Source organism: Sporosarcina sp. FSL W7-1283, from assembly GCF_038003105.1.
Classification (GTDB): domain Bacteria; phylum Bacillota; class Bacilli; order Bacillales_A; family Planococcaceae; genus Sporosarcina; species Sporosarcina newyorkensis.
Genome location: NZ_JBBOOL010000001.1, coordinates 2,364,532 through 2,413,259 on the forward strand (window position 1 = coordinate 2,364,532; position 48,728 = coordinate 2,413,259).

Sequence of the window (48,728 nt, forward strand, 5' to 3'; positions counted from 1 at the left end):
ATATTTCATCATTTAGATATTTAATAGAATTCATGCCCTTATATATTGCCTTATCCTTCTTATCATACATATATTTAGATCTAGATTTTCCAAATCTAATAGGAAGGATATCGATACCTTTACTCTTTGCATAATTAGCTATTTTAGCGCTCTCATCTACATCACCTTCTCTAATGCTGAGAATAGTAGTTAAGAATTCGTAAGGATAATGATGGCGCAAGTACGCTCCCGCATATCCAAGATAAGAGTAAGGTTGTGAGTGATTTAAAGAGAATCCATAATCTGAAGCATCTTCAATAACTTTAAGAAAACTTACAAGTATCTCTTCGTATCTCTCTGTGTTTTCACCGTATTCTTCATTCATATGCTTTATAAAGCCTTTTTTAATATCAGGTAAAAACTGCTCTGTTCCAGTCTTCTTGGCAAAGCCTCTTCGTACACTATCAGATTCAGATCCGCTGTAGTCGCAGAAGTCTGTCAGGAAATTCATTACATCTTCTTGAAATATCATGTATCCTAAATTCGGCTTTAGAAAATCATTTAATGCTTCATGCCCGTTATCTTGAGTTAAACCATTTGCCAACTTACTTCTATATGAATTACCGGCAGGTCTTATAGCTCCATTTGCCATGCTTAATAGATTGATATAATCTACGCTTCCCATACTTTCTTTCATTTTTCTTAGCGTAGCTTCACTAAAGAGGCTTTGTATATAGTCGTATGCACTCTCTGATTCAAACTGGAAGACTCCGAGAGTAGATTCTTGTAAAGTTCTCCATACGTCTAAGTCGTCAATATTTAGGTTGTCTGGAGTCAGCCTATCTATCCCTATTAGCTTACATGTGTCATTTACTAATTCTATATTATCTAACCCTAAAACATCTAGCTTAACATAATTCTCCCCATCTAGCTCCTTCATATTTACAGCTGCAACCTTATGCCTGCTATTCTTAGTGTATAATGTTGACACGTTAGTATCTAAGTCTATCGGAGAAATTATGAATCCTGATGGATGACTCCCCATAGACACTACAGTCCCCTCTAACAAGCCGACATAATCTAAAAGTTCACCATACTTTTCTCGATACCTCTCTAAACTATCATTATCTACGGATTTTGATATTTCACCAATAATATTTAGAGGTATGTTTAATGCGCGTCCAACATCTCGAATAGCGCCCTTTGTAGCTATAGTATTGAATGTTATGATCTCAGAAAAGTCTACTCCCTCAATAGTAGCAATGTAGTCAATTACTTCTTGTCTTCTGGACGGAGAAAAGTCAACATCTATATCGGGCATCGATACACGGTCAGCGTTCATAAACCTTGAGAAGTTGAGCTTGTGTTTTACACTGTCCATCTCTGTTATGCCAAGTAGATATGCAATCAAACTTCCACCTACCGATCCACGACCGTAACCTTGATAAATACCCTGCGAATGACACCACTCTATGATGTTTGTCTGTAGCAACATATAGTCAACTGCGTCTAACTTCTTATAAGTTTCAAACTCTTCATATATTCTATCTAAATATATTCTTTTATCTTCTTCAGGAAGATTGTTTAATCCACGTTTAACAAAGCCTTCATTAACTTTCTTTTTCATAACTTCTATTGGATTATCATATAACTTTGGGTACTTTGGTGAATTATCTAATTTAAATTCTTCTACCATATCAGCCATAACATTAGTATTGTCGATGGCTTCCAGATATTCATCTCTTTTTAAAACTCCTTGCGTTTCAAACATATCTGCTAACTCTTCGTAAGACTTCATTGTCAAATCAAACTTATCCTCATCACCATAACTAGCACCCTTAGCTTTGAGTAGAATCTCTCTACCTTTAGCGTGTTCGGCATTTAGAGCATGAGTATCAGTTCCAGCAATTAGTGGTATACCTGTCTCCTTAGATAGACTAAGCAACATCTCATTGAATTCAATCTGTTCGGGATGATTATGGTACTGCACCTCTAAGAACATTCTATGCTTATTGTTAACAAACCATTGCATCAACTCTTCATACTCTACATGTAGCTGCTGATTTTTAATTGTTTTGCTTCCTGCTGTAAAATCATATGCATTCTTATATAATCGTCTAATAGGTGATGCCAAACAAGCAGAAGTCATGATAATATTGTCCGATGTGTTCTTCAGGTCATCAAATGTAAGCCTAGGGTTATAGTAAAAATGACCATCTTTACGGTTGAACGAATCAGAAGTTAACTTATTTAATTCTTTTACGCCATCAAAATTCTTAGCTATAGTCATGAAATGATAATTATCTCTTTCAAGAATTAGCTTATCTTCACCGTTAATAATTTCACTGCCTATACTCTTAGTTAAGTATATTTCATTGGCATGTATATATTTTAATCCTCTTTTTTCTGTCTCGTGTTTCTTTTTAATCCAATTCATCACACTGCCATGCTCTGAGAACGCAATTGAAGACATACCTAACTCTTGCGCTTTATCTAAGTAATCTTCAAACTTAGTTATGCTATCTGCACTTGTCCCAGCGGTTAAGTTACTCAAATCCGAGTGGCAATGATATATAGTGTAATTATTCAACTAATACTTCACTCCTTTAAAATAACCCTCTACTCTTATTTTTAGAATTCCAATCTTTAATAAAATTGCAACTCATTCTGTGGCTACATAACGTATTGCAGTAGAATGTTCCATCTCTCTTAAAGTCGACAGGATTCCAGTCACTCTCATCATCTACATGTTTATTTTGAATAGCTGAAACAGTATCGATAATATAACCCTTCATCTCCTGCATTTGATCTTCGCTACTGTCATATTCCACAAAACAATCTTCCGTCCAATATTTTTCTTTTATCACTTCTGGAAGGTTATCATAATTATTATTATTCTCTGCTTCGGCTAGCAACAACTGAACTTCAATATCATCCATACCAGAATTTAGCATATCCTTCTCAAAAGCCTTACGCATATCTTTAATTAACTTACCTCTATTCACCATCTTTTTCTTTACTTTACCATTCTTTTGAACCCAGCAGACATAAATATATTTAAGCATAGCCCATTTAACAGACTCAACTTTAATGTCACTGTTTTGCTCAATTCCCAGTTTATAAACTAATAGTTGCCGCCCTGCTTCTTGTAGCTTCTTACCAGTAAATTTAGAAGAAGTTTTCCAATCAATGATATGATATTTACCATCTCTATCCTTCTGGATAGCATCAATATACCCTAATAGAATGATATCCTCGTTGATATTGGTAATAAACATCTTCTCTAAGGTGAATTCTCCATCTAATAAGGAAAAACTTTTCATGAAAGCATCTACATCTTTTGTAAAAGACTCCTTAATCGAATCGTTAGGAAAGTCAATCCCTAAGAAATCTAATTCCATTAATTTTACATGCAATCCATCAATTAATTCGCTCTTGCTAAAGTTCTGTTGTCGGTAAGCATCCTCAATAGTATCGTGTATCCAAGTTCCAACTTCAGAATAAACATTTCCAATACCTCTATTTTTCTTGATATAAGTATTATAATACTCATACTCACAGGTATTAAAGGTATTTATTCTTGAAATAGAATACAAAGCCTTGCCTTCTTCTCTTAGCTTTTTGGCTAATTCTTGTTCTTTTTCATTCCCTGTATTTTTATTAATAGATAACCCTCCTATACTTTCCTACTACACTCCATAACCAACTTCTTAAAATCCCTTTTAGTCAGATCACTAGGGCTCATCTTACTTCCGCTGGGTAGATATTTATTATTCTTATCATATATATAAAAAACTTCATTTCTGAAGAATGTATCCATCTTTAATTGCTCAGCTATCTCAATGCTTTTACTCTCTTCTAATCCTTCATCTAACATTATTATTATTTTTTTTGCAAATAAAGATTTGATATTATTGGCTTGAAACTGAGACAACGTATTTCCACCCAAGGCTAGTCCTAAATCAATGTTTTTAGAGGATAATTGCATGGGTGATTTTTCACTCTCCCCTAAAAATAACAGTCCTTCATTTTGAATTTGACTATAATTTTCACTGAATCCAAAGATAGTCTTGCTTTTAGGGAATGCTATGAGTGGCAACCACTTACTTTCCCACTCTTCTAATTCATGTTTATTTAATCTACCCATGATACCTACAATATCACCTGAAAGTGATCTCCAAGGTACTCCTATTCTGTCGCTCATCACATCATAAAATATCTTATACTTACTCTGAACATCATAAGAGATGCCGTCCTCTAAAAACATCTTGGATGGGGCTAATAGATATTCATCAAGTATGGTCTCACTGTAAGTTTCTAAATCTGCATAATTATTATCCGAAACGTTGAGAACTTCATTAAAGAATCCTCCAAATGGCAGCTTAACTTCTATTTCGCATTCTTCATATTTAATTATCTTTTTTATTAATTTCAATGTATCGGGAAAAGATAAGCCCTTCTTTTCTCGCACTAATGTGATTAAGTCCCCTTTTAATCCTTTCGCAAAATAATTAGAGGATAAAGTATCCTTTCGCACTTGTACAGAGGTAGGATTACTTCCGTCTTCCCAAGCACACCTATAGTCATTTCCTTGCCCGAAGCTCCCGTCAACATCAACAAATCCAACACTCTCTAGGATTAAGGGAATGAACTCTTCATTATTAATAATATGCTCCTTTAAAGCATGGACATTCATTCACTCACACCCTGTTCTGATGCATGGGGTTGCAGTAACCTATCTCTTTCCACTGATTCCATTGCCCGTCAAATTTACTAATAACACAAATATCATCTTCGTCATTTCTTGTTTTATCAAGAAACATTATGCGATATCTTTTATTTTCATCTAATGTTAAAAATTCTTTACTGCCGTTTATCTTACCAGTGATAGGGTCTTTCATATATCTCCAAGGCTTAACATCATATTTTTTCCCAGTAAACTCGTCATCCCATAACTTCCTCATGAGAATGAGCTCCGATACTACCTCTTTTACACCTTTAGCGTTGGATAGTGTGGAAGCTGTTAGATATCTTGTATTTTCCATATAAATAGCTAGCTGCATAGTGATGATAATACATACTTCTTCCTTCTCAGCTACTTGCAAAAGAGTCTTGGAAGCCTCGATAAGTTCCCCCGTAACCTTATCTGAAGCAGCATTCTCACTTTTAAATGTATCGTAAATGAAATATCCAAAGCCTCTCTTGCTCATCTTGCGGATAATTCTCCGTACATCATCGATACTGTAGTCATAGATCTTAACAAACTTCAGTCTACCTTTGTAATTCTCATTGATATATTGTTGAGCTTCTTTAATTTTAGCTAATTGCTCAGGTGTGTAGCTTCCTGTCTTCTGCTTCTTTCTTGTTAATCCGTAATATCCTAATTTTTGTGAAAGAACAGTAGCTAAGAATAAGTGTCTCCATGCGTCAATATTCATCTCGTTGGCAATAATCGTAATATTTTCACCTTCATCCAAAATAGGCATGACATAGGAACTTACTACATAACTACTTTTACCCGTCCCAGAGAATCCAGCAAAAATCTGGACGTTGGCTTTATGCAGACCCATTGTATGGTAATTCATAAGAGGAGCAGTAGATGAGTAGCTTAGTCCACGTTCTTCTCCTGAGTTACAACGATCAATAAACTCATCTGTAATCTCCAAATCTTCTATTTCTACGTTAGATCCCCTATTCAAGAATATATCGTCCAACTGATACTCGTAATAGTCATAAAGTTGAGATGATGTCATCTTCTTAAATCTTTCTAATTCATTGATAACGTTGAAGCCTTTATCATTTAAGTCTAATAACATATTGCTCTTAGTCAGCGTGTCATAATAAGACTCTACGTTCTCAGTACTGATAATCTTGCACATTTTATCTACTGTTTGATAGCCACCTAAACTATTAAATTTGTTTCTAGTTTCTTCATTATCCTTCAAGTGACCGTAAATTGATGCATGATCTAATGATTTGTAATTTAAGGAACTCATGTCTTTACCTAATGAATAGTAAAATCTTGAATCATTTAACATAAGCTCTGTGCTAGGATTGAAGTCATTATAGTCATCGAACAGCTCTGGATTTTTCCATAGACAAAAAATAAAAGAGGCTTCAAGAACTTCTCTATTTTCAACTAATCTTTTATCATAATCAGTAATTTCCTTCAATTATTATAACCTCCTTTAAAAACTTTCATCTAAAAATGAACTAATATCTTTAAGTTTACTCTTTTTAATTGGAGTATTACTGTTAACAGTTTCATTAAATAATCCTACATCTACTGATTTCTCTCTTTGTAGTTGAATTTCTCTCTGACTTTCTAATCTCTTATTATTTAAATAAACATCATTTATATTACCATTCACGATAGCCATTATATACGATGTTTTATTATATTCATTTTCAAACCTCTTATTATTAAGAGCCCAATTTATTGCTTCTTTACTATGCTTAAAAGCGCTCTTGATCGTTTCATAATCATAAAATTCTCTAAGCTTCTGAATTCTTCTAGTCAACGAAGTCGGGAAGACCATACCTTTTTCATAGTTATAAATATCTTCCATGATATACTGCATTAAGTCTTTGTATTTCCTTGTTTCTTCTTTTTTCTTTCTTTGATTTTCCATATCTAATTTATACTCATCTTCTGAACAGTAGTATAAAAATCTATTGCTATATGAATCCTTACGAACTCTATAAAATGTCTCATCTGTACCATAGTCACGACAATAAATGCATCTTACTTTCCTAGCCATTAATTCAATCATCCTTTACTTATATAAATAGGACAGAGAGTTTAATCTCTATCCTATTTATTTTTATATTATCTTTTAATCGAACTGTGAAAGCAGTTGTTTATATTGGTAAGTCGGTGTCTCTGTATGCTCTTTCAATGAAATTCCATTGTCTTTAGCATATTCAATTGCTTTTTGTTTCACATCTTTTGGAGAAGAATTCAATTTTTCGAGAATTTGTTTTACTAAACCTTCATTCTCTTCTTCGTTTATAGTATTTTCATTCGCTTCTTTTACTGCTTCTGTTACTTTCTCTTCGAGTTCTTTATCTTGTTCTACTTTTGTTTCTTCAATAGATTTTGCGCCAGACTGTTTATCGTGAGCTAGTTTAATTGCGTTATTAATTGCTTCAATAAATTCATCTGCATCTAAAGGAATTTGCTCTATAATATCAGCAAAACGAGACTTAGAATCAATGTTATAGTTGTTGTCACGGAAGGTAATCAGACGACGCTCATCTACAATCTTGCCTTTGGTTTCTACGTTCATCATCTTCTTAACGGTTGTCTTCTCAATGGATCGGTCAAATGACCCAACCCCTAAAATATGAAGCTTGGTCTTGATTGCGTTGAAATAGCGATTAGACATGTTATTAGTTAGGATATCATACTCTGTACCTGTCATTGGATCAGTTTGTGTACGAGTTTTTGTATGTCCCAGAATAAACATTTGAACACCTACATTCTTTAATGCCCATACCTTATCAAGAATAATTTCAATTGCCTTATCTTCTCCAGCCATAAACCCACCATATGCAGCTTTGATTGATTTGACTTTTTTATCCGGATTTTCTCGGTTGTTCAACTTGATTACTTGAGGCTCTGCAATACGAAATAACTCATCTAATGTATCGTAAATAATCACTTTCAAGTCCTTGTAGTCGGTGTCTTTATTCTCGATAATATCATCAGCAATCTCTTCGAACGTCTCCCAATCTGGGGCATCTTCATAGATAGCATTCGGGATGGCGTCAATTCCGTCCTCTTTACCGCAGTTAATGAGGAGATAACCGTCCTCTCCCACCAACTTCTCACAAACTTCTACTGCCATTGTAGTTTTACCGAAGCCACTAGGGGCAATTAGCCCAATATTGTACGCTAGTGGATCAACCTTAATTACGTTCTTCTTACCGAATTTTCTTTTTTTCGTCATATTATTTTATCATCCTTTTTATGTTATTTAATTTTACTTATGATCAATATTATCTAAATCAGAATGGTAAATCTGAACTGTCAATACCGAATGGATTAGTTTCGCTCTCTGTCGGCTTAGTATCTTTTACGTCAGGTGTTTTAGTTCCACGATCAACAGCAACATACTCTAACTCATCTTCCTCATAATCCGTCAGCACAGCTCCATCAGTGAAATTCAAATCAGCTCCTAAGTCTTTAATCATAGGGAACATCAATCGAATCTCATTCAATGAGTCTCCGAAAGTTACTCCTTTTGGCTTAAAGTCATCAACTGTAGCATATCCAATATCAACTAATGCTTGTTGATCCTCTGTCAAATCTCCCTCTTTAAACTCTTCAATTTCACTTCCACGTACAATTTTCACTGAGAATGGTAGTCGGTAAACACCTTTCCCTTTTACTGTCATATATTTTTCAATCAAGTTATAGTGTGTTTTATGAGCTTGATTGTTTTCTAAATCGTATTTAGACAGGTTTAATACAGTTTCTAATGGCAAGAATACTTTCTTTTTCTGGCTACCGTCATAAGAGTATACATGTGTGTTATATGTGATAACTTTATCCGACTTCAATAACGCTTTATCAGCTACATCTTTAGTAAAGTATAAGTCTAAGTCAGCCGTCAGTTTATTCTGTGTATCATCAGGAACTAACTCAAACAAGTTCGGTTTATAGTTAATATAAAATTTACCTTTCCAGTGAGAAACTTCCACATTTCCTTTAACACGGAATTTCTTACCTGCTAACTTATCATGAAACTTTTCGAAGAAATCAACTACATCAAAGCCATGTAAAAACTCGTAACGATGTGGAACCTCTTCTTGAATCTTGTTGTACAATTCCTGTAACTTATCACGGTCTTCTTGCTCAGGATTTTCATTCTGTTCTAACTTAAAAATCTCACCTCTCAAGTCATAGAATCTCTTTTTAACTTCTTCATCTGTAGTTAGATCAATAATTGTTTTACTAAAGTCTGCAACCGAATTTACGATGCTTTTATCTGTACGAGAATCCCAACTAACCTCTAACTTACCACCTCTTTCACCAAAGATACCTTTGCTAAAAGAGTAGACCTGATTAGCTCGACCATTAGTTTTATTATATCCACCTTCTACATTCAGGAATACTCCGTTAGACTTTGATTCATTTACTGCGATTGAGACTTCCTTTTTTGCCCAACCTGAATCAAATACCGTTTCCTTAATAGGTTCTTTTCCAAATTTTAATTCTCCGACAAATTCAAACGTGTCCTGTAGATTAGCCATCTAATAATCAGTCTCCCTTTTCTGTGTTTAATTTTCTTTATGTCAAGAGCAAAATTTACTCTCCACTTATTATTGTATAGAAGGCATCCAGTATATGCAACGCGATCTTTTTATTACTTAATTTTATTTACGGCTTCTTAATCTTTTTTAGTACTTCTTTTTCGTACTCAAGAAGTTCATCGGGATTGTACATGCCCCAAGCCATTTTCGCCATAATAAATGCATCGGTAATATCATTGCTACTACTTTCAAATCCCCATTTCTTATACACAGGCAACACCAGATCTTCCTTCTTTGCATTCCCTTTATTACTAGCAAACTTTTTCACTGTAGTAGGAGCTGCCTCTGTCCATTTGAAATGTTCTTCTTCAAGCATTATTCTAATTGTCCAGCCGATACCAAACATCTTTGACACCCCAGCTCCACGACTCCCAAAACTAAACCCTTCAATCAACACTCTATCTGTAGCAGGGATTAGATGTTTTCTAATCCTCTTTGAGAGCTTCATGAAACGTAATGGATCGTCTTCCTTGCCTGCTTTTAGGCTTACAGACTCGATTACTTGACCCCCTTCATCTAATATGACTAGTCCCGTAGATGCAAGACTCGGATCAATTCCAACATACCTCAATCTCTCAACTCCTCGTCCTGATACATTTTTCTAAAAACATCAAAGCTTTCTTCTGTAAAATTGTTGCCGAAAATTTGATGGAACTTTACATGCAACCATTTACGCAGAGGAATTCCTCTTACTTCTAAGTGAGAAAGTACAATCATTTCTTTCATCTCTTGTCTGATTTCATCGGATACTATGCCAATCCTGTCATTTTTACTTACATTGAACTTCTCTAAAATGCTGTCTCTAATAGGGTTATAAGGAATTACATGATGCACTTCAATATTCTCGTGTCTTTCATTTGTTAAAAAACATTTTCCATCGTTTTCTTCCAGATATTTATCTCTCCAATCTCTTATGCATCTTCTTAGGAATTCATCAAAAGTGACCGTTCCTCCCTTCCAAGAAGGGTTGCTAGAACCATTGAAATTTTTCCTTTTACAGAAAAAACAAGTATGAGAATTCGACTTAAGGTTATTAAAATTTGTTATTTGAATTTCATCAGAATGTTTATTACATCTGTATTTCAATGGACTAGTTGAATTAATGTAGATGTCATCAAGTAAGGTGTAGTCTTTTTCTTCAAATTTCTTCTTCACTAATTCAATGTCATGACGATGCATCTCAGAGAGTCGTTCATACCCACACTCCCTACACCTCTCTTGACCACCTTGTAAGTTAGATAAATAGGTTTGTCAGGGTGCTTTGGACAAATACATTTCATTTTTTCGCTTTGATTAATGTACTCGGTTTCGAGTAAAATATATCCGCCACTCTCAAATGTCCTTTTCACTTCTTTAAATGTTTTCTTTTTACCTATTGCCAATCATCCTTTTTCGGTTTGTGTGACGCCCTAAGATAACAAGAATTTCATTACTCTGTTTATCGATTTTTTTATTTATTATCTAACTTTACTTATTAATATATTTGATCCCAAAATGTATCAGCTAAATACTTTATATCCGTCTCTGCTTCCTCTAAGGTTTTCATTAAAGTAGCTTTATACATAGTATCACTAATTCTATTTAACAGTCTGTCTCCTACTTCGTACTTATTAAGATTCTCTTTAATCTTATCGAAGTGTTGTATCATTGTTTTAGGTAATTCTCCATGATTATTAATAAGCAATTTCTCAGTCTTAATCACATTCTTACGTTGTATATCTTCAGGACACAACATCATTTCCCACTCCTTTCGCTTGCAATTGCAAATAGCAATAACAAAATATTATCCAACTTATCCATCATCATAATCTCCCTTCTTCAGATACAACAGAAACAATAATTCTTTAATTGTCTTGTGAGCCCAAAACATATCTTCATAAGACACATATCCATTATGCAAATTATGAGCAATATGACCAAGAGCATCTCTAATTTCTGCATCTCTTTCTTCTGTTAATTTATTCACCTCATAAACACATCCCCTACTTTGAGTTTTTGTGCTTCTTCCAGTGCCTCAAACGTTATAACCGATGTATACACATCGTTTCCATTCTTCATTACAGCTGATACTGACCAATATTCAACTACTATATCTACTATTCTCTGCTCACATTGTTCTGGCTTGTCTAGTATAACAACAACTTCATGCGGCTTTAATATTTCCAATTCCACCACCTCACTTTTGTTATTTAACTTTACTTATGATTGCTTTTAAACAACACTACTATACTATCATAACACTTATTAAATAATGTTGCAAGTTATATGATCGTGTGATAAAATATAGGTTTTATCTGATTACAAACCTTATACCCATAGGCTTTGTAGCATGTTATTTTTGAATAAATGATAAATTGTTGAGATTTTCATTGCTTATCAAATATCCGTATAATCCACTATACAAACCCTTTCATATCAACGTTTGTATGCCTAATATTTCAACATTTACTAAAATAGCTAATTCAATAAAATTGATCTTTTATAGAGTTCTTTGTGATTCTATAAAGCATTTAATTTCTTGCAACTCTTTTAGATTTCTCTTTTTTAATAGAGATTTACATTCATCGTATAATGCAAATATTTGTTTTTCAATTTCTGAACTTACAAAGGTTGGACAATCTAATGTATTTGGAATAGCGCTGTCAAATTAATCTTCGCTTTCTGGACAGCACTGATCATAAGAATTCCATAAACAACTTTTAATATTACATTTCATCACATATGACTCCTTACTAAAATTATTTCTTATTTATCTTCTTCCAACATCTCTAGTAATTCCTCTACAAATAAACTACTAAAATCATCTGGATGCATATTATTCTTATTAGCCCACTCAATAATATTTTCGACAATCTGCTCACCGTTCATATTATCACCTCTCTCAATTTATATTATTACTTATTAATTCTGATTGTCATACCAATCGACAATCCACTTAGTCCAATAAACTGGATCATAATAATGAACATAATACGGATCTTCATTCAACTTATCTAGAAATGGAGAATCAATTAATATATTATAATAATTATCTCCCATTCTTTCAGAAAGCTCCTCACCTACTAATAATACCATAAGTACATCTAACTTGTCAAACGATAAGTTCTTCATATTATCACTCATTTCCATTATAAAAGACATTTTTTATTAAATTTCTATATTCATATTTCGCGCCTTAGTCATCCATTCGTTTGTCTGAAAATTCTCCAATAGACTGTGATCACTCTTTAATAAGTAAAAGAGCTCTTTCCAGTCCTCTATTTCTGTCTTTATTTTCTCATACTTCTCAGCTTTCCACAGTGCATCTGCTAATGCTTGAACAACGTCAGGTGAATGCCCATGAGACGCTGTAATACTTTTCATTAATAATTCACTTGGAGTTAGATTGTTATTCATCTTTCTCTACCGCTCTTCCTAAATCTTCTATGCCTTCTACTCTAGCACATTGAAGTGTATCTACGCTTATAAAAACATCTCCTTCTGTTGTATTCAAAGATAAAGTAGATCCCATATTAGTTCCTATATAATCTTTGATTCCTTGATTAATGGATCTGACGTTTTCAATTGATTCTTTAATTTCATGCGGTTCAATTTCTAGTATATATTTCTCTTTAATTCCATTTTTAAATGTAAAATGATAAGTTATATACAACATCTCATCTCTCCTTTTATTATAATTAATCTTATACTTGTGTAATTGTTCCATACCATCTCTAATTTATCCGATAAAAACATAGCTTTATTCTTTATACTTTCATAAATTTAGTAATTGAATTACCGCTATCTCACTAATTATAGCCAAAGGTATTCCTATCAAAACGCCAGCTATTCCAAATACAGACATATAAACGACAGACTTATCAATAGGTTTACTTTTAGATATTTTTTCTCCTATAAAGACACCTGCAATCATACACACTGATAGCACTGTCAATCCCAATAATATAAATAAGGAAGTCTGAACACTCATTTTGTAACTCCTTTTTACATATTTCAGAACAAAATCATTCTTTTATCTTTAGTCTCTAAACCATTTAATACTAGGAGAAAGCAGGTCTGCGACTAATCCATCTTTATATTCTTCGAAGTCTTCATCTTCCCATCCTTCTGGAGTTTTAAATCCTTCATCTTGTACAGGCACAATCCAAAGATTATTCATAGATGTTACATGATCAATAACTGCTGGCTCACCGTCATACCAGATTTTCATTCCTACAGCTTGCTCTTTCCAATCTCTCTCACTGATATTTAAAGGGCACTCTTCTAGAAGCTGTACAAGGAAGTATTGTGCCTTGGATAGCGCATAGGACATATCTCTTCCCATTACATCATAAAACTTCTCTCCATTTCTAGTTATCCAACATGTTGCTCCACGCTCAACTGAACTTTCACCCCATTTGTGCTTTGTGTAATTTGTTTCTTCAAAAAACACTCCCCAAGTTGGTGCTTGTCCACTAAATTGAATTAAATTTTCATAAGATGGAATTTCTCCTGCTGGACATGCCCAATAACAGTTCTCTCCTAATCTACCACCTAAAGTATGGTTGAAACCTTCAATCCTATACACGTCATAATCTTCATTGTAAATTTTCAAATCCCATTTCATCTTGTACGCATGTGAAATGTCTGATTCTTTTTCAATTAAATTGATATCCGCCATATATAAATCTTCTCCCATCTATTTATCCAAATACACATACTGGTTAATATAATCTCTATCCTGTGAAAAAATAGGAGTATTATGATCTACTTCCCACTTACTGCGTTTTGCACCGTTTTTCTCGTAATACTGTTTAGTTATACATACGCCACGTTTCTGCCATACAGGAAGGTCATTCCAATTAATTCCCTTCTCCAACATCAACTTGTCTTGCATTTGACCACCATTAAGTCCTTGTAATTGTTTATGTGGAAAGTTAGCCTGTGCAACCATTGAAATACTATTCTTGGTAGCGTCTTGCATTCTCCATAAAAATGCATTACACACTTCGTCGTGAGGCAATATCCATGCTCTCGCATCAAACATAGCGAAAGGTTTATTAGGGTACTTCTCACGGATCACTTCATTAAATTTAGCTGTAGTCATCGAAGCAGCAATTGAAGCCATCTTTTGTAGATTATTGTTAAACCAAGATTCAGTTGTCAGCTTATCATAATTTGTTAAAAGTAAGCTAATTTCATCTGATTGGTGATAAACAATCTTACATCCCATAATATTCTTTGCAAGGTATTTACACGCTTCCCAAAAAGCATTTGTTAAATCTTCATCAAATGGCTTGACCATTCCTTTTGTATATGTGTGAAATGCTTTGCCATCAATGCGAATCATTACTGGCATACGCTTAGGCAGTAAAAATCTATATGCATTTTCATAACCTTTCATACGATCCCCGAAATCATCTTTACTCATGTTTATCCTCCTTTAAAATGTCTGTTTTATCTATTTAATAATCTTCATCATTCGTGCATTATAATCAATACCATATCCCGTATCAATCTTGTGCTCTTGTAGCAGTTCATAACCATCTTTTTTCTTTTTATTAATTTCCAAATCCATCTCACTTTTAGAGTTACAATTCATTAAGTATACAAATTCGACTTCTCTTTTCTCGATACCAATATCCACTTATATATCTCACCTTTCTTTTTAAAACAGTTATTTTACAATGAATACTCTATCCAACATTGTACTTTTGACGTTACTGTACTTTTCATATAAACTAACCATCACTTCACTTATTTCTTCGTCATTCAACTCTTTGTCGAATCTTTGCATATAAAATTCCTTTTCTCCATTAAACTTCCTAATGATAAACTGGTAGTCAAACATGTCATCCCTCTTCTCTGATCATTTTCACTATTTTAAAATCCGCATCCATACCGAAAGATTCTGCACCATCGCAAATAACAGCAGTTAAAATATCTATAATTCCGTCATTTGACAGAGGTTCTTCCCAATTACCAGTTACTTCTATCTCGATTAATGCTTTAATAATTAATCATCTCCCTATCAAATGAATCTTTTATAGACTTAAACTTTCAAACGCTTTGTGCATCACTTTCTCATTTATCTTAGAATCTAATTCTTCAATTATCTCGTCCCGCTTTTCGCATCCTACTAAATCTAAGAGCAGTCCTTGAAAGAATGGGATTGATTTATCTAGTAGATAGCGGTATTCTTTATTATTTAAGATATTTTCTTTTGAGTACATAAACTCAAGTGACCTAATATGGAAAATTTGAACCTCGTATATTTTTAAGAGTTCTTCGATAGAAATTTCAGTTTTTTCGTTTCTTTTTCCTTTTATTTTAATATCCATAAACTCTGCATTAATACCGGTATCAATAAATATCTTTTTATCTTCAGATATTGTTATTTTCATGGCATTACTTTCTTTAATAAATGACACATATACCCCTTCCTTCCCTTTTATCTTTCCTTGTAGAAATCTATCAAAGCTTCCCGCGACTTTTCATTGCTTAAACGTAGTCTAACTTTCTTTAATAATTTCTCTGTGTCCTCAAGCCATGCCTTAAACGCTGGCTCATCTCGTTTATCTGACTCTTTCTGTCTAATAACATCGCCCTCTAATGCTGCTACAAGGATTTCCAATTCACGAATTGGCACACGAGTCACCTCCTATACAAGTCTTCTTTTATTTGCTTTCTATTAGCTCAGAATACTCCTTTAGTAAAGCTGGGTCTTCGTAAATATTCCCTAAAACCTCGTACCGTTGTGCGTAAGTACTTAAAGGAATTAAATTCTTCTCCTTAAAGGATTCGTAAATATATGTTGCACATTCCAATTTAAAAACTCCATTATGAACAACTACTACTCCTATGGCAATTCCAAGTGGGATAATTCTTTTTACGACATCTCCACTATAGATAAGTTTTTTGTTCCTGTCTTTAGCTCCCAAACTAATCATAGGCACTGCATTATCTCTTGCAAAGCTATTCATTCCTGTTCGTGGATCATAAATACGCTCAAATACTCTTCCTTCTGTCAGTGAAATCTCATCATGGTGAAGCATCTTTTTCCTGTCAGGTAGCCATGCACGTAAGATTAATTTCATTTGCTTTTCTCCTCTCAGGCTTCTACAAAAGGAAAATGGATATTGTTAATGACCAAACTCGTAACACTAAAGTAGTAGCCACCATTTCCTGCATCTGTTGTAGCACTGGCTTCGATTATTGGATTCTGGTTGTGAAATAAAGTAATCGTGTTTTTGCTAATTCTCGTATCTTCATCTGGAACATCTTCTTGTTCTCCAATCTGGAAATCAGTGATTACTGCTTCTAGAGGAGCATTATACTTATCAAATTCAAATTCTCCGCCACCATTTGCACAACAATCCTGCTCGCTACATTCAATTGTCAATACTGCACCGTTTTCCAATACTACTTTATCTTGTGTTACTTCTACCACTTTCTTATATAGAATCATTTCCTTCAGTTCTTCTATGTTTCCGTATCTCTCTGTTTCGTCGTAGTAGCCAATATAACCATCATACCGCCCTAGCAATGATCCATGCTCACTCATCAATTACACTCTCCTTCGATTATGTTTCCTAATAAAATTCTTATTTTAAATCATCACAATACGGAACACTTACTCCGTCCTTCTCTATAAACATTTGTGTAAGAGCTGCCTTATAAGAACCTGATGATGATAAGTAATAGCATCCAGTTTCCTTGTCTCTGATTTTTTCAACTTCTGAATTATGAACACTATCTCTTGACAATATTTCAAAACTACTAGGCATGTTTGCACCTACAGAGCTCGATGAACATCCTGCAAAGAAGGTTGCTAACACTAATAATCCTATGAGATATTTCTTCATCTACCTCTCTCCTTTCCTTGTAAATTCTTCCTTTTAACGGATTATTCCTTACTCATATAGCTCACTAAATGCAATAGTTCTTCCACTTGCATGTAATTCAGTGATCCGTTTATTCATTTCTTCTTCAAGAAAATTAAACAAGTCAAACTTATTGTATTGATAAATTGCTCTTTGGAGCTCTTTATTCAGTCTAGATAATTTCTTATTGTTCTGGTGAAGCCTTGTCGTCTTTTTAACATAACGGTTAGCAGTTTCTACCTCAGAGATGAGTCTTTCAATCCTTGTGATTGATGGATGGTTCCTTTTCATCTCATATTGCATTGTGGCGTACCTCCTTTTAAAAGAAATATTTTATGGTAGTTTATATGTTGCTACTTGATATCCATCAAAAGCATCTTCAATAATTTTGATTACTGTGTTCCAATCTCCACCAGCAAGTCCACATCCTAAACCATAAGGCAAAGCAACGCCTAAATTATTCTTACTCGCGTATTTTCTTAGTTTAACCAACGTTTCTTTAAGAGCTTGATAATCGGTATATAATCCTGTCCTACCGTAATTATACTGTGCAAATAGATTGACTACTGTTCGCTTACTATTTATATTGACAACCTGAATTTTCCCTAATAAATCACTCTGATGACTAGCAGACATATAAGAATAATATGCTTCAGGATATACTTGTCGAATCTGTTTGGCTAGCCCTGCTCCCATAACAAATTTGCAGTTAACTTGATGTCCTATAATTACTTCTGGTGCATCTAGTAAATTACCAATGACTTGTTTAATCATATCGTCGCCCTCTTTAACTCTTGTAATTTAAAAACTCATTCAGCTCTAATTGGTTTCTTCCAGTCGGAACAACTACCTCAGTTGCTTGCTTTACTAAATAAGAAATAGCATCTAAATTATCTTGACTCATTCCCACCAGATGAGCATATCCATTAATAGTGAGGATGAGGTTTACCGTTGCATTTTCTACATTTACTTCAGTTGACATTTAGTCCACCTTCTTTTTCTAAATACTCATCCATAACTTTATTCACCATAGCATCTACTAATTCGTTTCCATGATTTCCAGAATGCCCTTTTATTTTTACCCATTCAACTTTAGCAAACTTGCTACACAGCTCATCTAATTCTTGCCACAGCTCTTTATTTAAGACTGGCTGATCTTTATTAACTCCTCTCATCCAATCATTCTTCTTCCAGTTGATAATCCAATTTGTAGCACCTTGTAATAAATAAGATGAGTCTGTCTGTATCGTTACCTGTAAGTCATAATCATCTAAACTCTTCAGGGCTTCTATACAAGCAGTCATCTCCATAATGTTATTAGTAGTATTAATTACAACCTTAGAATTGCTATATAGGTCTCTGTCAATCTCAACCGTGTATGCCCAAGCTCCAAGATTATTTTCCTTGCCGTTTCCACGAACGCCACCATCACAGTATATCGATACTCCCCTCATTCCCTCACCTCTTAATCAACATTATATAACTTTCTTTTAGTTTTGTCTATTAATATGATCTTCCAATCAAACTTACCTTTTACCATCAAATACTGTTGTTAATTGGTTCTTATTTCTACTTTATCTCCTATGACTTCATGAATAGTTTTACTTTCCTTGATTCTGACGTATACTTTTCCATCTCCATCGATCCACCAATACTCGGCATTGTAGAGATCTTCCACGTCTACACCTTCATCAAATACCCTGAATGCTCTAGGTTTGATCAATTTTATTTCACTCCTTGTTTAAAATTTATCTTCGTACTGCTGATTATTTATCAATGATGTTTACTAAATCCCTATCAAAATACCAAGCTGTTTTTAGACCATCTACTAACCCGTGAATATGTTCATATGTTTGAAAGAGGTATATTCTTTCCGTTGTCCCACCTACGAATTGGCAATCAACGACCTTTCCCTTTGTTCCTTTTGGGAATATGCTTTTGTGAAGTGTCTTTACCTCAACGTCTTTTCCATCGTCGAATAGAGTCATTGTTTTCATCCCTCCCTCAACATTATTTGTCTATCATCCCAATACAATCAGTCTTTTACCGTTTAGTTTCATCGAGCTGTGCAGTAACTGCTCTTTTAAAAATACATTGACCGCTTACAATGCTCACTAGCTCCCACCCTTCTTCTCCTAATTCGTTCAGCTTGTGCATATCAAGTTCTTGATAATGTGGCTTAGTCAATTTGGAAAAATAAACTGCCTGATACTCAATTGTTTTCAAAAAATCTGCTCCTTTCTATTTTTGTCTACTATCCCTTAAAAGCAAAGTTTTATTAGTTTATTTCGTTAATCACAATCAGGCGTACCATCTGATTTCAACAGCGTTGCCAAAGCTATACTATGGGCATTACTAATTTGAGAATGTACCTGCTCTCTAATATATTTACATCCTGTGCTATTATCTGTGACGATTGTGACGCTTCCTTTTACTCCTGCAAATCTAACATTCTCATTTTGTGCTTCATTTACAGTTTGTGATCCACAGCCAGCTAAAATGATAGTTGCCATTAATAAAACTAAAGCAATTCTTTTCATATAATCTCCTCTTTTCTGTCAATTCAAATAATAGTTGATTTATTTGGCGTCACCTTGTTTCAAATGCTTCGACTTAGAGAGCTTCTCTCCTCTTTGAAAGTAAGCTAGAACCTCTTCATCATGACTATCATCGTCAGGCTCGTAGCCCAACTTTTCTCTTATAGCTTCAATCATATACGAAGCATATCCTGATAAAGATTGATTTATTGTCATGTCCCCTTCCTCCTTTTCATCTTTATCATTAAACCACCACAATCCTATCCCCTTACCTCTGATTGCATTGCCTTCATTAGATTCGGCTGTCTCAATTACACTTCCATTTTCAAACTCAATTCTCATGAGCTTTCAACCTTATCCTTATCTAATAACTCTATCAACTCTTCCACAAACAGAGAGCTAAAATCATCTGGATGCATTCTCTGTTCATCTGCCCATTCTACAATTAAATCTGCAATTTGTTTACCTTTCATTTCAAAACCTCCATTTTTCATTTTATTGGTTCTCACAAATCCATTAGGTACAACGTTCTTGAAGCCTTATTTCACAATACAATAATTGTTTTATTTGTTTTTATTTATTAATTTTATCAACTCTCCTACGTCTTCACTACTTAATTCAATCTCTACAGATCCTCCGTAGGTGCAATATATTGTAATATTCAGCGCTCCATCTTCCCATGATACAAATCTAGCCTCTTGCTCATCTTTGTCAAATTCAATTTGCTTTCCCTTCATTTTCTTCACTCCTTCTCCCTAATAAAATGAAATTTACTTGGATATGTTATTGATTACGTTATCAAAATAAGTATAAAAATCCTCTTTATCGTAAATTATAACTCTATTTTCTAAAATTCTAATCCCGAATTCCTTCTTCTCTAGAAAGTAGTAGAAGTCGTTATTCACATCATATCTGATAGCAAGCAACAATTCGTCATCACTCATATTGTAGTTTCTTTTTCTTACTTCTACTCCACCTGTTCTAGTCGATATGCATGAATACACGTCTGGATAATCTTCATCTTTTTCTCTTCTGTATGAGATAATACTACTACAGTATCTCATCATCTCGCTTAGCATTGTATTTTCAGTTACTCTGTACTTGGTAAAATTCATTATCTCATCTCCTTTTTTAAGTAAATGAATTGATTTATTAGATTGTGTTTATCCATTCCAGAAACTCATCTATGCTCATATTCATTCTTAGCGCAGCTTCCCTCACTGTCATTTTTGTTGTTACAGCAAATACCATAGGATCACCTGTTGGCTTAAGATTGTACTGGTTTTCATAGACAAGTTTAATTGGTTTATCTATGGTAGGAATTACAACTATATAATCTTCTTCCTCTAAAAATTCTTCACTCAAGTACGCTCTCTCCTCTTTTCTTTATATAATAATCTATTGATTGGACTAAATTTCAATTCTCCTAAACTCATCTACAACGATCTCTTCAATATAAGCATGACTTGGACTTAGAACATAATCATCGTTATTCTTATAGCGTTCTGCTTCCTCTTTTGATGAATAGACTCCATATACATAACCACCTTCATGTGGATAAGACACGTATAGTAAATACAATCTCATTTGTTTCAACTCCCTGTAAAAGTAAATTTTCATTGGATTTCTTTCGGTTTTGGTTTACTCAACGCAATCACATGAGCTAGTAAAACGAATGATTCTTTGTCTTTTTGATATAAGTTCATGATATTTTCTTTCTCATTAGTACTCCCAGCATAATAACCTTGTCTAAACGTATTTTCTATTAGTTTCATTAGGTTATCTGCCACATAAATTCCATTACTTTTGACACTGTCCATGTGGTTTTTGGACGCCTTTTCTTCCCCCAACTCGCTGTCAGACCAATATTTATCCAGTGGATCAACATTCTCTTTTGTTCCTTCAATCACTTTGAGTTCCATATTCTCATTCCTATTCAAATTAAACTTCATTTAATTATCCATTTTCCACTAATTTGAGCTGACCCGAACATTGGAGTGTAATAACCAGTTTCATCTCTACGCTTTAAACTCCATCCTACATTCGATTTGCAAACTGTGTAAAAAGTATTCCCTGTGTTGCTATTGATTACTATTTGCCCTACATGAAACTTTCCGTCAAGAAGCATTTTCATTATTTCTGCAAAATTATAATACATATCCTCACTTCCATCCGAAGTAGATTTTTTATTGGTTAATCATTATCTTTTAGATTATATCCATCATCCACATAACTAGAAACAATCCCCACAATCCTGATATCGAACCTGTGATTGCACATGCACCAAAAACAGATAAAGCGCCAACACTTCCAACGATTGCTTTCGCTATCGGCTTGTTGTCCATTCTTACACTCCTCTAATAATTAGATTTTTATCAGTCAAAATCAATTTCCTCATAGTCACTACACTGCACTCTATCTTTCCCGATACATCCTTGTGGATAAACAACTCTTCCTCTCAGCGTACACTGTTGACAAGCTAAACCTGTCTTGTTGGGTCAGTTCTTTGCCATCCTAAATGGTCAGAGACTTGCACTAATTCGCAACTATATTTCTCAGCATCAAAACTCAAATACTTGCATGCTTTAAATTTCACAATCTCACTCCCAGTCAAATTTAGATTTTAATGGAACTTCTTATAGAATTCTGGATTACTCCAATATATAAAATCAAGGAAATCCTGTAATTCTGTCGTTTTCTTATTTTCTTTTGAAGTGTGTAAATAAGCATTCTTTCCACCCATTGCTAAGAAACGCAGTCTCTCGTAAATATTCATTAATGCTCCTCCTAATCAAACTGAGTGCTACTTAATTATTACTCTTTTCTCTAATAATTTAAGTGCAATTAACTTATTATTTTCATCGTGCTTCTTGCTCATAATATAATGTACTGGCTTAGTTTCAGTATCGTAACTTGCATAAGCCCACATATTCAATCTTTCTGAGTAACCGTGCTCACAGACTAATATAGCCTTAATACTCTTTTCTTCATTCTGAACAATAAAATGATGATTATTAGTTACATTAGCAGCTGATTTTCCTACTTTCAATTTACGACCCATACGATTACATTCGGAGTAGGCATCGCTTCTAAGATACATATCAACATGATGTCCTTTTGCATTTTCTTTTGTTAATAAAATTTTAGGCTCACTTTTTGTGCTCTCACTTCTTTGTGATTCTTCACATCCGCATAACACGAACAATATAGAGAAAATAAGAAGTATTCTCTTGGTAGGGTTCAATCTCATTACTAATAAATCCTCTCTCCTAAATACTTTTCATCAGTGAGCAGGCGTTGTTCCATAGCAACAAAATAAACATCTTGCTTGTCTAAATTCCTCATATTTAAACTATTACTTAATTCTTTCGCTCGACTCTTTGAAATAGAGGATAAGTATCGTTTCTTCCGATCTCCATGAAGATAGACACCCCACCATTCCATAGTTCCACTCTCCTTGAAAATTACCTTTGATGTTAGACTCAAAGATAGCTTTCTTTTATTAGCACTTCTGAAATAACTTCGAAACTCTTTTCGATTATTCTTTTGTCTTCTTTATTGACATTGAAATAACTAAATTGAGATATTCTCGACTCTTCAAGGAAATTTTCCTTTTCTTCTACATCAATTAAATTTGTTTCAATAAACACTGGACTTTCTGTTGCTAAAACAACTTCATAACCACCTCTTACCCATTCTAAAGACTCTTTGATTTCATCCGTAAATTCTTTAACTCTTACACAGATTATGTGACTATAACTCTGCATTATAACCCAATACATAATTCTACCTCCCTATAAAACTACTCTTTTATGTGTATATCTACATCTTCCAAATCTACATCTTCAACTCCAACCATGCTCCAGTATCTATCAAAGTGTTCAACTGTCTCCAAATCAAACACATGACATTCGGTACAGATTGTTTCATCCTCTTCTATATAATTTTTATCGCAGCTTGTACAGATGTTGTACATATTCATTTCCTTTCAAATACCGTTTTTATTGCTCTTTTAGACGTTCTACAACTATCTTCCCAAAATAACAATCCATAAATTCCTTTAAATCATCATCTGGCTTCTGCTTCATATAAAACTCTTTTAGTTCGATACAATCCAACTCTAATTCTTTGGCGTATAACAAAGCTCCTTCATAGCTCATCACGCCACCTCTAATGTCGTGATATAGCTTGTGGTCATCATGAGCAAATGAAGCCTCAAGGTCAGTGAACCCTTGACCATGAAATTGATTCAGCAGTTTAAATCCAAAAATAATATGGCATAAATCTTTAGATGTGCCTTTCTTGAATCTATTCTTAGCACTCCCCATAACTGACTGATAGAGTCGAGGAATATTAATTCTGCTTAATTGCTCTTTATGAGTTCTAAAGAAACCTTGAACGATTCCTCCGTCAATAACTTCTTTCGAATACAAAAGTTGCAAAGTATCTAAATTAGACTTGTAAAATAGTGCAGGGATAGAACGTATGTCAATCTGTTTTATAATCGATCCATCCTCTTGCTTGTACTCTTTAGCAGATGGGATAGGCTTGCATAATTCCCTAACAGAAGGATAGACAAATTCTACATAGTCTTTATCGCTTTCTGCTGTATCTAATCCAAAGTTCTGAGAACCAAATAGAAATTTCATGCTAATAACTCCCCCTTAAAACCTTTATTTTACTAAAAATGGATCAATGAAAATCCAAGATAATATTGCAGGTATTGCTATAACAATAAGAACTCCTAACAATATATAAGAAGCAATCTTTGCCCACAATGAATATGTATGGACATCTGGTGTGTAAAACACCATAGTATATGCTAAAACAGGAACTCCTAAAAGTACAACCAACCTCTTAGTAACTTTCCAAAACTCTAACGGAAATAGTTGTATATAGCTCATACGTAGACCTCCTGATCACATACAAAATTCTAACTTGACATAAAATAGCTTTCTAATACTATGACTATTTCTCCTTTATCATCTTGTAGTTGCACGTATTCGCCACCACAACCCATCAGACGATATAATTTACCTTCCGTGAAACCCTCTAGCTCTTTTGTACAAATAAGCTCCATTGTTACAGCTCTCCTTTTATGTGTAAATCCTTTGTTTTACTTGATATTATCTAAGTAGACCTCTTCAAAGCTGCCACCAACAATCTCACCGTCTATAATGACATCTGTTGTAACCGAAATTCCGTTTGTGTAGATGTTGCTTAATCTAACGCATATCTCTAATTCATCATTCAAAAACATTTCCTTTATCGCTTGCTTTATAATCTCCTTCTTCACAGCAATCCCCCTCACCGTTTTAGATTATTTAATTATATTTAACCTTTTAGAAGTTAGCTCTTCAAACCACATTTTGTCATTAACTTGTAACGACAACTCTATTAGAAATTCTATATCCTCTTCAAATAGATCAACCTCAAGAAGTGTAATATCGTCTTCGCCCAGTAGAAGATCGGCTCTCTTGGCTTGTAAACGTTCCATTGTATTAAACCAATATAGATCATCTCCAGCATCCTCAACTACACCAATTAGTTCTTCTTTGCCAAGTTTATATTTTGCCCATAATCCATGTTTAATATTGGATCGCATGTTTTAACCCCCCTTACTAAATATTATTTAAGTGAAAAATTGTTTCACTATATCTTTTCTGTGTTCAGAAAGCTTGCTTGATACATCTTTGATATCCAAAAGAACTTCAACTGGATTCCTATAATTACCTTGAATATCCGTTACAGCTATACCAAATTGTTTTAAAAAGTTTTCAGCTTTTTCGTTCCACAAAGAATTTTCTCTCGCATTCAGGCTGTCCCCATAGTGCTCTTCATAAGCAACTCCATTAGGAAGCTCTCCCTTATGAATCTTTTTTGCTAACTCAAGCACATTATCTGTAACTTCACTGCTATAGAAATAGCCATAATCATTAATAATAGTTGGGACCTCTTTGATCACGATGTTTGTATTCTTTATTATAAAATCTTTTTTCATTGTTTCCTCCTAATAATATTGTCATTTTACTTGATAGTTAACTTCTAACTCGACTACTTCAAAAGGTGGGTTACTGTCCTCGAAACCAACTAATATACTTAATCCACCATTTAAAATGTCTTTTAAAAACATCTCGGCATCATTTTTTGTTTTAAACAACTCAGCATCTACTGGCAAGCCCACTGTAAAAGCCCAGATATGCTCCTGAGAAACGTCATAGAAAGGCAGGGATAAGAATGTTCCATTTTTCATTTTAATTGCATACCTATTTATCATTTATATCATCTCCTAATAATATCTTCGTTTTATTCATTTAGCCAATCTTCTAAATTTGATTCAATACCGTTTTCTTTCACCGCAAACCACATACAATGACTTTCAAAAAACCATTCTTTTATATCGCTTACAACCTGTTCTTTAGACGGCTCTTCTTTGTAGGATTTAGGGATTGTGGAACGTATTCCATCGACTTCAAAAACTAGAATCTTTTCTATCACTCAATTTCATTCCTTTCTATTCCACCTTATAAATTGCATGTTTTATTAAGAATGCATTTCTCTCCATTTTCGATCCATCTCTTTAACTATACCATCGTTAATTTCCCAAGTGTCTGTGTTCATTTTAATTAGACAGTCATTTAATCTGTCACAGCCTCCACAGTCATGCATCGATGTAGCTGTTCCAATTGGCTCATGATCATTATTTCCTTGGTTTATATAGTAGTTACAACCTGCCCAATACATCATACTGCTCCCTCCTCTTCTAACTAATTAAAATTCCTAGTACAAGCAATAACCAACTTATTCCTAGCCACTTCCATCCATCTTTAAAATTATATTTGAAATTGAAAAGATGCATTGACTTGAACCAACAAGGAATAGACAGTAATACGAATAAGACACTAAAGTAAAACATTATTTATCATCCTTAACATTCATAACTTTTCGCAATTCTTCTCCTACAACTTCCCAGTCTGATCTCAATGCTTCTTCATCAGATTTATATGAAAATTCCTTATCATATTTGACTCTTTCTATCTTGAATGGTGACAGATTTAATATGTCTCCAATACTGGCAAATACTTTTGAGAAGTATATTCCTACCTTATTCACGCTATCACTCTCCTTGATGCTCATGTGTTCAGTCTTCTGTATTATACGCGTCTACTTTTACTCCAACTGATTCCAAAGCGGCAAAACAAATTGATCTTGGTGCTAATTCAGTTTGTATTCCTGAATTATTTGACGGTACTATAGCAATCTCATCGCCACGATGAGAAACACTCTCTACATCACATGCGTACCAGTTAAATTTGTCACCATTAGTTTGAGGGATTAGTACAATTCCTAACTTTTCTGCAACGATCCAAGCATCTTGAAGATTAGTTGAAGGACTAAAGAAGTTCACAGGTTTCTGTTTCGTTCCATCTTTATCCACCCAGTAAGAAGCGTAGTAATGCAAGCCCTCATCATTATTCATTAAAGTTTGATGACTCCAGTCCATGACTTTGGTAGCCACTAACTCGTTAATAATCTTATTACTCATCCTATCCGTCTCCTTGTAAAGCCATATTTTATCGGGTATTAAAATCCATATTTCTCTAAGTCAATTTCTGTATTACAGCGTTCCTTCCAATACTCATCAAACTCTTGTTGAAACGTTTTTACAAACTCTCCCAACATAAAATGATTCTCCTCATTCAATAATTTATAAATATCTGTATAGCTAATTGTAAGCTTTTCATTAAATCTGTCTTCATACCATTTATGAAAAAGTGTATTGTATTCGGGTATTTTCATGTCCATTATACTTCCTCCTCATAGCATATATCTTCTACTTAAATGATGACATCTCTTAATATTTATTTTATCTTCTGTTGTTTTGGGCTCTCTAACCTGCACATTATGATCTTTAATTAGCTTAACCAAACTCTTGAATTCCTCTTTTTCTTCAAAGCTCTACTAGTTATTTTTCTATCTTGTTTAATTTCTTGAATCTTTCTCACTAAACCTCTATCATCATTTATCACAACAATATCATTAAATCCATCTTTAATTGCAATCTCAATTGTTTTCCGAATGGCTTCTATTTCATGTGTGCATTTATCATGATCGAATTCTCTTGTGCTAAAATGATATTCTGCATCATCTCTTACAATTCCAATTCCTAATTTACCGTACCCTTTATGCTGACTGCCATCACAATAATAAACTCTATTCATAATCTATTCCATACTTCTCTTTATTAGTTAATCCATAGACATCTCCATCTTCTACGTAAATACTACCACCTCTAGCCTCAATCTCCTCTGAAGTCATTCCTGCTTCTAAATTAACTTCTCCTGTCTCTTTCCAATGTTCAAACATGGCTTTTGGATATTTGGCATAGTAGCTATCTTGTCCAAAGCCTTCAGGAATAATCTTAAATGTCTTTACTAGTTCGACTAAGCATTCTTCACAGAGATCAAATTTCCAAGATTGCATGTCATAATCACTGCCGTATCCGAAAGAGACACCGATTTCTTGGTAGTGAGCTAAATTTATTCCTTCTTTTGCATCATCATGTTTGCCACATTTATTACAAACAACTTTCTGAAGTCGACTTTTTGTTATGGTCACTTCTTTCTTTTTATAATCTCTCATTGATATTCTCCTCCCTTTCATAATGAAACGTTTCTTTTACCTGCTCTTAACAAGTTCTACAATCTCATCAATACTTTTTACTTCACCCAACTTAACGTTAGTGCATTTTACAGTTGTTCCCCCAGTTTTTCCACAAGTGCTATAATGACGTGCATCTGAACGGTATCCCTTAATTGCCAGATATATTTCAACTGCATAGTCAACGTCTTCTGCACTTAGCTCAATATTCATCATTCTGACCTCCCATTAAAAACTCTGTTTGATTAGGCATCTCTGCGATGTTTCCTCTCACCTGTTATATAGATTGTATTATATAACTTTCTTTTAATTGAGCATAATGATGCTCTATTTCGATATAATTCCTCTTTTATAGGGTTATAACCCCTTCAAATAGTCTCCAAGAAACCTCTCAAAACTATTGTCCTCTACATAAAATAAATCAATCCCAACGAGAGTCTTTGTAAACTGTATACCTTTATCGGTTTCATATTTATCATAGAAATACTGTTTCCCGCAATCTTCATTAGATGCACTATACTGATGCATAAGGTGATCTTGTAGCTGCGTAAATCTCAAATCAGGATTGTTCATCCATATTTCTTTTATAAGTCCTAAGATACGCTCAATTCGTTCTACTTCTCTCATAACTTTCACTCCTCAATTACATATTTCTTTGTACGTCTGTTCTCCAAGAATGTTACTTTAACTAAAGACATAATTAAGGCATCATGCATCCCCTTATGATAGCCATGTTTAAATGATCCTGTTTCGGACACGTCTCTTTTGATAGCATGTTCATCAGCCATTTGATAAATCTCCTCTGCCCAATCATCGAGCAGCAAGTCATAATCCAGCTTCTTTTTCTCTTTATTCATTTTCTCACTCCTTGTAAAAGATTGGTTTTATTCATTGTTCAGATCTTCCGAGTCTCAGTGATCCTCATCATCCCAATAGTCGCCACAACTACATCCACAGCAGGCACAGCATCCATTTTCACATGCGTAGTCGTCATACCAGCTAAATTGATAATCATCCTCATAGTCATGAGAGTTAGTAAACAACTCAGCTGCTGGTATCTCTTCCTTGATTACTGGCAAGATTCGTATTAACTTCTTGAAACCTTTTTTACTGATCACCTGCTTGTCAAAACTACCATCCTCTGTAGCTGTTTCCACATAAGCAGTATTTTTTCTTGAGAAATGCACATACATTTCTTTATCGTTTGAAAAAACAATCCAATAGCACTTTCCTAATTCAAAGCCATCAATTTTAACTCTCATATAGTCACATCCAATAATTGTTTGATTTTAATATGACTCCTTATAGGTTTTCCTTACTTTTTGTCTTTCTAGATGTCTAGTCTTGCTCACTTCATCAATACCGTAAATAGTTTTATCACAAATAGGACAGTACATATCGTATCTTGTAACAACGTTAGAAGAATAATATCCTATTTCCACTTTATAACTATGAATAGTGTGGTAATCATGAAAACATTCCTCTTGCAACTTTTCCAATAGTCTTTTCTTTTTCCAATCACTAAACACTTTTTAAACCTCCAATACAACAAGTATTTTACTACATACTCACCTTATACCGTGTCATTCACGTTCTCAACCGCATCTTTATCTACTTTAATTTTATTTAATATCTCACATAAATCAGCGAATAGTCTCTCGTCCCCATTATCTAATGCTTTATCAATCTCTTGCAACACATTTATTTTTTCTAACTCTCCAACAATACCATTTACCATCTCTTCATTTTCTGGTGATACCTGATGAGTTTTGTTATATGGGAGGTAAGGATTCTCTACTAATACTGAAAGATATGCACTGCTCTTGTGTTTATTAGGAAAGTTGACTCCAATGAACAATTCATCATTCTTATTGAGACGGATATCATGATATGCTTTTTCAGCATCGGCTGTCATGATCTGTCCTTTGTAGAACCTAAAAGAAACAGTATCAGTTTCTGTGGTGGAGATAATTAATGCCCTAGGACAGTGATGAGCATCATCTACAAAATGTACATTTTTCATAATCTCTTTCGATCCTGACATAAAGTTTAAAATCCAAACTACTTCTCTTTTCTTCATTTTATGATTATCTAGTAGCCATTTCACAAACCTTACCTTATCTTCCATTCTCACATTATTCATATTCACCATCTCCTTTTGTTTGTATTATTATATTTAACTTTACTTTAGTTTGAACAGAATGTCAACTACCATGACCATATCAATAACTATTTAAAATGTCTTTAATGCTTTCCAATATTACTTCAGTCTCATCAAAATTACCCATTATTGATCCCCCACTTGATTTAATCTCTGCTTTAAACAGTTTTACATCGTCTATGGGTTTTACTGGTACACTTTGATAATAGTAGGTTCCAGCTGGATACGTCTTCTTCGCATAAGAATCGGTGAATTCCTCAGTTAATATAGTCAGCCCCTTACAACCTCTTACTCGTTTTTCTTTCTTCTTTGAAAAGTCATGATATCCAAGACTCTCATATTTATGAATTTCTACTAACAATCCTTCTTTAACTCTATAAATGTCCTTTATCTCATGAGATTGTATCTGTTCCATTTTCATTCTCCAATCAAATATAAATTTTATATTATTTCTTAACCTCGGCAAAATCCTCGAACTGTTTTAATAAAGATTCTGTCAATCTTACTTCAAACTCTCCATTAATGAAGCTCATAAATTCTTTTCCATACTTCTCTTCCATATATTTTTCATGTTGCATCTGCAACTCTTTAAGATTTCTTCTTGTCTTTTCATCTAAATTGAACACCTCTAGCCCTCCTTATGAAATGGAAATTTTATTAGCTTAAAATTCCACATCTTTTACTACTTCATAATCAACATCATGAGGAATTTTATTTTCAACCATTAAATCTCGTAGCATTGACACTTTAATTGCTACACTCATATCAATTAGTCCATCGTCATATCCATCATATATCTCATGTGGTACATTGCGGATCACATATAAAGTATCTTCTATTGTCCATTCCAAATCTTTTTTCACATTGCACTTCCTTATCAAATAGAAACTTTATTTGTAGTCATTATCACTGGTCTCAGAGTATTTAATAGATCCTACGAGATCCCAGTCATTGCTGTCTAAAAACTTATCTAGTAATTCATTAAACTCTGTCGATGTCATTTCTTTGTCAGTTCTAAAACTACCGTCTACATCAAACCAGTTATGAACAGTGTTTTTTGTCTTTTTCAAAGTCTCTGCCTCTTTATAAATACATCTTTGACTTTGCGCGCTCTAAGCCGTGCGTAGTTTAATTTGTGTATGTGCAAAACCTTAAACCGCTACTTTAGCTGCTTGCTCCAGTCGGCATGTTACAACCTCATTATTAAAGTCGTCTGTCACTTCGAGGATCACAAACTCTGATAGATATTGTTTATAATCCACGTACTCTTGAGGTATCATAATACGTCTGTCATATTTCAAGAATCTGTACCAGATTATATCTAAAATTTTATTTTGCATATGAAATTCTTTTCTTGGTTCTGAAATTATCAGCTTTCCGTCCTGCTTAAGTAATCTTTTAAATTCATTAAATAGCATAGGAATATCCGCATTTGGAATGTGATGTATAACATTTCGACAATATATAGTATCGAAAGAATAACTTGCTGCACCAACTACCCTATAATCCTTTATATAAAAATCATAATTTGGTGTGCCTACAAAATCTGAAGTCAAATAACCTTCTCTTGGTTGACTACCTGAACCATAATCTAGCTTCAACTATAATCACCTCTTATTCAAGTATTGTATATTCTTTTATAGAAATATCTGTGATATTGTACTTTGTAATACTCATATCCATTGGATGCTCGTAAGAGATCAAATGAATTACGCACTCTTCGCCTTCTTTAATATGTTTCTGAATATACTCTAGCGTATCCATTTCCTGCTCTAACTCATTCTCTAACCATTGTTCAAAGTGACTTGATGAAACGTTAACATATGCATTCTTACTGCGTCTCTTAAGACCATGGTAATCAAACTGAAACTCTCCAAATTCTCCTCTGAAGCCTCTAAGCCCCTCTTTGAAATTGTGTAAGTTTTTAACGATAAAATCATTACTTCTAGCAATTTCGACTATATGTCCCATTTTTCCTTCTCCTTCTCAAATGTGTTAACAAGCTTTTGTAGCTTATCTATTAACCACTTAGTTTCCTCAATGGACATTGTTATATTATTTTCTGTAAACCCTTCGTCTTTATAGATGTATATTGGCTCTCTATCATTTAGAATTGCTTCTTTTAATGTTCCAAAGTCATAAGTCGCCACTAAACCACTTCCATACTTAAATTCCATGATTTCTCCTCTTTCATAAAAATTACACTCTATAAACCGCATACCTACGCGATTCTTGTTCCTTTAAAATGAAGATTTTACTTGGTCTTCTACTTCTTATAATCATAGCTAAGCCAATCCAATATTTTATAGAATCTTTCTTCTATAAACGTGTCATTGTCCCCGTTGTACCACTCATTGAATTCATGTTTCCACTTTCTACCGTTGCAGCTTTTGCAAGCTGATTCAATGCTTCATTTACATCTATCTTCATTTTAAATCTCTCCTTCCTTGTTTAAGTAAACATACTGCTCAATATAGTTTCTGTCCTGTGAGAAAATAGGGGTGTCATGATCCACTTCCCACTTACTTCTCTTCGCACCATTCTTCTCGTAGTATTGCTTGTTGATACATATACCCCTCTTCTGCCATACAGGAAGGTCATTCCAATTGATTCTCTTTTCAAGCATCAATTTATCCTGCATCTGGCTTCCATTGAGTCCTTGTAATTGTTTATGAGGAAAGTTAGCTTGTGCCACCATTGAAATACTGTTCTTCGTGGCATCTTGCTGTCTCCATAAGAAGGCGTTGCATACTTCGTCATGAGGTAAAACCCATGCTCTAGCATCAAACATAGCAAACGGCTTTTCAGGATATCTCTTCCGCATCTCTTCGTTAAACTTAGCTGTAGCCATTGAAGATGCGATTGAAGCTATCTTTTGAAGGCTGTTATCGAACCAAGATTGAGTTGTCAATTTATCGTAGTTTGTGAGAAGTAAGCTGATTTCATCCGACTGGTGATATACAATCTTGCAGCCCATAATATTCTTAGCAAGGTACTTACAAGTCTCCCAGAATGCATTTGTTAAATCTTCATCGAATGGCTTAACCATTCCTTTTGTATAGGTATGAAACGCTTTGCCATCAATTCTAATCATTACTGGCATCCGTTTAGGTAGTGTAACTCTATAAACGTTCTCGTAGCCCTTCATACGGTCTCCAAAGTTGTCTTTACTCATTTTCCCATCTCCTTATATAGGTTATATTATATAATTTTACTTATTATTTATAAACTTATTGTCTAACATTACGAAGATTACAACTGCTCCTACTATCAAAACAGCCCACCCAATCCAAAATAGAATAACTGCCCTATCAGCGCCGCTCTCTTTCCTTTCAATGACTCTCTCTATTGTTTGATTTTCATACAGTTCGTTTTGATTGATTGTTCCTTCAGAAGTATTGGAATAAAGTGCAGCTTCAAATTCCTTTGGAATCACATAAAACACCCATCTGATATTTGAAAATGTACTTTTCTTTACTGTGTCTCCATAAATATAGTTGTCTATTTTCACTTTACCTATTTTAAAATCTCTTCCAAGATAGTTGAACGTCTTAGTGTGAAAATAATCTCTTTTCCACTCATCCCATTCCCAATATGTTTCGGTTTTAGTTTGTGATTTGCCGTTGGAATCTGTATACGTGACTACTCTTGTTTTCATCACATAATGCTCTTCAATCCTCTTGATAGAGAAGTACTTCCCTTTGATCATAGTGTCCGAAACAGGTTCATTAGCTTTGAATTTCCCGTAAGAAAGCACATGACCTACTTCCGTGTTAATTGCATAGTTAAACAATTCAGGAAGATTGTCAATTTTCAAAGCTTTAAAGTACTTCTCATTACTAACCGAGACTTTATTATGAATAGAAGTTGATAAAAAGAAACCTAACCCCATCATAATTAGAATAATTATGATACTTACTAGTATTTCGCGCTTAGTAATTTCAACATCTCTCATATTATTCTCCTTTATTAAATAAATCAGTCGGAGCGTCAGGGGAGACTTCAAAATCTATATAGCTTTTATCAAGACTTTCATATCCTACTAACCCTAACAGCTGTTTGTTAGGAAATTTGCGTATATGTTTACTGTAGGCTTTAACTTGCACGTTGTAATTGTTCCGATGCTGCGCGATAAGATTTTCTGTTGTGGCTAACTCATTCATGAGAGTCTTGTAGTTTTCAATTGATTTTAACTCTGGATATGCTTCTGTTACCGCCTGAATCGTTAATTGCGCCTCTTCTACTAATCCTGAAGACGCTTTAGATCTTGCTTCTGTTAATAACTTTAATGTCTCTTTTTCATGTTCATCGTAAGCTTGCACGGTATCAACGAGATTAACAATTAAGTCTGCTCGTCTTTTTTCTTGTACATTAATCGACGATGAGCTTTCATTAATCTGTTCTTCCAAGTTAATTGCTTTATTTTGATTTGTTATTGCAATTGAGAAAAATAGTAGAAGTAGCCCAGTGATAATTCCTCCACTAACTAATACACCAAATAATTTACTATTCATTTTAAATTCCTCCTAAATGTTTTGTTTACTGTCTGTTTTTATTTTTATTTACTTAACCATAAATCCTCTGTGTTTCTTCACTAAAGCGAAATATCTTTGATCCTAGTTTAAAATGAGATGTGTTAAATTTTCCTGCTTTCTCGCCTCTAATATAGTTAGTTTGTGCAGGCTCGAATTTGTTTTCTACAAAGTCTTTAATTAATTCGATTCCCTTTGGTGAATAATAAGCTACCCCTGTTACAAAACCACCAGTAACTGTTTGTCGAACGACTTTAACGTATTCATCTACGTATCCGATTCTAGTGTTATAGATTCTCAATTGTTGTGCTATTGTATCCACAAATTGTGAGTGGGGTTTATCGGATGCTGAAAACAGTTTCAAACTCCTTGCAACATTATCATTCGTTACATAGCCTTCTGAGACGGTTTCTTTGTTCATTTCTGTTTCTAAATATACAACTTTGCTGTTCGTTTCCTTTGCCTCTTCTTCCATCTTATTAAGACGTTGCTCTTGTTCTAGGAATTGTTGTGCGTATACCACAAGCATTTCCGCTGGAGACATGGGTTTGTTGTTAATCGGTTCGATGTTACCGTCTCGCATATCAAAATACTGATCTAACATATCATCATAAATATCCCATGATTTATCGTCATTGAATATTTTAATTAATTTTGCATAACCTCGTTCAGATAACAAGTAAATATTTGTTGCAGCATTTACAGCATTTTTAGTGAAGATTCCGCTCTGCACGAGATGCATAGCGAAAGTATCTTCTTTTAAATCAATAATATCTACATTATTTTTAAATCTATCTCTATTCATATTCACGGCTCTGTTGACTGATGAGAGTTCTTTCCCATGAATCTCAGCGATATGTTTTGCAAGCATTGCTTTCTTGTCTACTCCAAAACCTCCATTAATATTTGGGACTGTAACTCCATTTACCTCTAAATTGTTACCGATCATTAATTCTCCCATTTTTATCTTCTCCTTTATTATCTTATATTTTGTTTTTTTAGTCTCCATAAATCCGTGGTGATAACGTCTGTCGTCTGTTATATACATCCCCACATAGTAAGCTCCTATTTAACTTTCCTTTACTATTCAAGAAAAATAATACTTGTCCATCCAATATCCTCAAAGTGTTTTTGTGCTTCCACTTTATCCCCAACCTCTACTTCCACTGCTCTCGCGACGTTATCTTGATCAAATCCTAGTACCGTCATTTTGCTTCCTCCTTGTTAAGTTTTAACATTCTGTTTAGATGTTCTTTTAAATATTCCTTCTGTTTCCAATCACTTTCATATCTGTGATTTCTCATGTAAACAACTGTTCCATGTTTATCTACGGCAAAATGTAAGCTTCCATACACATAATAATAACCTGATCTACCATTACTCCTAGCATATTTCTCGGCAAGCTTTATATTTCTTGTGAATTTCTTTTGAACTTCCTCTAGCGTGGCGTTTTCATTGCCTTTTACAGTTTCTCTATAGCACTTCAAAATGTTAATAGGAACTCTAATTCTCTGCATCATATAAACTCTCTCCTTTTAAAAATAGAGTACCAGACTAAATACTGATACTCTTTCTCTCTTTAATGTCACTTAATGTCATCGTCTGGATAAAACAAATCTTCTAACAGACTAATATCGTTCTCCATCACATCACGCAGTGCATCTACCATAGCCGTCCCCCCACAAGCATGACCGTGTTCAAAACACTCTCTCATCTTGTCTAGCATATCTTGTGATAAAGATAGAGTGTCTAACCCCATCACTTTCATCATTATTAACCAGTCTCTGTCTGCTATTCCTATAATTAAAGCCCCTGTAGATCTATCCATTTATATTCCTCTTCTCATTGTTTAATTTTATTTATATCAGCGACTTAGTTACATTTCATTGAATTCCACTATATAACACTATTTTACATCCGTCAACAAATTTAGCAACATTTACATCATTAAATCACTCCTTAATATATATTTTAATTTCCTAAAATCCGTGGTGATATCGTCCTTGATCTGTTATAGGAGTCTTGAACTACTTAATAGGTATAATGTAAGAGTGCTAGTTTGAACCTTAAAAACCAACACTCCATTATATTAATCTATTCAGCTACATCTAAGTACTCAATCTCATGTTCATGTATCTCTAAATCTATCGTACAGCCAGCCATATTGGTAAGCTGCACGATTCCTCTTCTGATCAAGAAATCATTAAACTCTTCCTGTAATATCTGTTCTGTGATGTTTGCGACAAATGCAATTTTAATGATACCTGCTACGCTATTTTTCAATAATACCCCTCCATGTTCGGAACAAGCGTTCCCTTTTTTGTGTGCTATAAATATATCATAACCGTCTCTAGCTGTCAAATTAACGAAATTAATGGAATAGATAGATATTTAGGCACATTTCTTTCTTATTCATAGAGAGGATCATTGAAAATAGTACCATCTCTTACTACAGATTACCAACTTACGAACTATCTGTCAATCATTTTGCTGATAATTTAGATTGGTAAATATAGCTAATTGCTCATTCATTCTTAAATCCTATATAGGTTCTTTTTGATTTCTTTGTTATGCCTTTCGATGCATATCTATGTTGTAGGAAAGAAATTAAAAACAAGCTACATTAAACAGTTTTCTTTTAGTTATAATTACGCACAGCTTTCTGTGCGCTTGCTAGGTCTATTAGTGTATGAATAGCTTATTCTAATTTCTTTTTATTGATATTTAAGCTTGTATCCGTACATTTCTTCAAATTCTGGGACGTCTAACACTTCTCTGATCACATATAAGTTTCTATAATGTTTTCCAGTTGGTGAATTAGTCATCGGTGTTTTATAGTGCTTTCCGATTTTGTGCAGGTCTTCTCTAGTTAACGTTTCTGTTTCCTCTGCTAATTCATTTGCCAAATACATCATACCACTTGCTCTGATATCTTTTGCTCTTAAATAGGTCATACCGAAGAAGTCTTTAAAAAATGTAAATTTACGCAACACGTAAAAATTGTTTAGCTCAGTCGATTGTTTGCCTCTTCTGCTTTTCTTGAACACGTATTCTGAATCCTCGTATTTACTATAAGATGCTTTACTTACAATCGCTTCTCCATTGCCGCTTACATAAGTATCTTCTGTATCTGCTGCACGTAGAAAGTTAGCTAATTTAGATGAAATTTCAATTTTTCGACTTTCGTTTTCTGATTCATATACAGTTAAAAAGATTTGATCTACATCTTCTTCGATATCTTTAACTCTTAAATTCAGCAATTCTTTATATCCTTTTCCTCCAATACCTTCAAATGTCGCTAATAATACTGCTTTATCTACATAGTTATGAAGTGCATCACACATATCTAAAATTTCTTCTCTTGTAAAAAACATTCTTGTATAATGAGCTACAAATTTCTTTGACCATTCTGTTTTATCGACAAGACTCAATGGAGTAATGTTTGATTTTCTATATCCTTGATCAAAAGCCCAGTCAATGTAATCACTGATTTTTAATGTATTAGAGTATGCTGCTTTCTCAGATGACGGTTTCAAGCTATACAAGACTGATTCAATTTCTTCTAATGTCATATCGTACAAATCTTTGCCTTCTGTTTTTTCGGTTTTAGCTGTATTTCTTAAAAGATACCCCACTACATTTTCTAATATTTCATTATTTAAACTTTCTAGGTACTCCTTTTTAATCTCATAATTATAAAACTTTTCTTCAATTTTCTCTTCCATGACTTTCATCTCCTCTAACATCATCATTTTTCTACCTCCAGATCCCTAAAGTGTTTTGCGATTTTCTTGTCACTAGTTCTAGATGTACTAAGTTTTCCTTCATTATCAAGGAATCCAATTTCTGTCCATAGAGAGTTCTCTCGTGAGAAGTCGACTTGCTCTAAAATTGCATTCACTTTGTTTGGAGAAATTCCTTTTTTATACATTTTCGCCGCTAATGCAATATATCCTGCAAACATCCTGTCCTGATTCATCAGTGATTTCACACTGTTTGTGTTATATGTGAATTCCTCTTGATTATATCCAATTAGATAATCAAAGTACTCTTTTAAAAATTCGGCAACCTTCATAGCATCAACTCTTACCTTCATATCGAATTCACGCTCAATCGCATCTGCCAGTATGCTATATGACACTAGGTCACCTTTTGCAGGTCTGAGTCTTCCTGAGGATATCTTACCTCGCAATTCTGAGTCTGATTTTAATAAGTCTACTACACGATCTGATAAGCGTGAAGCTTCTAATTCTTGCGCTCTAGCCTTTGGAATCGGAGTCGCACGAGCCAGCTGTGCCTGAAATTGCTGCGCTTCTCTAGTCGACAAGTTAGAAATAATTACATTAAAGTTAAAGTTTAAGTCTGGGTTCTCTAATTGAGCCGCCTGACTCGCTAAACATCTATGATATCCATCTAATATATCCAAACGAGTACCCTCATTAATTGTTAGTGTTCCCGTCTTTGCGTCATAAGTCAACTCTTCTCCATCAGGATTAGTAAGTGGAGCAGCATTGAAGGCTAATGAAGTTGTCATCAATTCACCTTTTAACAATAACGCTTTCATTTCCCTTACATTTTTCATGTGTACAGTAGGACGAATTCTAACTTTTCCACGTCTAATTTCTTTAGTTGGTTGTCTTTGAATTTCTGGATTATAGTAAAGTGATTGTGAATCTAACCATGCTTTAATTGTCTTTGTGCTAACTACTGCTGAGAAGATACCTTTACTTAGATTCACAGGTAGTACTTGTTCTAATGTGACAGGAAAAGATTCTTCTTCATTTACACTCTCAGAATATTGTCTAACCTCTTTCATTTCTTCTTCTGTGTACCAATTTCTCGGATCAACTGACGCTAAACCTGTCTTAGTAAAGAATTGTTCTGCAATTAGAGCGACCTCCCTACTGTCCACTCCTTCATTCTCAAGTATAGTATAGTCATTTAGAATACGTTCAATTCTTCCCCCTGTAATTCCGTGGTGGTCTGATACCCATTCTTTAATTTCTTTAATTGCCTTTTTGTTATTTTGAATCACTCCTACTACTTCCCCAATTGCATCAATTACGTCTAATGTTTTATTATTTACCATCCCCAAACACTCTCCTTTAGTATTTTAATTGTAACATGAATATCTCTTCACTTGCTATTGTTATGTTAGATAGTTAGCATTTTTTGGGTGCCGTTTTTTACTTTTATCAGTTATTTAATTTGTGTAGTTTCATATTTAATATATGCAAAAAGTCTTTATTCATTTCACTAAGAGTTTTTAATAATACCTCATACGACACTTTCTTATATGCTTCATTATCATATCCCATGCTTCTCATTGAGTAAACACCTGTAATGCCAAAGTCTTCTTCTTTTAGGTATCTACGGGTAGTATTAATATCAGAGTGCCTACCCTTTCTCTGAGCTGCCAAGATACATCCTGTAGCTCTGTATGTGTTAGTAACTGCCGTTTTCTTTAAGCTGTGGAAGCTGTAGTTCTTATCTTCTAAATTTAAACCTTTTTGTATTCTCTTCATCATACTTTTAACTACCTTTTCACTTAACGGTGCGAAAAGTCTTCTGTTATAGTTGTCTGTTGTTGTCATCGTATTTAATAATTGGTTATATAAATTAATACTAATACGGTCAATATATTCTTTATTTCCTTTACCATATCCTTTAAGAATAACTGTATCTCCATCGACTGTAAACTGTTTTAATTCTACTGAAACAACTTCTTCTAGTCTCAATCCTGTGTCCGCTGCAAACCTTATCACATTTTGCTTTAACTCTGCATTATATTTTTCTTTTCCTGCTTCTTCAATATATTTATCCACTAATTCAATCGGCATATACTCAATCTCTTCAGTTTTTTCAGGAAGTCTCTTGATAGTGTCGAGATATGATACATCCGACTGAATTAAATTTCTTCCTTTAAGATGCTTGATAGTTGTTTTGATTGTACTCATGTGTCTATTTACAGTTGAATTAGCTAAGCTTTTCATCATATTCTTTCTGTATTCCATTACTTTATCATAATCTAATGAATCCATTTCTCCTGCTGTTACAATACTGAAATCTTTCCCGAATCTGTCTTTAATAAATCTTTGCATATCACTTCTTAAATCTCTCTCAGTATTCTTTGAGTGATTACCCTGTTCGTTTAAATGCTGCTCGATAGCCATTCCGACTTTAGTTTGCAATTCAGCTACTTCCGCTAGTTGCTTCATTAACATCTTCACCTTTCCTATATTATATGTCGATATCCTATTTTTCATTCATTTATTATTTAACTTTACTTATAATCCTATTATAGCACCTAATTACACATATGTAAAGGGAAATGTTTTAGAAACATCCCCCTTTGTTTGTTGTATTATGTTCACCAAAAATCATTATATCTAAACCTTTCTTTTTTTTTATTATTTTCTTTTGTTTAACACCTCACAAACCGCATAGGTATAGGCTTTTCGTTCCGATAAAACCATGAATTTATTAGCTCTCATTTATAAAATTGAGTTTTCCCAAATCATACAACTTTAAATAAGTATCCATTCTGACTTTCATCTTGCAACTATTTCTATAGTTATCAGTTTTAGCCTTGTGCATGACATCATGGCTTATATTATAACTTTTAGCAATCTCATACATATCGTTCCTTATCTTCATTGCATTTCTATTGGATTCTGCATGTGCAAGAGAAGATGCTAAAACAACCATAGATTCATCATTTCTAGAGGGTTTAGCGCTCCATAGAGACCTATCAAATATTTCAGTGTGGTAGTCATACCAAAGCCAAAGCAATTGAGCTTTCTCATAGTCATCATCTTGATGGAAATATCCAAGATATTCATTTTTGAATTCCATTGAAACCTCCTTTTAAAATTGTTATTTTACTGTCCATTTATAAAATTAAATTCCTCTAATCTATCTAATGCTAAGTAAGTATCCATTCTATTTTGCATCTTACAAGCATTTCTATATCCATCAGTTTTAGCTTTATGCATTGCTGAGGAGGAAATATTGTATCTTCTAGCAACTTCATACATGTATTCCCTTATTTTCATTGCATTCCTATTCGACTCTGAATGTGCCAAGGGGGTTGTTAAAGTTACCGCTGTTTCATCTCTGGCACTCCACAACGAACGGTCAAAGACTTCTGTGTGATAGTCATACCACAACCAAAGCAACTGTGCTTTTTCATATTCCTCATCCTGATAGAATTCTCCAAGATACTCATTTTTGAATTCCATGTTCGCACTCCTTTTAAAATCGTGATTTTGTCGCCTTTTCTTCGAAATGCGTCACTTTTACTTTATAAAATTCCTTTTAACAAACTGAACAAATCTTTCCAATTCACCCTCGCAAAGAGAAACCCTATCCAAGCTACTAGAGGCGAAGTAAGTAATATCCTCGTAAATATAAGCGTCTGCCACTTCCTCCAACTCATCATGTTCATCGTAGAGATGCCAATCACCATGCTCTTTCAAGTCTTTTAGATGGAAGTCAAACTCTCTGACTTCACTTATTTCCGGATTCTTTAGTTCTTGTTCACAGCAGTGACAAAAACTCCTTTTTACTTGGTATCGTAAAGTGATTTTTTCTTGATCAGTAGTCATTTCAAACACCCTTTCTGTTTCACATCATCCGTCTAATACTCACCAATAAAAACTTGCATTTATCGGGATGTCTCTTCTACATACTCATTATACATGTCTTCCATTAAAGCTGATGTATAAGCTCTACGCTCTTCTTTATGCTTATCTGCAAATAACTTCTTATCTTCATTTGTTTCTCCTTCAAATTTATAACCTAGAAATGTCTCGATAGCTTTCACTTCAAAATTTAAAGCTTGCAATAATCCATCTTCCATATCATTTACCTCACTTTATTTTATTTATTATTAGTGATGTTTGACCCAATCAATGAAATTGAGTAGTTTTTCGTCAATAGCTCCACTCAATTCTATCAGGTTTTCTCCGTTACTGTATCTTGTTATCATCTCTCCATCTTTAACATATATAATGATTTCTTCATCGTACAAAAACTGATCCTTTTTATGAAGAAGTTCACTTAGCCTATTCACTTTTTCACCACCTTCCAATAATATCTTGTTTTCATTGGATATTAATGCTTCCCTAAATAGTAGTGACTGATGATATATTACATGTTATCGAAGGTGCACCATACTTCTCCAATAGTAATAACGCTTGATTTAAATCCTCTACTTTCTGAAATTGATTGGGTTGTAATATCTCAATTGAAGGATTTCCTTGTTTAAGATAGTGTTCGATTAGGTTTTCAGTGCTCTCTAGCTCTCGTTTAACGGCTTCTATTGCTTGATTCATACCTTTCAACCACCCCTTAAAATTTACTTTTTATCCGGTATATCATACCACTGAATAAGCAGTTCTGTCATTCCGTCATATTTGTCACGATCTGCTTCATTCACTTGCCTAATCTCGAATCGCACATGAGGGTCTACAAGTATACTGAAAAATCCGTGTCCATCGCTATGATTAATATGATGAGTTCTTGTTCTCAGACCAATCTCTGACAGAGCTTTGAGTAGAGGTATTGCATCGTTATTAGCAATGAACTCTCCATCTCCAAAGTCTACTATTTGATGATCTTTAGTTAGTTCGTGATAATGGTTGAAGTGCTTATATTTTTCTGTGCTTATTCGCTTTGCTTCAGATTTATTCTTTACTTCTTTGCTATTATCAAAATATCCTCGCTCAATTTTAGCTAATAATTCCCTCATAGCATTTTCTCTTTCTTGCTCTCTACGTGCCGAGCATCCTATAATCTCTTCTTTTATCCACTTTATTAGTTTTTCTTTGTTCATATACACCTACTCCTTGTCAAGATGGCATTTCACCAATTAGTTGTGTTACTTGTTGTTTAATATTAATCATATCATCTTTAAAGTTTTCATTATGCTCAATTGCTTCTTTTACATAGCTCGCTGTGAATTCTAGCACTCTTTTTCTATCAGTCTTATTCTCTAAAGAAGCGTATAGAAGTTTGTCATATGGTATTTGCATAATAGATGTTCCTGTATATTCTTCTACTATATGAATGTTTTCTTCATTTTCGGGATCTCCAAATACCACAAAGAAGCCAAATTCTCCTACTCGGATGTTGTAACCTTCTGTTTTAGTCCATTCTTGCAATGCTAGGTAGCAAGGCTTGATATTTTCGTTTGTTGTGATCAGCATGTATTCTCCACCCTTACCAGTTTTTGAGTATTACTTCTTTTGTTTCTAATGAGATTTCTACTGAGTTAATAGATAGAGTTTCAGATGGATCTTCTTTGTCTTCTATCTTAACTTTATAATCTTCGTCTAGATGCATAATGATCGATTTAAGTTGATTAACATCCATTTTAAACACTCTTTCTATATTTTTTATTGTAATTGAAATCAGTGTAATTAATATGAATATGCCCCAAATCAAGTTGCCAGTCTAAACAACTATCCTTTGGATTTTCTTTCTTGGCTCCATTTGTACTAATTCCCCATCTACGTTTAACATTAATATCTGGATCATTGCCATATTCAAGGAAGTTTTGCTTTCGTATTTGTTTAAAATTAGTGATAGATAAGTTTTTGTTTGATTTATCAAACCAGAAATCCAGCAGGTTGTTTTTCAACATGTTTCCATCTCCCAATCAAATTCAGTTTTTATCAAATAATCTCGACACCTTTATCACATTTTCCACATAGAACCCACATTCCTTCTGGTGTGGCTTTTGCTCTATAGTTATCATCACAAACTTTTTCTGTTAAGTCTACATAGATTTCACATGCTCCTTCATGGAGTTCTTCTATAGCAGTATACGCCATAATATTTCCACAATTGCATTCTAATGATAATGTTGCTTTCACAGTGAGATACCTTCCTTTTCGAATAATAGTTAGTTTTTATCAAGTTTTAGAAAAGATTCTTCTATAAGTAAAAGCTCGCTATCTTCATTCATTACTTTATAGAAATTACCGTCTTCTTTACTAATAACCGTAGATTTTACTTTCCACCATCTAGGATCACATGGATAATAGACAATTACGTTGTTACCTGTATCTATCATTGTAACCACTCCAATTTCCATTAATATATTAGATTTATATCATTTCTTTCACAGAAAACAAAGCGTTTGTTGAACCATACATATATGCACGGTTAAGTAACCCCACCCATTTATCCGCTTCTTCTTTGCTCAGTTTGGAAGCAAATATTTGTTTATTCGTAATTTTGTCTTGATAAGTTATTACAGTTTGTCCTTTTAATACTTCTATTTTAAAGTTTCTTTTCATATTATTCTCTCCTAAAATACGCATATTAATTCCATTCAGTAGAGTTTGTTGGGTAGTCAGTTTTACAAACTACTCCTTCACTCACTATATCCATTTCTTCTGCTTTAATCGTACTCTTATCTATACTAAGAGCGCCTTGCCAAGACCAATCCATACATGCCATAGCAATTCCCTTAGCTCTTTCCGGGGTATTTGTTCTTACGATAACTCCTCTAGAAGTATCAGTATACTGGCAGTAGTCTTCTTTATATACAAAATAAGTTTTCACATTGTTCCCCCCCCTTATAAAAGATGCTTTATATTGACATACCAATAATAATACCAACAAGTAATAGCATGGTTGCATAGCTGATGATTGTTAGTTTTCTTTCTGTGCTCATCTATTTTCCTCCTCTTCCGATAAAATCAACCTTTTATGCTAATCTTAATTTGATTTTCCACTTCAACTTGTTTATATTATACTTCAAATTACATTTAATTTCTTTCACATTCAAACTAAATAAAGTCTCGTTGCTTTCGATTCCCAGTTCTTTATTTAGTCTTAAATATTCTCTGTTGTTTTTCTTCCAATTCTTTTCTGGAGTTAGATTATTCTGCATCCAGACAACTCTGTCCTTTACTACAATAAAATGAAGACATCCAAACTTATAATGAACTCCTCCATTTACTCGTGTGCTACTGTGAGCGAGTTGCATATTTCGTTTCATCTTCAATTCTGCTTGCTTACGAGAAATACTTTCATTTCCTTCTACAGTAGTTTTATAAATATTGAACGTTTTATTTGTTAAGAATCTTTTTGTCATTTTACTATCTCCTCTTAGGGTAATTTTGTATTATACAGCAGCTTCTTTATAATCGTCACGCATCTTTAAGAAATGTACCTTATCAATTTCCCTAGCAACATTTAAGAACTCATTATGCTCCCTCATACGATCCTCACGGCTTCTCAGAAGGCTTATTGTGTCATCGCTATACCCTACAATCGTAGCGCCGTCTTTGACCATTATAGGATATCTCAGCAGTTCATTGTAGTTGTTAATGTAATCCAATAACCGTGTCAATGACATATCATCAAAATCTACACCCTCATCTGTCAGCTTCTTATATGCCTTACTTCTCGTAGAAAGTATATCCTCTACACCATTTTCAGTGTTGGCTAACATCTCAAACAGTTGCTCTCTTGTTAACTCTTCGTGACTAAGATTATAAATTGTATATTCCGTGCTATGATCCTCCATATAAGCTACAACTTTTCTGTATGATCTATTTCCTACTGCATGTCTGTATAGTGTTATCATTAGTGAGTATCCCCTTTTGAGTTAGAATTATAGTATGATAAGGTTTAATGCTTAATTTTACTTTACATGAAAAGTTACACCATTCACCGCGTCCTCAATAACATCTTCAATAGTATATTTCAGCCAAAACTGAACACTGTTATTTACGCTTTCTTTCTGTTCTTCTGATAACTCTAATCTATTTGATTCAAGGTAATGATCTATATGTGCCTGAATTAATTCTTTTTCCACGTTCATCACTCCAATTTATTATTTAGCAAATTCTAAGTTGAATTACCTCTTATGTATTCCTTCATATATACCGGACAAAGCACGATTACTTCATGCGCTCTCCACTACATACGAAATCTAATGTACGGTATTCTGGAAATCCTAATTCCCACACGTTTCACGCCTTTTAAAGTATTTCCATTGGCATGTGCTGCTTGCGTTTTGCTGTCTGTTTATTCTACATTCCTTTTCAACGCTGAGACAAAAGTTCAATGATGTCTTGTGCTTAAACACTTGTCGCAGAGCTGAAATCATTTAATCACCTCCTATTTCTAACTTAAATATAGTATATCAAACGCACTTAAATTAGTCAACATATTATTTAACTTTCTTTAAGTTTTTATTTCTATTTAATAATGAGCCAGATTGCACCAATTACTACCGTGAATAATAAAAAGTAGGTAGGAATCTTGAATGACCACCATGTGTATTTATTATACTTCTTCTTATTGCTTATGAAAAAGTATAATGCTATTCCATAATTTAATATTACTCCTGCACAAAGAACAACAAACATACCTTCTAAAAACGACCGCCAAAATATCATTGTTACTAGTACTCTCCTTTCACTTAAAACGCTCGTTTTATCTTATTTTTGAAGAAGTTTCCACAATTCAAACTCTCTTTTCTCAATCATTCTATTCCTTGTATCCATTCGATCCTCTATGAATTCACGTACTAGGTTGTTTCTTACTCTCCTTAAGTCCGATGATAACTCTGCAATCTCATCTTTAAAGTCTTCAATATCCCTGTTTAGCATCTTCTTCTTAGTTTCTTCATCCAAGTCGTTATATCTTTCTCCTCCTAAGTGAGGCGTTCTTCTAATCATGCACTATTCCTCCTGTAAATTGTCTATTTTATTTACTATTTCAGAAAAACTCTATACACAACTCTCCACCATTTGTATCTAAATATTCCTTAATTTTTACCTTGGCTTCTTCTTTGCTACTCGCTATAACGAACCCTCGTTTTGTTCCGTATGGGCTTTTCACTGCTAGTTTACTGTTATAGGCGAAAGTATATCGTTTCTCAGTTAGTATGATAAACACACCCTTTCAAGTAAAAACCTTATAGAATATTCTAGAAAGGCATAAGTTTTAATTGAAATAAATTAAATGATGCGATGTATTTTCACATCCTTTTATTTTACACTGTTCTTCATTCAAAGATTCTTTTACTCGGAAACTCTTGTGTGGTAACACTTCCAAATGTTTATTACAAACATATGAAAATTTCTCTCCCTTCTCGTCAGTACTAATATAATGGAAAAACTCTTTTAAGTTCTTCATCTTTATCAATCTCCATTCCATATGTTATTTTGATGAAATGCTCATTTTATGTGTATTCTTTTCTGACTTCTTGATGCAATCTTTTGTACGTTGAATCATCTCCTTCTCGCTTTACCCATTCCGCATAGCAAGCATCAACTTGACTATGCGACTCATGATTTTCTCTGCTCCAAAAAGATGATTCCCCAATCTTATCTTTTGTTTCACTTCTAAGTTCTTGTACACTCATTTTTATAATTTTCTCTTGATATTCTGTCATTTTAACTACCCACTTTCTCATGTTTGTTTCCATCAGCTTTATAAATATCCCTAACTTTATATTACCTTTTCAGTCAAATGGTTATTTTATCAACTAATTAATTCATTTTGTAGTTTTGTGATATTGTCTTTCACTTTCTCACGATCATCTTCTTGCTGCTTTAGGTTGCATTTTAAATTAAAAATACTCTCTTCTGCTTCGCTATATTCTTTTTCCAATGAATCAATTTCAAGAATCAGCATTTCTTTATCTGACTTC

103 protein-coding genes (2 of these 103 only partly in view) are annotated in these 48,728 nt (G+C 33.8%); all 103 read right to left on the reverse strand.

All coding sequences use genetic code 11. The annotated features are described in order from the left end of the window. Window positions 1-2,569, reverse strand: the 5' portion of a protein-coding gene (gene dnaE, locus MKY93_RS11840; RefSeq protein WP_340759198.1) for a DNA polymerase III subunit alpha. 614 nt of this gene lie to the left of the window's left edge; the window shows 2,569 of its 3,183 coding nt (coding positions 1-2,569); its start codon is at window positions 2,567-2,569; its stop codon lies off the left edge, out of view. Window positions 2,570-2,585: 16 nt separating this feature from the next. Continuing rightward, window positions 2,586-3,575, reverse strand: coding sequence for a RecB family exonuclease (locus MKY93_RS11845; protein WP_340759199.1), 990 nt, complete (start codon window positions 3,573-3,575; stop codon window positions 2,586-2,588). Between the two features lie 80 nt (window positions 3,576-3,655). Beyond that, a complete protein-coding gene (locus MKY93_RS11850; protein ID WP_340759200.1) occupies window positions 3,656-4,675 on the reverse strand; it encodes a hypothetical protein in 1,020 nt (339 codons plus the stop codon). Window positions 4,676-4,679: 4 nt separating this feature from the next. Then, a complete protein-coding gene (locus MKY93_RS11855; RefSeq protein WP_340759201.1) occupies window positions 4,680-6,152 on the reverse strand; it encodes a DnaB-like helicase C-terminal domain-containing protein in 1,473 nt (490 codons plus the stop codon). Window positions 6,153-6,167: 15 nt separating this feature from the next. Then, the gene (locus MKY93_RS11860) at window positions 6,168-6,740 is read right to left on the reverse strand and encodes a hypothetical protein (RefSeq protein WP_340759202.1); all 573 of its coding nucleotides are present in this window, start codon (window positions 6,738-6,740) and stop codon (window positions 6,168-6,170) included. A gap of 75 nt (window positions 6,741-6,815) precedes the next feature. Next, on the reverse strand, window positions 6,816-7,931 hold the full coding sequence (locus MKY93_RS11865) for an AAA family ATPase (RefSeq protein WP_340759203.1): 1,116 nt from the start codon (window positions 7,929-7,931) through the stop codon (window positions 6,816-6,818). 58 nt (window positions 7,932-7,989) lie between these two features. After that, the gene (locus MKY93_RS11870; protein ID WP_340759204.1) at window positions 7,990-9,237 is read right to left on the reverse strand and encodes a hypothetical protein; all 1,248 of its coding nucleotides are present in this window, start codon (window positions 9,235-9,237) and stop codon (window positions 7,990-7,992) included. A gap of 127 nt (window positions 9,238-9,364) precedes the next feature. Continuing rightward, window positions 9,365-9,868: a crossover junction endodeoxyribonuclease RuvC gene (locus MKY93_RS11875; RefSeq protein ID WP_340759205.1), complete on the reverse strand. Its 504-nt coding sequence runs from the start codon at window positions 9,866-9,868 to the stop codon at window positions 9,365-9,367. Then, window positions 9,865-10,476 carry a hypothetical protein gene (locus MKY93_RS11880; RefSeq protein ID WP_340759206.1) on the reverse strand — a complete coding sequence of 204 codons (612 nt, stop codon included), beginning with the start codon at window positions 10,474-10,476 and terminating at the stop codon, window positions 9,865-9,867. Before MKY93_RS11880 ends, MKY93_RS11875 begins: the two co-directional genes overlap by 4 nt. Before the next feature lie 295 nt (window positions 10,477-10,771). Further along, entirely contained in the window at window positions 10,772-11,032 is a 261-nt protein-coding gene (locus MKY93_RS11885; RefSeq protein WP_340759207.1) for a hypothetical protein, read from the reverse strand. 57 nt (window positions 11,033-11,089) lie between these two features. After that, window positions 11,090-11,263, reverse strand: a complete 174-nt coding sequence (locus MKY93_RS11890) for a hypothetical protein (protein ID WP_340759208.1) — start codon at window positions 11,261-11,263, stop codon at window positions 11,090-11,092. Further along, a complete protein-coding gene (locus tag MKY93_RS11895; RefSeq protein WP_340759209.1) occupies window positions 11,260-11,463 on the reverse strand; it encodes a hypothetical protein in 204 nt (67 codons plus the stop codon). Before MKY93_RS11895 ends, MKY93_RS11890 begins: the two co-directional genes overlap by 4 nt. Window positions 11,464-12,042: 579 nt before the next feature. Next, the gene (locus MKY93_RS11900) at window positions 12,043-12,165 is read right to left on the reverse strand and encodes a hypothetical protein (protein WP_340759210.1); all 123 of its coding nucleotides are present in this window, start codon (window positions 12,163-12,165) and stop codon (window positions 12,043-12,045) included. Between the two features lie 33 nt (window positions 12,166-12,198). Next, window positions 12,199-12,408, reverse strand: coding sequence for a hypothetical protein (locus tag MKY93_RS11905; RefSeq protein ID WP_340759211.1), 210 nt, complete (start codon window positions 12,406-12,408; stop codon window positions 12,199-12,201). 36 nt (window positions 12,409-12,444) lie between these two features. Continuing rightward, window positions 12,445-12,693 carry a hypothetical protein gene (locus MKY93_RS11910; protein ID WP_340759212.1) on the reverse strand — a complete coding sequence of 83 codons (249 nt, stop codon included), beginning with the start codon at window positions 12,691-12,693 and terminating at the stop codon, window positions 12,445-12,447. Beyond that, window positions 12,686-13,003: a hypothetical protein gene (locus MKY93_RS11915; RefSeq protein WP_340759213.1), complete on the reverse strand. Its 318-nt coding sequence runs from the start codon at window positions 13,001-13,003 to the stop codon at window positions 12,686-12,688. The genes MKY93_RS11910 and MKY93_RS11915 overlap by 8 nt, the downstream gene beginning before the upstream one ends. A 48-nt stretch (window positions 13,004-13,051) precedes the next feature. Beyond that, window positions 13,052-13,267 carry a hypothetical protein gene (locus tag MKY93_RS11920; protein ID WP_340759214.1) on the reverse strand — a complete coding sequence of 72 codons (216 nt, stop codon included), beginning with the start codon at window positions 13,265-13,267 and terminating at the stop codon, window positions 13,052-13,054. A 48-nt stretch (window positions 13,268-13,315) separates the two neighbouring features. Continuing rightward, window positions 13,316-13,957, reverse strand: a complete 642-nt coding sequence (locus MKY93_RS11925; RefSeq protein WP_340759215.1) for a hypothetical protein — start codon at window positions 13,955-13,957, stop codon at window positions 13,316-13,318. A gap of 18 nt (window positions 13,958-13,975) precedes the next feature. After that, complete coding sequence (locus MKY93_RS11930; RefSeq protein WP_340759216.1) at window positions 13,976-14,707, reverse strand: tRNA(His) guanylyltransferase Thg1 family protein; 732 nt, start codon at window positions 14,705-14,707, stop codon at window positions 13,976-13,978. A gap of 30 nt (window positions 14,708-14,737) precedes the next feature. Continuing rightward, on the reverse strand, window positions 14,738-14,878 hold the full coding sequence (locus MKY93_RS11935; protein WP_340759218.1) for a hypothetical protein: 141 nt from the start codon (window positions 14,876-14,878) through the stop codon (window positions 14,738-14,740). Between the two features lie 75 nt (window positions 14,879-14,953). Beyond that, on the reverse strand, window positions 14,954-15,127 hold the full coding sequence (locus MKY93_RS11940) for a hypothetical protein (protein ID WP_340759219.1): 174 nt from the start codon (window positions 15,125-15,127) through the stop codon (window positions 14,954-14,956). A gap of 193 nt (window positions 15,128-15,320) precedes the next feature. Then, window positions 15,321-15,707, reverse strand: a complete 387-nt coding sequence (locus MKY93_RS11945; RefSeq protein WP_340759220.1) for a hypothetical protein — start codon at window positions 15,705-15,707, stop codon at window positions 15,321-15,323. A gap of 20 nt (window positions 15,708-15,727) precedes the next feature. Next, window positions 15,728-15,925 (reverse strand): hypothetical protein, encoded by a 198-nt coding sequence (locus MKY93_RS11950; RefSeq protein WP_340759221.1) that lies wholly within the window; start codon window positions 15,923-15,925, stop codon window positions 15,728-15,730. A gap of 28 nt (window positions 15,926-15,953) precedes the next feature. Next, window positions 15,954-16,373, reverse strand: a complete 420-nt coding sequence (locus MKY93_RS11955) for a YopX family protein (RefSeq protein ID WP_340759223.1) — start codon at window positions 16,371-16,373, stop codon at window positions 15,954-15,956. A 14-nt stretch (window positions 16,374-16,387) separates the two neighbouring features. After that, a complete protein-coding gene (locus MKY93_RS11960; protein WP_340759224.1) occupies window positions 16,388-16,840 on the reverse strand; it encodes a DUF7448 domain-containing protein in 453 nt (150 codons plus the stop codon). A gap of 40 nt (window positions 16,841-16,880) precedes the next feature. Beyond that, entirely contained in the window at window positions 16,881-17,141 is a 261-nt protein-coding gene (locus tag MKY93_RS11965; RefSeq protein ID WP_340759225.1) for a hypothetical protein, read from the reverse strand. Between the two features lie 48 nt (window positions 17,142-17,189). Then, complete coding sequence (locus MKY93_RS11970; RefSeq protein ID WP_340759226.1) at window positions 17,190-17,462, reverse strand: hypothetical protein; 273 nt, start codon at window positions 17,460-17,462, stop codon at window positions 17,190-17,192. A 30-nt stretch (window positions 17,463-17,492) separates the two neighbouring features. Then, entirely contained in the window at window positions 17,493-17,933 is a 441-nt protein-coding gene (locus MKY93_RS11975) for a macro domain-containing protein (RefSeq protein WP_340759227.1), read from the reverse strand. Between the two features lie 13 nt (window positions 17,934-17,946). Then, complete coding sequence (locus MKY93_RS11980; RefSeq protein ID WP_340759228.1) at window positions 17,947-18,141, reverse strand: hypothetical protein; 195 nt, start codon at window positions 18,139-18,141, stop codon at window positions 17,947-17,949. Continuing rightward, window positions 18,131-18,613 (reverse strand): ribonuclease H family protein, encoded by a 483-nt coding sequence (locus MKY93_RS11985; RefSeq protein WP_340759229.1) that lies wholly within the window; start codon window positions 18,611-18,613, stop codon window positions 18,131-18,133. The genes MKY93_RS11980 and MKY93_RS11985 overlap by 11 nt, the downstream gene beginning before the upstream one ends. Before the next feature lie 98 nt (window positions 18,614-18,711). Further along, window positions 18,712-18,882 carry a hypothetical protein gene (locus MKY93_RS11990; RefSeq protein WP_340759230.1) on the reverse strand — a complete coding sequence of 57 codons (171 nt, stop codon included), beginning with the start codon at window positions 18,880-18,882 and terminating at the stop codon, window positions 18,712-18,714. A gap of 43 nt (window positions 18,883-18,925) precedes the next feature. Continuing rightward, window positions 18,926-19,156, reverse strand: a complete 231-nt coding sequence (locus MKY93_RS11995) for a hypothetical protein (protein ID WP_340759231.1) — start codon at window positions 19,154-19,156, stop codon at window positions 18,926-18,928. Window positions 19,157-19,202: 46 nt separating this feature from the next. Next, complete coding sequence (locus tag MKY93_RS12000) at window positions 19,203-19,385, reverse strand: DUF4177 domain-containing protein (RefSeq protein WP_340759232.1); 183 nt, start codon at window positions 19,383-19,385, stop codon at window positions 19,203-19,205. 65 nt (window positions 19,386-19,450) lie between these two features. Next, on the reverse strand, window positions 19,451-19,699 hold the full coding sequence (locus MKY93_RS12005; protein ID WP_340759233.1) for a hypothetical protein: 249 nt from the start codon (window positions 19,697-19,699) through the stop codon (window positions 19,451-19,453). A 39-nt stretch (window positions 19,700-19,738) separates the two neighbouring features. Then, window positions 19,739-20,038 carry a hypothetical protein gene (locus tag MKY93_RS12010; protein ID WP_340759234.1) on the reverse strand — a complete coding sequence of 100 codons (300 nt, stop codon included), beginning with the start codon at window positions 20,036-20,038 and terminating at the stop codon, window positions 19,739-19,741. Beyond that, complete coding sequence (locus tag MKY93_RS12015) at window positions 20,035-20,169, reverse strand: hypothetical protein (protein ID WP_340759235.1); 135 nt, start codon at window positions 20,167-20,169, stop codon at window positions 20,035-20,037. The genes MKY93_RS12010 and MKY93_RS12015 overlap by 4 nt, the downstream gene beginning before the upstream one ends. Window positions 20,170-20,259: 90 nt before the next feature. Then, complete coding sequence (locus tag MKY93_RS12020) at window positions 20,260-20,433, reverse strand: hypothetical protein (RefSeq protein ID WP_340759236.1); 174 nt, start codon at window positions 20,431-20,433, stop codon at window positions 20,260-20,262. 33 nt (window positions 20,434-20,466) lie between these two features. Then, on the reverse strand, window positions 20,467-20,811 hold the full coding sequence (locus MKY93_RS12025; protein ID WP_340759237.1) for a hypothetical protein: 345 nt from the start codon (window positions 20,809-20,811) through the stop codon (window positions 20,467-20,469). Window positions 20,812-20,848: 37 nt separating this feature from the next. Further along, on the reverse strand, window positions 20,849-21,061 hold the full coding sequence (locus MKY93_RS12030) for a hypothetical protein (protein WP_340759238.1): 213 nt from the start codon (window positions 21,059-21,061) through the stop codon (window positions 20,849-20,851). Window positions 21,062-21,106: 45 nt separating this feature from the next. Further along, window positions 21,107-21,283: a hypothetical protein gene (locus MKY93_RS12035; protein WP_340759239.1), complete on the reverse strand. Its 177-nt coding sequence runs from the start codon at window positions 21,281-21,283 to the stop codon at window positions 21,107-21,109. Between the two features lie 29 nt (window positions 21,284-21,312). After that, window positions 21,313-21,618 (reverse strand): hypothetical protein, encoded by a 306-nt coding sequence (locus MKY93_RS12040; protein ID WP_340759240.1) that lies wholly within the window; start codon window positions 21,616-21,618, stop codon window positions 21,313-21,315. A 285-nt stretch (window positions 21,619-21,903) separates the two neighbouring features. Continuing rightward, window positions 21,904-22,041: a hypothetical protein gene (locus MKY93_RS12045; protein WP_340759241.1), complete on the reverse strand. Its 138-nt coding sequence runs from the start codon at window positions 22,039-22,041 to the stop codon at window positions 21,904-21,906. 278 nt (window positions 22,042-22,319) lie between these two features. Beyond that, window positions 22,320-22,472, reverse strand: a complete 153-nt coding sequence (locus MKY93_RS12050) for a hypothetical protein (protein ID WP_340759242.1) — start codon at window positions 22,470-22,472, stop codon at window positions 22,320-22,322. Between the two features lie 27 nt (window positions 22,473-22,499). Then, window positions 22,500-22,946, reverse strand: a complete 447-nt coding sequence (locus MKY93_RS12055; RefSeq protein ID WP_340759243.1) for a hypothetical protein — start codon at window positions 22,944-22,946, stop codon at window positions 22,500-22,502. Window positions 22,947-22,948: 2 nt separating this feature from the next. Beyond that, entirely contained in the window at window positions 22,949-23,140 is a 192-nt protein-coding gene (locus MKY93_RS12060) for a hypothetical protein (protein ID WP_340759244.1), read from the reverse strand. A gap of 38 nt (window positions 23,141-23,178) precedes the next feature. Next, entirely contained in the window at window positions 23,179-23,478 is a 300-nt protein-coding gene (locus tag MKY93_RS12065; protein WP_340759245.1) for a hypothetical protein, read from the reverse strand. Between the two features lie 219 nt (window positions 23,479-23,697). Next, window positions 23,698-24,345, reverse strand: coding sequence for a hypothetical protein (locus MKY93_RS12070; protein WP_340759246.1), 648 nt, complete (start codon window positions 24,343-24,345; stop codon window positions 23,698-23,700). 24 nt (window positions 24,346-24,369) lie between these two features. Further along, window positions 24,370-24,600: a hypothetical protein gene (locus MKY93_RS12075; RefSeq protein ID WP_340759247.1), complete on the reverse strand. Its 231-nt coding sequence runs from the start codon at window positions 24,598-24,600 to the stop codon at window positions 24,370-24,372. 212 nt (window positions 24,601-24,812) lie between these two features. After that, window positions 24,813-24,992 carry a hypothetical protein gene (locus MKY93_RS12080; RefSeq protein WP_340759248.1) on the reverse strand — a complete coding sequence of 60 codons (180 nt, stop codon included), beginning with the start codon at window positions 24,990-24,992 and terminating at the stop codon, window positions 24,813-24,815. A 24-nt stretch (window positions 24,993-25,016) separates the two neighbouring features. After that, window positions 25,017-25,301 (reverse strand): hypothetical protein, encoded by a 285-nt coding sequence (locus tag MKY93_RS12085; protein WP_340759249.1) that lies wholly within the window; start codon window positions 25,299-25,301, stop codon window positions 25,017-25,019. A 27-nt stretch (window positions 25,302-25,328) separates the two neighbouring features. Next, complete coding sequence (locus MKY93_RS12090) at window positions 25,329-25,697, reverse strand: hypothetical protein (protein WP_340759250.1); 369 nt, start codon at window positions 25,695-25,697, stop codon at window positions 25,329-25,331. A 21-nt stretch (window positions 25,698-25,718) separates the two neighbouring features. After that, complete coding sequence (locus MKY93_RS12095; protein WP_340759251.1) at window positions 25,719-25,973, reverse strand: hypothetical protein; 255 nt, start codon at window positions 25,971-25,973, stop codon at window positions 25,719-25,721. 29 nt (window positions 25,974-26,002) lie between these two features. After that, window positions 26,003-26,194, reverse strand: coding sequence for a hypothetical protein (locus MKY93_RS12100; protein WP_340759252.1), 192 nt, complete (start codon window positions 26,192-26,194; stop codon window positions 26,003-26,005). A gap of 45 nt (window positions 26,195-26,239) precedes the next feature. Continuing rightward, window positions 26,240-26,443: a hypothetical protein gene (locus MKY93_RS12105; RefSeq protein WP_340759253.1), complete on the reverse strand. Its 204-nt coding sequence runs from the start codon at window positions 26,441-26,443 to the stop codon at window positions 26,240-26,242. A gap of 168 nt (window positions 26,444-26,611) precedes the next feature. Then, window positions 26,612-26,809, reverse strand: a complete 198-nt coding sequence (locus MKY93_RS12110) for a hypothetical protein (RefSeq protein ID WP_340759254.1) — start codon at window positions 26,807-26,809, stop codon at window positions 26,612-26,614. Between the two features lie 28 nt (window positions 26,810-26,837). Beyond that, complete coding sequence (locus MKY93_RS12115; RefSeq protein WP_340759255.1) at window positions 26,838-27,242, reverse strand: BC1872 family protein; 405 nt, start codon at window positions 27,240-27,242, stop codon at window positions 26,838-26,840. Window positions 27,243-27,280: 38 nt separating this feature from the next. Beyond that, window positions 27,281-27,502 carry a hypothetical protein gene (locus tag MKY93_RS12120; protein WP_340759256.1) on the reverse strand — a complete coding sequence of 74 codons (222 nt, stop codon included), beginning with the start codon at window positions 27,500-27,502 and terminating at the stop codon, window positions 27,281-27,283. A gap of 110 nt (window positions 27,503-27,612) precedes the next feature. Further along, on the reverse strand, window positions 27,613-27,918 hold the full coding sequence (locus MKY93_RS12125; RefSeq protein ID WP_340759257.1) for a reverse transcriptase-like protein: 306 nt from the start codon (window positions 27,916-27,918) through the stop codon (window positions 27,613-27,615). Continuing rightward, entirely contained in the window at window positions 27,911-28,339 is a 429-nt protein-coding gene (locus MKY93_RS12130; protein WP_340759258.1) for a hypothetical protein, read from the reverse strand. The genes MKY93_RS12125 and MKY93_RS12130 overlap by 8 nt, the downstream gene beginning before the upstream one ends. A 36-nt stretch (window positions 28,340-28,375) precedes the next feature. Further along, entirely contained in the window at window positions 28,376-28,570 is a 195-nt protein-coding gene (locus tag MKY93_RS12135) for a hypothetical protein (protein ID WP_340759259.1), read from the reverse strand. Window positions 28,571-28,714: 144 nt separating this feature from the next. Further along, complete coding sequence (locus MKY93_RS12140; RefSeq protein WP_340759260.1) at window positions 28,715-28,984, reverse strand: hypothetical protein; 270 nt, start codon at window positions 28,982-28,984, stop codon at window positions 28,715-28,717. Between the two features lie 5 nt (window positions 28,985-28,989). After that, complete coding sequence (locus tag MKY93_RS12145; protein WP_340759261.1) at window positions 28,990-29,214, reverse strand: hypothetical protein; 225 nt, start codon at window positions 29,212-29,214, stop codon at window positions 28,990-28,992. Window positions 29,215-29,268: 54 nt separating this feature from the next. Then, window positions 29,269-29,619, reverse strand: a complete 351-nt coding sequence (locus tag MKY93_RS12150) for a hypothetical protein (protein ID WP_340759262.1) — start codon at window positions 29,617-29,619, stop codon at window positions 29,269-29,271. 27 nt (window positions 29,620-29,646) lie between these two features. Further along, entirely contained in the window at window positions 29,647-29,886 is a 240-nt protein-coding gene (locus MKY93_RS12155; protein ID WP_340759263.1) for a hypothetical protein, read from the reverse strand. Window positions 29,887-29,930: 44 nt separating this feature from the next. Next, entirely contained in the window at window positions 29,931-30,500 is a 570-nt protein-coding gene (locus MKY93_RS12160; protein ID WP_340759264.1) for a ReoY family proteolytic degradation factor, read from the reverse strand. Between the two features lie 79 nt (window positions 30,501-30,579). Further along, window positions 30,580-30,933: a hypothetical protein gene (locus MKY93_RS12165; protein ID WP_340759265.1), complete on the reverse strand. Its 354-nt coding sequence runs from the start codon at window positions 30,931-30,933 to the stop codon at window positions 30,580-30,582. 31 nt (window positions 30,934-30,964) lie between these two features. Further along, on the reverse strand, window positions 30,965-31,144 hold the full coding sequence (locus tag MKY93_RS12170; protein WP_340759266.1) for a hypothetical protein: 180 nt from the start codon (window positions 31,142-31,144) through the stop codon (window positions 30,965-30,967). A 36-nt stretch (window positions 31,145-31,180) separates the two neighbouring features. After that, window positions 31,181-31,381, reverse strand: a complete 201-nt coding sequence (locus MKY93_RS12175) for a hypothetical protein (protein WP_340759267.1) — start codon at window positions 31,379-31,381, stop codon at window positions 31,181-31,183. 27 nt (window positions 31,382-31,408) lie between these two features. Further along, on the reverse strand, window positions 31,409-31,588 hold the full coding sequence (locus tag MKY93_RS12180; RefSeq protein ID WP_340759268.1) for a hypothetical protein: 180 nt from the start codon (window positions 31,586-31,588) through the stop codon (window positions 31,409-31,411). A gap of 81 nt (window positions 31,589-31,669) precedes the next feature. Next, a complete protein-coding gene (locus MKY93_RS12185; protein WP_340759269.1) occupies window positions 31,670-32,119 on the reverse strand; it encodes a class I SAM-dependent methyltransferase in 450 nt (149 codons plus the stop codon). A gap of 13 nt (window positions 32,120-32,132) precedes the next feature. After that, a complete protein-coding gene (locus MKY93_RS12190) occupies window positions 32,133-32,489 on the reverse strand; it encodes a hypothetical protein (RefSeq protein WP_340759270.1) in 357 nt (118 codons plus the stop codon). Further along, window positions 32,477-32,695, reverse strand: a complete 219-nt coding sequence (locus MKY93_RS12195; RefSeq protein ID WP_340759271.1) for a hypothetical protein — start codon at window positions 32,693-32,695, stop codon at window positions 32,477-32,479. Before MKY93_RS12195 ends, MKY93_RS12190 begins: the two co-directional genes overlap by 13 nt. Window positions 32,696-32,949: 254 nt before the next feature. Continuing rightward, complete coding sequence (locus MKY93_RS12200) at window positions 32,950-33,693, reverse strand: tRNA(His) guanylyltransferase Thg1 family protein (RefSeq protein ID WP_340759272.1); 744 nt, start codon at window positions 33,691-33,693, stop codon at window positions 32,950-32,952. A gap of 36 nt (window positions 33,694-33,729) precedes the next feature. After that, window positions 33,730-34,473 carry a hypothetical protein gene (locus MKY93_RS12205; RefSeq protein WP_340759273.1) on the reverse strand — a complete coding sequence of 248 codons (744 nt, stop codon included), beginning with the start codon at window positions 34,471-34,473 and terminating at the stop codon, window positions 33,730-33,732. Window position 34,474: 1 nt separating this feature from the next. Then, entirely contained in the window at window positions 34,475-35,032 is a 558-nt protein-coding gene (locus tag MKY93_RS12210; protein WP_340759274.1) for a LemA family protein, read from the reverse strand. 52 nt (window positions 35,033-35,084) lie between these two features. After that, the gene (locus MKY93_RS12215; protein WP_340759275.1) at window positions 35,085-36,011 is read right to left on the reverse strand and encodes an ORF6N domain-containing protein; all 927 of its coding nucleotides are present in this window, start codon (window positions 36,009-36,011) and stop codon (window positions 35,085-35,087) included. 122 nt (window positions 36,012-36,133) lie between these two features. Then, a complete protein-coding gene (locus MKY93_RS12220) occupies window positions 36,134-36,259 on the reverse strand; it encodes a hypothetical protein (RefSeq protein ID WP_340759276.1) in 126 nt (41 codons plus the stop codon). Next, window positions 36,256-36,570: a hypothetical protein gene (locus tag MKY93_RS12225; protein ID WP_340759277.1), complete on the reverse strand. Its 315-nt coding sequence runs from the start codon at window positions 36,568-36,570 to the stop codon at window positions 36,256-36,258. The genes MKY93_RS12220 and MKY93_RS12225 overlap by 4 nt, the downstream gene beginning before the upstream one ends. Before the next feature lie 65 nt (window positions 36,571-36,635). Next, window positions 36,636-36,878 (reverse strand): hypothetical protein, encoded by a 243-nt coding sequence (locus tag MKY93_RS12230; protein ID WP_340759278.1) that lies wholly within the window; start codon window positions 36,876-36,878, stop codon window positions 36,636-36,638. Window positions 36,879-37,144: 266 nt separating this feature from the next. Then, window positions 37,145-37,333, reverse strand: coding sequence for a hypothetical protein (locus tag MKY93_RS12235; protein ID WP_340759279.1), 189 nt, complete (start codon window positions 37,331-37,333; stop codon window positions 37,145-37,147). A gap of 431 nt (window positions 37,334-37,764) precedes the next feature. After that, complete coding sequence (locus MKY93_RS12240) at window positions 37,765-38,802, reverse strand: phage lytic cycle repressor MrpR family protein (protein ID WP_340759280.1); 1,038 nt, start codon at window positions 38,800-38,802, stop codon at window positions 37,765-37,767. Then, window positions 38,799-40,139 carry a DNA sulfur modification protein DndB gene (locus MKY93_RS12245; RefSeq protein WP_340759281.1) on the reverse strand — a complete coding sequence of 447 codons (1,341 nt, stop codon included), beginning with the start codon at window positions 40,137-40,139 and terminating at the stop codon, window positions 38,799-38,801. The genes MKY93_RS12240 and MKY93_RS12245 overlap by 4 nt, the downstream gene beginning before the upstream one ends. Before the next feature lie 106 nt (window positions 40,140-40,245). Further along, on the reverse strand, window positions 40,246-41,268 hold the full coding sequence (locus MKY93_RS12250; protein WP_340759282.1) for a tyrosine-type recombinase/integrase: 1,023 nt from the start codon (window positions 41,266-41,268) through the stop codon (window positions 40,246-40,248). Between the two features lie 265 nt (window positions 41,269-41,533). Beyond that, window positions 41,534-41,905 (reverse strand): hypothetical protein, encoded by a 372-nt coding sequence (locus MKY93_RS12255; RefSeq protein ID WP_340759283.1) that lies wholly within the window; start codon window positions 41,903-41,905, stop codon window positions 41,534-41,536. A gap of 26 nt (window positions 41,906-41,931) precedes the next feature. Further along, window positions 41,932-42,291, reverse strand: a complete 360-nt coding sequence (locus tag MKY93_RS12260; RefSeq protein WP_340759284.1) for a hypothetical protein — start codon at window positions 42,289-42,291, stop codon at window positions 41,932-41,934. Between the two features lie 57 nt (window positions 42,292-42,348). Beyond that, window positions 42,349-42,657, reverse strand: coding sequence for a hypothetical protein (locus tag MKY93_RS12265; protein WP_340759285.1), 309 nt, complete (start codon window positions 42,655-42,657; stop codon window positions 42,349-42,351). 59 nt (window positions 42,658-42,716) lie between these two features. Further along, window positions 42,717-42,911, reverse strand: coding sequence for a hypothetical protein (locus MKY93_RS12270; protein ID WP_340759286.1), 195 nt, complete (start codon window positions 42,909-42,911; stop codon window positions 42,717-42,719). Between the two features lie 30 nt (window positions 42,912-42,941). Beyond that, window positions 42,942-43,124 (reverse strand): hypothetical protein, encoded by a 183-nt coding sequence (locus tag MKY93_RS12275; protein WP_340759287.1) that lies wholly within the window; start codon window positions 43,122-43,124, stop codon window positions 42,942-42,944. A 52-nt stretch (window positions 43,125-43,176) separates the two neighbouring features. Next, a complete protein-coding gene (locus MKY93_RS12280) occupies window positions 43,177-43,386 on the reverse strand; it encodes a hypothetical protein (RefSeq protein WP_340759288.1) in 210 nt (69 codons plus the stop codon). 23 nt (window positions 43,387-43,409) lie between these two features. Then, the gene (locus tag MKY93_RS12285; protein ID WP_340759289.1) at window positions 43,410-43,886 is read right to left on the reverse strand and encodes a hypothetical protein; all 477 of its coding nucleotides are present in this window, start codon (window positions 43,884-43,886) and stop codon (window positions 43,410-43,412) included. Window positions 43,887-43,902: 16 nt separating this feature from the next. Beyond that, complete coding sequence (locus tag MKY93_RS12290; protein ID WP_340759290.1) at window positions 43,903-44,259, reverse strand: hypothetical protein; 357 nt, start codon at window positions 44,257-44,259, stop codon at window positions 43,903-43,905. A 13-nt stretch (window positions 44,260-44,272) separates the two neighbouring features. After that, window positions 44,273-44,425 (reverse strand): hypothetical protein, encoded by a 153-nt coding sequence (locus MKY93_RS12295; RefSeq protein ID WP_340759291.1) that lies wholly within the window; start codon window positions 44,423-44,425, stop codon window positions 44,273-44,275. 1 nt (window position 44,426) lies between these two features. Then, the gene (locus MKY93_RS12300; RefSeq protein WP_340759292.1) at window positions 44,427-44,696 is read right to left on the reverse strand and encodes a hypothetical protein; all 270 of its coding nucleotides are present in this window, start codon (window positions 44,694-44,696) and stop codon (window positions 44,427-44,429) included. A gap of 31 nt (window positions 44,697-44,727) precedes the next feature. After that, on the reverse strand, window positions 44,728-44,928 hold the full coding sequence (locus tag MKY93_RS12305) for a hypothetical protein (RefSeq protein WP_340759293.1): 201 nt from the start codon (window positions 44,926-44,928) through the stop codon (window positions 44,728-44,730). A gap of 29 nt (window positions 44,929-44,957) precedes the next feature. Then, the gene (locus tag MKY93_RS12310; protein ID WP_340759294.1) at window positions 44,958-45,149 is read right to left on the reverse strand and encodes a hypothetical protein; all 192 of its coding nucleotides are present in this window, start codon (window positions 45,147-45,149) and stop codon (window positions 44,958-44,960) included. Window positions 45,150-45,162: 13 nt separating this feature from the next. Continuing rightward, window positions 45,163-45,354, reverse strand: coding sequence for a hypothetical protein (locus tag MKY93_RS12315; protein ID WP_340759295.1), 192 nt, complete (start codon window positions 45,352-45,354; stop codon window positions 45,163-45,165). 25 nt (window positions 45,355-45,379) lie between these two features. Continuing rightward, complete coding sequence (locus MKY93_RS12320; RefSeq protein ID WP_340759296.1) at window positions 45,380-45,622, reverse strand: hypothetical protein; 243 nt, start codon at window positions 45,620-45,622, stop codon at window positions 45,380-45,382. Between the two features lie 145 nt (window positions 45,623-45,767). Beyond that, on the reverse strand, window positions 45,768-46,157 hold the full coding sequence (locus MKY93_RS12325) for a hypothetical protein (RefSeq protein ID WP_340759297.1): 390 nt from the start codon (window positions 46,155-46,157) through the stop codon (window positions 45,768-45,770). 30 nt (window positions 46,158-46,187) lie between these two features. Beyond that, window positions 46,188-46,652 (reverse strand): ArsC/Spx/MgsR family protein, encoded by a 465-nt coding sequence (locus MKY93_RS12330; protein ID WP_340759298.1) that lies wholly within the window; start codon window positions 46,650-46,652, stop codon window positions 46,188-46,190. A gap of 57 nt (window positions 46,653-46,709) precedes the next feature. Further along, window positions 46,710-46,883 carry a hypothetical protein gene (locus MKY93_RS12335; protein ID WP_340759299.1) on the reverse strand — a complete coding sequence of 58 codons (174 nt, stop codon included), beginning with the start codon at window positions 46,881-46,883 and terminating at the stop codon, window positions 46,710-46,712. Window positions 46,884-47,511: 628 nt separating this feature from the next. Next, window positions 47,512-47,751 carry a hypothetical protein gene (locus MKY93_RS12340; RefSeq protein ID WP_340759300.1) on the reverse strand — a complete coding sequence of 80 codons (240 nt, stop codon included), beginning with the start codon at window positions 47,749-47,751 and terminating at the stop codon, window positions 47,512-47,514. A gap of 506 nt (window positions 47,752-48,257) precedes the next feature. Then, window positions 48,258-48,470: a hypothetical protein gene (locus tag MKY93_RS12345; protein WP_340759301.1), complete on the reverse strand. Its 213-nt coding sequence runs from the start codon at window positions 48,468-48,470 to the stop codon at window positions 48,258-48,260. 89 nt (window positions 48,471-48,559) lie between these two features. Next, window positions 48,560-48,728: the 3' end of a hypothetical protein gene (locus MKY93_RS12350; protein WP_340759302.1), read on the reverse strand. 305 nt of this gene lie beyond the right edge of the window; only the last 169 of its 474 coding nucleotides appear in the window; its start codon lies beyond the right edge, outside the window; the stop codon is at window positions 48,560-48,562.

Excerpts from the sequence above, each read along its gene's own strand:
- MKY93_RS11850 (WP_340759200.1), bottom strand. The coding sequence starts at position 4,675 with ATGAATGTCCATGCTTTAAAGGAGCATATTATTAATAATGAAGAGTTC.
- MKY93_RS11860 (WP_340759202.1), bottom strand. The coding sequence starts at position 6,740 with ATGGCTAGGAAAGTAAGATGCATTTATTGTCGTGACTATGGTACAGAT.
- MKY93_RS11865 (WP_340759203.1), bottom strand. The coding sequence starts at position 7,931 with ATGACGAAAAAAAGAAAATTCGGTAAGAAGAACGTAATTAAGGTTGAT.
- MKY93_RS11870 (WP_340759204.1), bottom strand. The coding sequence starts at position 9,237 with ATGGCTAATCTACAGGACACGTTTGAATTTGTCGGAGAATTAAAATTT.
- MKY93_RS11880 (WP_340759206.1), bottom strand. The coding sequence starts at position 10,476 with ATGCATCGTCATGACATTGAATTAGTGAAGAAGAAATTTGAAGAAAAA.
- MKY93_RS11885 (WP_340759207.1), bottom strand. The coding sequence starts at position 11,032 with ATGTTGTGTCCTGAAGATATACAACGTAAGAATGTGATTAAGACTGAG.
- MKY93_RS11900 (WP_340759210.1), bottom strand. The coding sequence starts at position 12,165 with ATGAACGGTGAGCAGATTGTCGAAAATATTATTGAGTGGGCTAATAAG.
- MKY93_RS11905 (WP_340759211.1), bottom strand. The coding sequence starts at position 12,408 with ATGAAGAACTTATCGTTTGACAAGTTAGATGTACTTATGGTATTATTA.
- MKY93_RS11910 (WP_340759212.1), bottom strand. The coding sequence starts at position 12,693 with ATGAATAACAATCTAACTCCAAGTGAATTATTAATGAAAAGTATTACA.
- MKY93_RS11915 (WP_340759213.1), bottom strand. The coding sequence starts at position 13,003 with ATGGAACAATTACACAAGTATAAGATTAATTATAATAAAAGGAGAGAT.
- MKY93_RS11920 (WP_340759214.1), bottom strand. The coding sequence starts at position 13,267 with ATGAGTGTTCAGACTTCCTTATTTATATTATTGGGATTGACAGTGCTA.
- MKY93_RS11925 (WP_340759215.1), bottom strand. The coding sequence starts at position 13,957 with ATGGCGGATATCAATTTAATTGAAAAAGAATCAGACATTTCACATGCG.
- MKY93_RS11930 (WP_340759216.1), bottom strand. The coding sequence starts at position 14,707 with ATGAGTAAAGATGATTTCGGGGATCGTATGAAAGGTTATGAAAATGCA.
- MKY93_RS11935 (WP_340759218.1), bottom strand. The coding sequence starts at position 14,878 with ATGAATTGTAACTCTAAAAGTGAGATGGATTTGGAAATTAATAAAAAG.
- MKY93_RS11940 (WP_340759219.1), bottom strand. The coding sequence starts at position 15,127 with ATGTTTGACTACCAGTTTATCATTAGGAAGTTTAATGGAGAAAAGGAA.
- MKY93_RS11955 (WP_340759223.1), bottom strand. The coding sequence starts at position 16,373 with ATGAAATTAATCTTACGTGCATGGCTACCTGACAGGAAAAAGATGCTT.
- MKY93_RS11960 (WP_340759224.1), bottom strand. The coding sequence starts at position 16,840 with ATGAGTGAGCATGGATCATTGCTAGGGCGGTATGATGGTTATATTGGC.
- MKY93_RS11965 (WP_340759225.1), bottom strand. The coding sequence starts at position 17,141 with ATGAAGAAATATCTCATAGGATTATTAGTGTTAGCAACCTTCTTTGCA.
- MKY93_RS11970 (WP_340759226.1), bottom strand. The coding sequence starts at position 17,462 with ATGCAATATGAGATGAAAAGGAACCATCCATCAATCACAAGGATTGAA.
- MKY93_RS11975 (WP_340759227.1), bottom strand. The coding sequence starts at position 17,933 with ATGATTAAACAAGTCATTGGTAATTTACTAGATGCACCAGAAGTAATT.
- MKY93_RS11980 (WP_340759228.1), bottom strand. The coding sequence starts at position 18,141 with ATGTCAACTGAAGTAAATGTAGAAAATGCAACGGTAAACCTCATCCTC.
- MKY93_RS11985 (WP_340759229.1), bottom strand. The coding sequence starts at position 18,613 with ATGAGGGGAGTATCGATATACTGTGATGGTGGCGTTCGTGGAAACGGC.
- MKY93_RS11995 (WP_340759231.1), bottom strand. The coding sequence starts at position 19,156 with ATGAAAACAATGACTCTATTCGACGATGGAAAAGACGTTGAGGTAAAG.
- MKY93_RS12005 (WP_340759233.1), bottom strand. The coding sequence starts at position 19,699 with ATGAAAAGAATTGCTTTAGTTTTATTAATGGCAACTATCATTTTAGCT.
- MKY93_RS12010 (WP_340759234.1), bottom strand. The coding sequence starts at position 20,038 with ATGAGAATTGAGTTTGAAAATGGAAGTGTAATTGAGACAGCCGAATCT.
- MKY93_RS12015 (WP_340759235.1), bottom strand. The coding sequence starts at position 20,169 with ATGAAAGGTAAACAAATTGCAGATTTAATTGTAGAATGGGCAGATGAA.
- MKY93_RS12020 (WP_340759236.1), bottom strand. The coding sequence starts at position 20,433 with ATGAAGGGAAAGCAAATTGAATTTGACAAAGATGAGCAAGAGGCTAGA.
- MKY93_RS12025 (WP_340759237.1), bottom strand. The coding sequence starts at position 20,811 with ATGAATTTTACCAAGTACAGAGTAACTGAAAATACAATGCTAAGCGAG.
- MKY93_RS12035 (WP_340759239.1), bottom strand. The coding sequence starts at position 21,283 with ATGAGATTGTATTTACTATACGTGTCTTATCCACATGAAGGTGGTTAT.
- MKY93_RS12040 (WP_340759240.1), bottom strand. The coding sequence starts at position 21,618 with ATGGAACTCAAAGTGATTGAAGGAACAAAAGAGAATGTTGATCCACTG.
- MKY93_RS12045 (WP_340759241.1), bottom strand. The coding sequence starts at position 22,041 with ATGGACAACAAGCCGATAGCGAAAGCAATCGTTGGAAGTGTTGGCGCT.
- MKY93_RS12050 (WP_340759242.1), bottom strand. The coding sequence starts at position 22,472 with ATGAATATTTACGAGAGACTGCGTTTCTTAGCAATGGGTGGAAAGAAT.
- MKY93_RS12055 (WP_340759243.1), bottom strand. The coding sequence starts at position 22,946 with ATGAGATTGAACCCTACCAAGAGAATACTTCTTATTTTCTCTATATTG.
- MKY93_RS12060 (WP_340759244.1), bottom strand. The coding sequence starts at position 23,140 with ATGGAATGGTGGGGTGTCTATCTTCATGGAGATCGGAAGAAACGATAC.
- MKY93_RS12065 (WP_340759245.1), bottom strand. The coding sequence starts at position 23,478 with ATGTATTGGGTTATAATGCAGAGTTATAGTCACATAATCTGTGTAAGA.
- MKY93_RS12070 (WP_340759246.1), bottom strand. The coding sequence starts at position 24,345 with ATGAAATTTCTATTTGGTTCTCAGAACTTTGGATTAGATACAGCAGAA.
- MKY93_RS12075 (WP_340759247.1), bottom strand. The coding sequence starts at position 24,600 with ATGAGCTATATACAACTATTTCCGTTAGAGTTTTGGAAAGTTACTAAG.
- MKY93_RS12085 (WP_340759249.1), bottom strand. The coding sequence starts at position 25,301 with ATGCGATCCAATATTAAACATGGATTATGGGCAAAATATAAACTTGGC.
- MKY93_RS12090 (WP_340759250.1), bottom strand. The coding sequence starts at position 25,697 with ATGAAAAAAGATTTTATAATAAAGAATACAAACATCGTGATCAAAGAG.
- MKY93_RS12095 (WP_340759251.1), bottom strand. The coding sequence starts at position 25,973 with ATGATAAATAGGTATGCAATTAAAATGAAAAATGGAACATTCTTATCC.
- MKY93_RS12105 (WP_340759253.1), bottom strand. The coding sequence starts at position 26,443 with ATGATGTATTGGGCAGGTTGTAACTACTATATAAACCAAGGAAATAAT.
- MKY93_RS12115 (WP_340759255.1), bottom strand. The coding sequence starts at position 27,242 with ATGAGTAATAAGATTATTAACGAGTTAGTGGCTACCAAAGTCATGGAC.
- MKY93_RS12120 (WP_340759256.1), bottom strand. The coding sequence starts at position 27,502 with ATGGACATGAAAATACCCGAATACAATACACTTTTTCATAAATGGTAT.
- MKY93_RS12125 (WP_340759257.1), bottom strand. The coding sequence starts at position 27,918 with ATGAATAGAGTTTATTATTGTGATGGCAGTCAGCATAAAGGGTACGGT.
- MKY93_RS12130 (WP_340759258.1), bottom strand. The coding sequence starts at position 28,339 with ATGAGAGATTATAAAAAGAAAGAAGTGACCATAACAAAAAGTCGACTT.
- MKY93_RS12135 (WP_340759259.1), bottom strand. The coding sequence starts at position 28,570 with ATGAATATTGAGCTAAGTGCAGAAGACGTTGACTATGCAGTTGAAATA.
- MKY93_RS12140 (WP_340759260.1), bottom strand. The coding sequence starts at position 28,984 with ATGAGAGAAGTAGAACGAATTGAGCGTATCTTAGGACTTATAAAAGAA.
- MKY93_RS12145 (WP_340759261.1), bottom strand. The coding sequence starts at position 29,214 with ATGAATAAAGAGAAAAAGAAGCTGGATTATGACTTGCTGCTCGATGAT.
- MKY93_RS12150 (WP_340759262.1), bottom strand. The coding sequence starts at position 29,619 with ATGAGAGTTAAAATTGATGGCTTTGAATTAGGAAAGTGCTATTGGATT.
- MKY93_RS12160 (WP_340759264.1), bottom strand. The coding sequence starts at position 30,500 with ATGAATAATGTGAGAATGGAAGATAAGGTAAGGTTTGTGAAATGGCTA.
- MKY93_RS12165 (WP_340759265.1), bottom strand. The coding sequence starts at position 30,933 with ATGGAACAGATACAATCTCATGAGATAAAGGACATTTATAGAGTTAAA.
- MKY93_RS12190 (WP_340759270.1), bottom strand. The coding sequence starts at position 32,489 with ATGGGACATATAGTCGAAATTGCTAGAAGTAATGATTTTATCGTTAAA.
- MKY93_RS12195 (WP_340759271.1), bottom strand. The coding sequence starts at position 32,695 with ATGGAATTTAAGTATGGAAGTGGTTTAGTGGCGACTTATGACTTTGGA.
- MKY93_RS12200 (WP_340759272.1), bottom strand. The coding sequence starts at position 33,693 with ATGAGTAAAGACAACTTTGGAGACCGTATGAAGGGCTACGAGAACGTT.
- MKY93_RS12205 (WP_340759273.1), bottom strand. The coding sequence starts at position 34,473 with ATGAGAGATGTTGAAATTACTAAGCGCGAAATACTAGTAAGTATCATA.
- MKY93_RS12210 (WP_340759274.1), bottom strand. The coding sequence starts at position 35,032 with ATGAATAGTAAATTATTTGGTGTATTAGTTAGTGGAGGAATTATCACT.
- MKY93_RS12215 (WP_340759275.1), bottom strand. The coding sequence starts at position 36,011 with ATGGGAGAATTAATGATCGGTAACAATTTAGAGGTAAATGGAGTTACA.
- MKY93_RS12220 (WP_340759276.1), bottom strand. The coding sequence starts at position 36,259 with ATGACGGTACTAGGATTTGATCAAGATAACGTCGCGAGAGCAGTGGAA.
- MKY93_RS12225 (WP_340759277.1), bottom strand. The coding sequence starts at position 36,570 with ATGATGCAGAGAATTAGAGTTCCTATTAACATTTTGAAGTGCTATAGA.
- MKY93_RS12230 (WP_340759278.1), bottom strand. The coding sequence starts at position 36,878 with ATGGATAGATCTACAGGGGCTTTAATTATAGGAATAGCAGACAGAGAC.
- MKY93_RS12240 (WP_340759280.1), bottom strand. The coding sequence starts at position 38,802 with ATGATGATGTTAGAGGAGATGAAAGTCATGGAAGAGAAAATTGAAGAA.
- MKY93_RS12245 (WP_340759281.1), bottom strand. The coding sequence starts at position 40,139 with ATGGTAAATAATAAAACATTAGACGTAATTGATGCAATTGGGGAAGTA.
- MKY93_RS12250 (WP_340759282.1), bottom strand. The coding sequence starts at position 41,268 with ATGAAGCAACTAGCGGAAGTAGCTGAATTGCAAACTAAAGTCGGAATG.
- MKY93_RS12255 (WP_340759283.1), bottom strand. The coding sequence starts at position 41,905 with ATGGAATTCAAAAATGAATATCTTGGATATTTCCATCAAGATGATGAC.
- MKY93_RS12260 (WP_340759284.1), bottom strand. The coding sequence starts at position 42,291 with ATGGAATTCAAAAATGAGTATCTTGGAGAATTCTATCAGGATGAGGAA.
- MKY93_RS12265 (WP_340759285.1), bottom strand. The coding sequence starts at position 42,657 with ATGACTACTGATCAAGAAAAAATCACTTTACGATACCAAGTAAAAAGG.
- MKY93_RS12270 (WP_340759286.1), bottom strand. The coding sequence starts at position 42,911 with ATGGAAGATGGATTATTGCAAGCTTTAAATTTTGAAGTGAAAGCTATC.
- MKY93_RS12280 (WP_340759288.1), bottom strand. The coding sequence starts at position 43,386 with ATGAATCAAGCAATAGAAGCCGTTAAACGAGAGCTAGAGAGCACTGAA.
- MKY93_RS12285 (WP_340759289.1), bottom strand. The coding sequence starts at position 43,886 with ATGAACAAAGAAAAACTAATAAAGTGGATAAAAGAAGAGATTATAGGA.
- MKY93_RS12290 (WP_340759290.1), bottom strand. The coding sequence starts at position 44,259 with ATGCTGATCACAACAAACGAAAATATCAAGCCTTGCTACCTAGCATTG.
- MKY93_RS12295 (WP_340759291.1), bottom strand. The coding sequence starts at position 44,425 with ATGGATGTTAATCAACTTAAATCGATCATTATGCATCTAGACGAAGAT.
- MKY93_RS12300 (WP_340759292.1), bottom strand. The coding sequence starts at position 44,696 with ATGTTGAAAAACAACCTGCTGGATTTCTGGTTTGATAAATCAAACAAA.
- MKY93_RS12310 (WP_340759294.1), bottom strand. The coding sequence starts at position 45,149 with ATGGAAATTGGAGTGGTTACAATGATAGATACAGGTAACAACGTAATT.
- MKY93_RS12315 (WP_340759295.1), bottom strand. The coding sequence starts at position 45,354 with ATGAAAAGAAACTTTAAAATAGAAGTATTAAAAGGACAAACTGTAATA.
- MKY93_RS12325 (WP_340759297.1), bottom strand. The coding sequence starts at position 46,157 with ATGACAAAAAGATTCTTAACAAATAAAACGTTCAATATTTATAAAACT.
- MKY93_RS12330 (WP_340759298.1), bottom strand. The coding sequence starts at position 46,652 with ATGATAACACTATACAGACATGCAGTAGGAAATAGATCATACAGAAAA.
- MKY93_RS12340 (WP_340759300.1), bottom strand. The coding sequence starts at position 47,751 with ATGATTAGAAGAACGCCTCACTTAGGAGGAGAAAGATATAACGACTTG.
- MKY93_RS12345 (WP_340759301.1), bottom strand. The coding sequence starts at position 48,470 with ATGACAGAATATCAAGAGAAAATTATAAAAATGAGTGTACAAGAACTT.